This is a genomic window from Shewanella sp. ULN5 (assembly GCF_030731885.1).
GTDB lineage: Bacteria > Pseudomonadota > Gammaproteobacteria > Enterobacterales > Shewanellaceae > Shewanella > Shewanella holmiensis.
Map to the genome: position 1 here is coordinate 1 of NZ_JAPJEE010000016.1, position 57671 is coordinate 57671.

At 42.6% G+C, this 57671-nt stretch carries 39 protein-coding genes and 4 tRNA genes (1 of these 43 running past the window's edge); 22 read left to right on the forward strand and 21 right to left on the reverse strand.

All coding sequences use genetic code 11. The features are described 5' to 3' along the window. Positions 1-90: 90 nt before the first annotated feature. Both ORI98_RS14275 and ORI98_RS14280 read right to left on the reverse strand, forming a co-directional pair. Positions 91-672, reverse strand: coding sequence for an excalibur calcium-binding domain-containing protein (locus ORI98_RS14275; RefSeq protein WP_306135713.1), 582 nt, complete (start codon positions 670-672; stop codon positions 91-93). Between the two features lie 19 nt (positions 673-691). Next, the gene (locus ORI98_RS14280) at positions 692-1717 is read right to left on the reverse strand and encodes a nuclease-related domain-containing protein (RefSeq protein ID WP_306135665.1); all 1026 of its coding nucleotides are present in this window, start codon (positions 1715-1717) and stop codon (positions 692-694) included. Between the two features lie 233 nt (positions 1718-1950). On the opposite strand from ORI98_RS14280, the gene ORI98_RS14285 reads away from it, so the two are divergent. Next, positions 1951-2640 carry a zinc metallopeptidase gene (locus ORI98_RS14285; RefSeq protein ID WP_306135666.1) on the forward strand — a complete coding sequence of 230 codons (690 nt, stop codon included), beginning with the start codon at positions 1951-1953 and terminating at the stop codon, positions 2638-2640. Positions 2641-2696: 56 nt separating this feature from the next. Here the strand turns inward: ORI98_RS14285 and ORI98_RS14290 are convergent, their stop codons facing one another. After that, entirely contained in the window at positions 2697-3731 is a 1035-nt protein-coding gene (locus ORI98_RS14290; RefSeq protein WP_261299031.1) for a methionine synthase, read from the reverse strand. A gap of 89 nt (positions 3732-3820) precedes the next feature. Beyond that, complete coding sequence (locus ORI98_RS14295) at positions 3821-4798, reverse strand: DUF1852 domain-containing protein (RefSeq protein ID WP_306135667.1); 978 nt, start codon at positions 4796-4798, stop codon at positions 3821-3823. A gap of 596 nt (positions 4799-5394) precedes the next feature. Here ORI98_RS14295 and ORI98_RS14300 point away from each other — a divergent pair. Both ORI98_RS14300 and ORI98_RS14305 read left to right on the forward strand, forming a co-directional pair. Further along, entirely contained in the window at positions 5395-6375 is a 981-nt protein-coding gene (locus ORI98_RS14300) for a helix-turn-helix domain-containing protein (protein WP_306135668.1), read from the forward strand. Between the two features lie 152 nt (positions 6376-6527). After that, positions 6528-7829, forward strand: coding sequence for an anaerobic C4-dicarboxylate transporter (locus ORI98_RS14305; protein WP_261298980.1), 1302 nt, complete (start codon positions 6528-6530; stop codon positions 7827-7829). 159 nt (positions 7830-7988) lie between these two features. On the opposite strand, the gene ORI98_RS14310 is transcribed toward ORI98_RS14305, so the two are convergent. Further along, positions 7989-8480 carry a TIGR00645 family protein gene (locus ORI98_RS14310; protein WP_261298979.1) on the reverse strand — a complete coding sequence of 164 codons (492 nt, stop codon included), beginning with the start codon at positions 8478-8480 and terminating at the stop codon, positions 7989-7991. 389 nt (positions 8481-8869) lie between these two features. Between ORI98_RS14310 and ORI98_RS14315 the strand changes: the two genes are divergently transcribed. From ORI98_RS14315 to ORI98_RS14330, 4 genes are all read left to right on the forward strand, one after another. Continuing rightward, positions 8870-9496 carry a hypothetical protein gene (locus ORI98_RS14315; protein ID WP_306135669.1) on the forward strand — a complete coding sequence of 209 codons (627 nt, stop codon included), beginning with the start codon at positions 8870-8872 and terminating at the stop codon, positions 9494-9496. A 109-nt stretch (positions 9497-9605) separates the two neighbouring features. Further along, positions 9606-10010, forward strand: a complete 405-nt coding sequence (locus tag ORI98_RS14320; RefSeq protein WP_306135670.1) for a hypothetical protein — start codon at positions 9606-9608, stop codon at positions 10008-10010. A gap of 601 nt (positions 10011-10611) precedes the next feature. Further along, positions 10612-11781, forward strand: coding sequence for an MFS transporter (locus ORI98_RS14325; protein ID WP_306135671.1), 1170 nt, complete (start codon positions 10612-10614; stop codon positions 11779-11781). Positions 11782-12094: 313 nt separating this feature from the next. Then, on the forward strand, positions 12095-12616 hold the full coding sequence (locus ORI98_RS14330) for a DUF1993 family protein (RefSeq protein ID WP_261298975.1): 522 nt from the start codon (positions 12095-12097) through the stop codon (positions 12614-12616). A 96-nt stretch (positions 12617-12712) separates the two neighbouring features. Here the strand turns inward: ORI98_RS14330 and ORI98_RS14335 are convergent, their stop codons facing one another. Both ORI98_RS14335 and ORI98_RS14340 read right to left on the reverse strand, forming a co-directional pair. After that, positions 12713-13999, reverse strand: a complete 1287-nt coding sequence (locus ORI98_RS14335; protein ID WP_306135672.1) for an acetyl-CoA hydrolase/transferase family protein — start codon at positions 13997-13999, stop codon at positions 12713-12715. Positions 14000-14126: 127 nt separating this feature from the next. Further along, a complete protein-coding gene (locus ORI98_RS14340) occupies positions 14127-15782 on the reverse strand; it encodes a SulP family inorganic anion transporter (protein ID WP_371931169.1) in 1656 nt (551 codons plus the stop codon). A 248-nt stretch (positions 15783-16030) separates the two neighbouring features. Between ORI98_RS14340 and ORI98_RS14345 the strand changes: the two genes are divergently transcribed. Further along, a complete protein-coding gene (locus ORI98_RS14345; RefSeq protein ID WP_306135673.1) occupies positions 16031-17518 on the forward strand; it encodes an NAD(P)H-hydrate dehydratase in 1488 nt (495 codons plus the stop codon). 56 nt (positions 17519-17574) lie between these two features. On the opposite strand, the gene ORI98_RS14350 is transcribed toward ORI98_RS14345, so the two are convergent. Beyond that, positions 17575-17826 (reverse strand): DUF2999 domain-containing protein, encoded by a 252-nt coding sequence (locus ORI98_RS14350; protein ID WP_261298972.1) that lies wholly within the window; start codon positions 17824-17826, stop codon positions 17575-17577. Positions 17827-18607: 781 nt separating this feature from the next. On the opposite strand from ORI98_RS14350, the gene dgt reads away from it, so the two are divergent. Next, positions 18608-20086 carry a dGTPase gene (gene dgt, locus ORI98_RS14355; RefSeq protein ID WP_306135674.1) on the forward strand — a complete coding sequence of 493 codons (1479 nt, stop codon included), beginning with the start codon at positions 18608-18610 and terminating at the stop codon, positions 20084-20086. Between the two features lie 205 nt (positions 20087-20291). Here the strand turns inward: dgt and ORI98_RS14360 are convergent, their stop codons facing one another. From ORI98_RS14360 to ORI98_RS14375, 4 genes are all read right to left on the reverse strand, one after another. Next, positions 20292-24794: an EAL domain-containing protein gene (locus ORI98_RS14360; protein ID WP_306135675.1), complete on the reverse strand. Its 4503-nt coding sequence runs from the start codon at positions 24792-24794 to the stop codon at positions 20292-20294. Positions 24795-24965: 171 nt separating this feature from the next. Then, a complete protein-coding gene (locus tag ORI98_RS14365) occupies positions 24966-25898 on the reverse strand; it encodes an acyltransferase (RefSeq protein WP_306135676.1) in 933 nt (310 codons plus the stop codon). A gap of 6 nt (positions 25899-25904) precedes the next feature. After that, on the reverse strand, positions 25905-26840 hold the full coding sequence (locus ORI98_RS14370; protein WP_306135677.1) for an acyltransferase: 936 nt from the start codon (positions 26838-26840) through the stop codon (positions 25905-25907). Positions 26841-26914: 74 nt separating this feature from the next. Next, complete coding sequence (locus tag ORI98_RS14375) at positions 26915-28438, reverse strand: YifB family Mg chelatase-like AAA ATPase (RefSeq protein ID WP_306135678.1); 1524 nt, start codon at positions 28436-28438, stop codon at positions 26915-26917. A gap of 521 nt (positions 28439-28959) precedes the next feature. On the opposite strand from ORI98_RS14375, the gene ORI98_RS14380 reads away from it, so the two are divergent. Next, positions 28960-30252, forward strand: a complete 1293-nt coding sequence (locus tag ORI98_RS14380; RefSeq protein WP_306135679.1) for a hemolysin family protein — start codon at positions 28960-28962, stop codon at positions 30250-30252. Here ORI98_RS14380 and ilvY read toward each other — a convergent pair. Continuing rightward, positions 30249-31121: an HTH-type transcriptional activator IlvY gene (gene ilvY / locus ORI98_RS14385; RefSeq protein ID WP_261298966.1), complete on the reverse strand. Its 873-nt coding sequence runs from the start codon at positions 31119-31121 to the stop codon at positions 30249-30251. The two genes, ORI98_RS14380 and ilvY, sit on opposite strands and share 4 nt — an antisense overlap. A gap of 195 nt (positions 31122-31316) precedes the next feature. Here ilvY and ilvC point away from each other — a divergent pair, with 195 nt between their 5' ends. The 7 genes from ilvC to ORI98_RS14420 all read left to right on the forward strand — a co-directional run bounded on the left by ilvC (position 31317) and on the right by ORI98_RS14420 (position 41340). Then, positions 31317-32798 carry a ketol-acid reductoisomerase gene (gene ilvC, locus ORI98_RS14390; RefSeq protein ID WP_261298965.1) on the forward strand — a complete coding sequence of 494 codons (1482 nt, stop codon included), beginning with the start codon at positions 31317-31319 and terminating at the stop codon, positions 32796-32798. A gap of 512 nt (positions 32799-33310) precedes the next feature. Further along, positions 33311-34996, forward strand: a complete 1686-nt coding sequence (gene ilvG / locus ORI98_RS14395) for an acetolactate synthase 2 catalytic subunit (protein ID WP_306135680.1) — start codon at positions 33311-33313, stop codon at positions 34994-34996. Next, positions 34996-35253, forward strand: a complete 258-nt coding sequence (gene ilvM / locus ORI98_RS14400; protein ID WP_261299029.1) for an acetolactate synthase 2 small subunit — start codon at positions 34996-34998, stop codon at positions 35251-35253. The genes ilvG and ilvM overlap by 1 nt, the downstream gene beginning before the upstream one ends. Before the next feature lie 71 nt (positions 35254-35324). Then, positions 35325-37184, forward strand: coding sequence for a dihydroxy-acid dehydratase (ilvD, locus tag ORI98_RS14405; protein ID WP_306135681.1), 1860 nt, complete (start codon positions 35325-35327; stop codon positions 37182-37184). 1 nt (position 37185) lies between these two features. Then, positions 37186-38751, forward strand: coding sequence for a threonine ammonia-lyase, biosynthetic (gene ilvA / locus ORI98_RS14410; protein ID WP_306135682.1), 1566 nt, complete (start codon positions 37186-37188; stop codon positions 38749-38751). A 427-nt stretch (positions 38752-39178) separates the two neighbouring features. Then, a complete protein-coding gene (locus tag ORI98_RS14415) occupies positions 39179-40315 on the forward strand; it encodes an alanine--glyoxylate aminotransferase family protein (RefSeq protein WP_306135683.1) in 1137 nt (378 codons plus the stop codon). Between the two features lie 260 nt (positions 40316-40575). Beyond that, complete coding sequence (locus tag ORI98_RS14420) at positions 40576-41340, forward strand: ABC transporter substrate-binding protein (protein ID WP_306135684.1); 765 nt, start codon at positions 40576-40578, stop codon at positions 41338-41340. 46 nt (positions 41341-41386) lie between these two features. On the opposite strand, the gene ORI98_RS14425 is transcribed toward ORI98_RS14420, so the two are convergent. Then, positions 41387-41635, reverse strand: coding sequence for an accessory factor UbiK family protein (locus ORI98_RS14425; RefSeq protein ID WP_261299028.1), 249 nt, complete (start codon positions 41633-41635; stop codon positions 41387-41389). A 143-nt stretch (positions 41636-41778) separates the two neighbouring features. Between ORI98_RS14425 and rep the strand changes: the two genes are divergently transcribed. Then, on the forward strand, positions 41779-43791 hold the full coding sequence (rep, locus tag ORI98_RS14430; RefSeq protein WP_261298959.1) for a DNA helicase Rep: 2013 nt from the start codon (positions 41779-41781) through the stop codon (positions 43789-43791). A 429-nt stretch (positions 43792-44220) separates the two neighbouring features. Here rep and ORI98_RS14435 read toward each other — a convergent pair whose 3' ends face one another. Next, positions 44221-46842 carry a diguanylate cyclase domain-containing protein gene (locus ORI98_RS14435; RefSeq protein ID WP_306135685.1) on the reverse strand — a complete coding sequence of 874 codons (2622 nt, stop codon included), beginning with the start codon at positions 46840-46842 and terminating at the stop codon, positions 44221-44223. A gap of 220 nt (positions 46843-47062) precedes the next feature. Between ORI98_RS14435 and ORI98_RS14440 the strand changes: the two genes are divergently transcribed. From ORI98_RS14440 to ORI98_RS14455, 4 genes are all read left to right on the forward strand, one after another. Further along, a tRNA-Arg gene (locus ORI98_RS14440) sits at positions 47063-47139 on the forward strand. A 49-nt stretch (positions 47140-47188) separates the two neighbouring features. Continuing rightward, a tRNA-His gene (locus tag ORI98_RS14445) sits at positions 47189-47264 on the forward strand. Between the two features lie 49 nt (positions 47265-47313). Then, positions 47314-47390: transfer RNA gene (locus ORI98_RS14450), tRNA-Pro, on the forward strand. A gap of 73 nt (positions 47391-47463) precedes the next feature. Further along, a tRNA-Pro gene (locus ORI98_RS14455) sits at positions 47464-47540 on the forward strand. 90 nt (positions 47541-47630) lie between these two features. On the opposite strand, the gene ORI98_RS14460 is transcribed toward ORI98_RS14455, so the two are convergent. The 6 genes from ORI98_RS14460 to ORI98_RS14485 form a co-directional block, all read right to left on the reverse strand. Next, on the reverse strand, positions 47631-47756 hold the full coding sequence (locus tag ORI98_RS14460) for a hypothetical protein (RefSeq protein ID WP_306135686.1): 126 nt from the start codon (positions 47754-47756) through the stop codon (positions 47631-47633). A gap of 158 nt (positions 47757-47914) precedes the next feature. Then, on the reverse strand, positions 47915-49339 hold the full coding sequence (gene rimO, locus ORI98_RS14465) for a 30S ribosomal protein S12 methylthiotransferase RimO (protein ID WP_306135687.1): 1425 nt from the start codon (positions 49337-49339) through the stop codon (positions 47915-47917). Positions 49340-49518: 179 nt separating this feature from the next. After that, positions 49519-50631: a PepSY domain-containing protein gene (locus ORI98_RS14470; RefSeq protein WP_306135688.1), complete on the reverse strand. Its 1113-nt coding sequence runs from the start codon at positions 50629-50631 to the stop codon at positions 49519-49521. A 108-nt stretch (positions 50632-50739) separates the two neighbouring features. After that, positions 50740-52884 carry a TonB-dependent siderophore receptor gene (locus ORI98_RS14475; protein ID WP_371931170.1) on the reverse strand — a complete coding sequence of 715 codons (2145 nt, stop codon included), beginning with the start codon at positions 52882-52884 and terminating at the stop codon, positions 50740-50742. Between the two features lie 511 nt (positions 52885-53395). After that, positions 53396-55138 carry a bifunctional UDP-sugar hydrolase/5'-nucleotidase UshA gene (gene ushA / locus ORI98_RS14480; protein ID WP_306135690.1) on the reverse strand — a complete coding sequence of 581 codons (1743 nt, stop codon included), beginning with the start codon at positions 55136-55138 and terminating at the stop codon, positions 53396-53398. Positions 55139-55294: 156 nt separating this feature from the next. After that, positions 55295-57671, reverse strand: the 3' portion of a protein-coding gene (locus ORI98_RS14485; protein ID WP_306135691.1) for an endonuclease. Its footprint extends 281 nt past the window's final position; only the last 2377 of its 2658 coding nucleotides appear in the window; its start codon lies off the right edge, out of view; its stop codon occupies positions 55295-55297.

Below are 57671 nucleotides of genomic sequence, written 5' to 3' on the forward strand. Positions count from 1 at the left end.
CACTACAAGGCTTAGTTCGGGAGCCACAAGCATGCTATTAAATTCGTGGGGATCCGTCAGGGTCAGAGTAAACTTTACTCGGACTGTGTTTTAATATGAGCACCACTGGGTTTCGCAGGGGATGCCATCTCTATCGCCATCCATTTTGGTGCCTGGGCAGTTGTTGTTATAAAAAGTCGCTTCAGCACATGAGCGCATTTGGCTGCAGTGGATTTTGCCAGCTTCACATCTAAATGTTGGTTGGCTCGTGATTGGGTTGCTGTTTTGCACAGTGGGCTGCCATTCCATTTGTTTAATGTCTTGGTTTGTCAGTACTGGCGTTACGGTCATTTCTTTATATTTTTGAAAGCCCAATATACCGAGGGTTAATATGACTAAGAGAGGAATAAGCATGCCGCTTGTTGATTTTCTATTGTCTTGTCGGTGATGAACACTATTGGTTCTGCTGGTAGAGATGACTGCGACACCTTCAATATTGGCTTTTATCGCTTTGACCTTTCCATCGCTTTGACTCTCTGAAAAGTAGTTGATTTGGTCGCCAACGACTGGTTTTCTTGCCATGTGTTTGAGTATCGATATATGAATGAATATATCTTTATTAGCTGTTGAATAAGATTTGATAAAACCAAAGCCTTTGTCGGCGTTCCAACGAACAAGTTTGCCTTTTTCCATGTTCTTCAATTTCTATTCCTTAGACAATCTGCTTTCCAAACCCACAATCCACACAATTCAATGTGTAGGTTTCTTTGCGCTTAGTGACTTTGGTATTTTTACTCATGCATTGTGGGCAGGCTTGTTTCATTGGTGTGTTTTTGCTGCAATGGTTACAGTTTATGTAGTAACCGAATTTGCCATACATCGGGGTGTATTGTGTTGATTCACCGCAATGTTTGCAGCTTATTATGGGGTGTTGCTGATGCACGAATGCTGCTACGGGTGCAAGTATTGCGACAGTAGATTGAGCTAGATGATGAGTGGGCGCTGATGCTGGTTTAGGCTCTGGTGTATTTGATATAGGTTGAATTTGTTTGATTTGTACCGGAGCTGCTTCAACTTGCTGAATATTAGTATCAATATGTTGGCTAATAAGAAACTGACCGACTGAATTGAGTTCTTGTTGGTTAAAGTCGGGTCTGGTGTCGGCGACGTTCACCAAACGCAGCAGCTTGTGTTTTAGCTTCATGATATTTTTGAGTTCATCGACTAGAAATTCGGTTTTGAATAACTTGTCTGAAACCTCTTTGGGCATTGTTTTTCGGTCGATTACCGCATCACTCGATACCGCACATAAATAGTGCCAACAGCGTCCATTGAAGCCTTGCTGCTTTATCCCAAGTAACTTGCTTAATATGTCACTCTTATGGTGTTTCAATATGTCTTTTAACAAGGCTTGCTGTAGTTCTACCTGCTTGATGGGTGAGGGCATCCCTGACCATTGGTTGTTATAGCTACGAGTCCATTCACCTTGTTGATTCACTTTTACATGGCCTTTAATGCTTTTTGATTCAATCAGCACGAAGCCATAGGGATAAACGATCAAGTGATCGATTTGAGCCGTTTCATCATTAAAGCTGAATTTGAAGTCGTTGATAACCAGCACTTCAGGATTGTCTTTAAATGCACGGCGTAAAAAGAAGGCAACGTCCTGTTCTTGTTTTTGACCCGCTATCGCTTGCGGTGATGTGGCATTTTGCAGGGTTTTCGTTTTGAGTATCATTTATCAACAGTATCCATTCATAACTTGATAAAAATCATTACCATAATACCCAATTTTAGATTGATAAAGCTATGATTATTGATTGAATTTGTATAAAAATAGCAGTCAATTTAAACCGTTAATAAAATCATCCTCAACGACGCACATCCATGGTCAAAGGCTTCGCGTAACTGTCAAAGGCTTTGGCTAAAAGCGGTGAGAGTTATACCAAGGTTTATGGCATACTGGTTTGCATGATATGGATCATTCTAATTATTGTCATTGCAAGCTGCGTGTTCTTGCCTGGCTTGTGGGTCAAGCACATCATGAGCAAGTACCAACAGCCCGCTGATCGCTACCGTCAGCAAGGTAGCGGTGGTGAACTTGCTCGTCATCTTCTAGATAGTTTTGGCCTAAATGACGTTAAGGTTGAAGAGACGCCTGACGGTGATCATTATGATCCCGCGGCTAAGGCTGTTCGCCTTTCGCCGGATAACTATTCCGGTCATTCCCTAACAGCTGTGACTGTCGCTGCCCACGAGGTTGGGCATGCGCTGCAGGATTCTCGCGGCGAGTCTTTGTTTTTGATGCGGCAGAAGCTGGCTAGAGCTGCAATGGTCGCTGAGCGTATTGCCGGCATAATGATGTTCGCGGCGCCAGTGGTCTTAATGCTTACCCGTATACCACAGGCTGGCGCGTTGACCATGTTGATTGGCTTGCTGTCGATGGGGTTGAGCACTGTTGTGCATCTGGTGACCTTGCCGGTGGAGTTCGACGCCAGTTATGGCAAGGCGCTGCCCATACTAAAAGAGGGCAACTACCTGCACGATGGGGACCTAAAACATGCGGAGAAGATTCTCAAGGCTGCGGCGCTAACCTACGTGGCTGGCTCGCTGGCCAGCTTACTCAATCTTGGCCGCTGGATAGCGGTGCTGCGTCGCTAAAAGGTTTTATTTGCGAGCCTGTGTATCATGATTGTGTTCGACTAGTTAGCTAGTTGCTAGTTCGTTAAAGTAAGCTCTTTTCGAACAATATCAGCTCCTGCTGTTAATGCTTGTAACTTTCCTCTTGCGACATCTCGAGATAATGGCGCCATACCGCAATTAGTGCATGGGTACAGTTTATCTGCATCGACGTATTTGAGCGCTTCACGTAAGGTGTCGGCAACTTCTTCAGGTGTTTCAATGTTGTTAGTGGCAACATCAATAGCACCGACCATGACTTTTTTACCGCGAATAAGCTCAAGCAGTTCAATGGGCACATGGGAGTTGTGACATTCAAGCGAAATAATATCGATATTAGATTGTTGTAGCTTGGGAAAAGCTTGTTCATATTGGCGCCACTCAGTACCCAAGGTCTTTTTCCAATCTGTGTTGGCTTTAATGCCGTAGCCATAGCAAATATGCACCGCTGTTTCGCATTTAAGTCCTTCTATTGCTCGTTCTAAACAAGCAATACCCCATTCATTCACTTCATCAAAAAACACATTAAATGCTGGCTCATCAAATTGAATAATATCAACGCCTGCAGCCTCTAATTCTTTGGCTTCTTGGTTGAGAATTTTGGCAAACTCCCAAGCCAGTTTTTCACGGCTTTGATAATGGGCATCATAAAGAGTATCTATCATGGTCATAGGGCCAGGGAGCGCCCATTTGATCGGTTGATTGGTTTGTTTTCGCAGTATTTTTGCATCTTCAACAAACACAGACTTTGGCCGAGAAACCGCACCAACTACTGTTGGAACGCTGGCCTCATAGCGGTCACGAATTTTAATGGTTTTACGCTTTTCAAAATCCACACCGGTTAAGTGCTCAATAAAGGTGGTGACAAAGTGTTGGCGGGTTTGCTCACCATCGCTGACGATATCAATGCCTGCTTGCTGTTGCTCATGTAGTGATAAACGCAGCGCATCGTGCTTACCGTCAATCAACTCTTTACCCTGTAATTTCCACGGTGACCAAAGCGCTTCTGGTTCTGCCAGCCATGAAGGCTTAGGTAAGCTGCCAGCCGTTGATGTTGGCAGTAATCGTTTCACTGTATTCGTTGTCATAAGTGCTGTTGTCCGTTTTGCTAAAAGTGTTTTGATTGCGCTTGTTTATTCATGCACTGTTTTAGTGCTGCTGATTACAGTGAGTAGCTAGCAGACCATTGCTCTAAAATGGCTTGATACGGTTTGATGAAGTACTCCTCAGCAAACTTACCCTGTTTAATGGCTAATTTACTGCGCTCATCTCGGTCATAAACAATCTGAGTTAATGAGTGATCTTGATTGCTCAAGTTAGGTTGATAACAGTTACCTGCGACAGCATTAGCATTATAAATTTCAGGGCGGTATATCTTTTGAAACGTCTCCATGGTGCTGATGGTGCTGATTAACTCAAGATTGCTGTAATCATTAAGTAAATCTCCAAAGAAATAGAATGCCAAAGGCGCCACACTTTTAGGCGGCATAAAATAGCGCACTTGTAGGCCCATCTTTTTGAAATACTGCTCAGTTAACGACGACTCATTTGGTTGGTACTCATAGCCCAGTAATGGATGTTGATTGCCTGTGCGCTGATAGGTTTTGTTATCTGACACACTCAGGCATATTACGGGTGTTTTTTTAAAGTGCTGTTTATAGGTGTCTGAATTAACGAAATACTTGAACAGCTTACCGTGTAAGTCGCCGAAGGTATCAGGAATGCTAAATTGGCTTTGGCCTTTATTATGCTCAGACAGTAATACGCTAAAATCGTAATCTCGCACATAAGAAGAGAAGTTATTACCGACTATGCCTTCAATACGCTCGTTAGTTTGATGATCAATAATATGGGTTTTTAATACTTCAATCGATGGGAACGTCTGGCCACTGTTTTCAATTTCCATATCAACAGAGACAATTTCAAGTTCAACGGAATAACGGTCAGCTTTTGGATTGTCCCAATAAGCTAACGCATTAAAACTATTATCAATCATCTTTAACGCTTTACGTAAGTTCTGCTGGCGGCTTTCACCTCTGGCCAAATTAGCAAAGTTAGTGGTAATGCGAGTACTGTCTGACGGCTGGTAGTTCTCATCGAGACAGATGTTTTTAATCGTAAAAGTAAATTGGTTATTCATGATGTTCTGGTATCCCATCTTGTGTAATCAAAGCTGAATATTGGCTAATTTTTTTAGCATTTTGCTGTTTTCTGAACACTGCCAATCAGTCGTATCAAGTTTTTCTAAGCTGTGTTTGATTTATACGTGTTTCATTACTTGATGAAAATTGATTAAATTTCTGCAGCAACATGAGCGCTATTCATGTTGAGTTTTTGGAGCAGGAAATGGCTGAGATAGCGCGGTATTAAAACGCTAATAACGGGAGCGTTAAGTGTAGGCGTAAATTGCTGTAATTAACGTTCACTGCGTTGCTTAATCATTCTTGAAATGATGGCTTGCAGAACTATTGCAAAAAGGCTTATAGCAACAAAAAATTAGCGCCTCGACACCATAAGATGTCGGGGCTTTTTAATATCGATAGGGTGGAAGAGTGTTATGCACCGTGTTTCAGATTCTGTGCTAAGTATAGCGATTAGATACAAAAAATAGCCAAATTATGGCTTAATAATCAATAATGCAACTGCTGGTTGACAGATTAACAAGCTGGCTTGCTAGTGAGCAACTGGCCGATTTCTTATGCTTGTGGCTCAACTATTGATTAAAAGGATTCACTAATGATACTTGCAGATAAGATTATTAGATTAAGGAAAAAACTGGGCTGGTCGCAAGAAGAATTGGCCGAGAAAATGAATGTTTCTCGTCAGTCGGTTTCTAAATGGGAAGGGGCAAATAGCATTCCTGATTTGAATAAAATCATTTTGCTTTCACAGATTTTTGATGTGTCTACAGACTTCTTATTGAAGGATGAGAACGAGCAGTTTGAGGCTGTGAATGAAGCCAAAGAACTAGGCATTAATCATATCAGCCTAGAACAAGCGACTGAGTATGTTGAGCATAAAATTGCAATGACCAATGCTGTCACCAAAGGTGTGGTGTTGTGTGTGTGTTCTGCTATGCCGTTATTTTTCTTTATGGCGATGGCCCAAACGAATCGATTAAACATGACGGGTGATATTGCTGCGGCATTGGGTATTGTCAGTGTGTTGATTTTGGTGGCCATTGGGGTGAGCTTTTTTATCAAAACAAACCAATATCAAGATGAAATATCAACGATAGAAGATGAGCCATTTGAACTCGCTTATGGTGTTCACAGTGCGTTTTATGAAAAACGTAAACAGTTTAGACCTACTTATAATCGCCGCTTATCTGTTGCTATTTTCTGTTTTATTGTTAGCTTTGTTCCACTGCTGTGTGTGAGTATCTTTTCTTTTGAGCAAGACATTGTTTTATTAATGGTCGATGTTCTGCTGTTTATGATTGCCGTTGGTCTATGTATTATTTTGCCCGTGTCAGCTAGATATGATGCCTATAGCAATGTCTTAAATGAAACGGTTAAAGAGACTGAAACAACTAAACGCGCTAAACGCGCAGAGAAGTTGGCTGAATTTTATTGGCCCTTGTTAACCGCTATCTATCTTGGTTGGAGCTTTTGGACAATGGCTTGGGGTGTCACTTGGATCGTTTGGCCTGTCGGGGCTGTGCTGTTTGGCGCATTAGTGGGGTTAATGGAATTACTTAATAAAGACACTCCCTAGTGTGAGGTCTGTGCAATCAGTGACCAATGTTACCTGCTCAAGTTAACACTTGCGGTTTTTTGTACTGTTAATTGATATTTTATTGATTTAATCATCTATTGCCTATTGAGGTTTTGCAGTAAAGTGCGCCGCAATTAAGGCTTGGAGGATTTATGGTAACAATTGAGTTAGTGGTGGTATTGGTCGCCATTTTTATCGGCGCACGAATAGGCGGCATTGGTATTGGCTTTGCTGGCGGTTTGGGTGTGCTGGTGTTAACTCTGGGCTTAGGGATGACACCTGGCATCATTCCTATTGATGTGATTCTGATCATTATGTCTGTTATCGCAGCTATTGCGGCGATGCAAGTTGCCGGTGGTTTGCAGTTTTTAGTCAATATCGCTGAACGTGTTTTACGTAAAAATCCTAAGCAGGTGACTTTTTTAGCACCGATTGTTACTTATACCATGACACTGTTTGCGGGTACGGGGCATACGGCATTTTCTACTTTACCGGTTATCGCCGAGGTGGCGAAAGAGCAGGGAATTCGTCCTTCGCGCCCTTTAAGTATTGCGGTTGTTGCCTCGCAAATTGCGATTACCGCCTCACCGATCTCTGCAGCGGTTGTACTGATGAGCGGTATGCTTGAAAGCAAAGGCGTGGGCTATATCAGTTTATTGATGATTTGTATTCCGGCTACCTTTTTGGCTTGTATGGTGGGCGCTTTTGTTGCCCAATTTATGGGTAAAGAGTTGCAAGATGATCCGGTTTATCAAGACCGTTTAGCACAAGGTTTAGTCAGCAAACGCGATATGAATAACACTGAGTTACCTGCGGGAGCTAAACGTTCGGTAATGGTGTTTCTGGTGGCAATTGTGGCGGTGGTGTTTTACGCCACGGCAATTAGTGATGCGGTAGGTTTGATTGATAATCCAACATTGCCACGAAATGAAGCCATCATGGTGTTTATGCTCACCGCCGCCACGGCGATTACCTTGTTTTGTAAAGTCGATACCGCCGAGGTGCTTAACGCGGCGACGTTTAAATCGGGCATGAGTGCGTGTATTTGTGTTTTGGGCGTGGCGTGGCTGGGTGACACCTTTGTTGCTGGGCATTTAGAAGAGATTAAAGCGCTATCGGGCGGCTTGTTAGAAGAGCACTCGTGGATGCTGGCTATCATTTTGTTTTTAGCGAGTATGTTGCTGTATTCGCAAGCCGCAACCACAGCAGCGTTAATGCCATCGGCCTTTATGTTAGGAGTTAGCCCTGAGGCTGCGATAGCTTCTTTCGCAGCGGTCAGTGCCTTATTTGTATTGCCGACATATCCCACTTTGTTGGCGGCAGTTGAAATGGATGACACTGGGTCGACCCGAATTGGCCAATGGGTATTTAATCATCCTTTTGTGGTGCCCGGTGTGGTGTCGATTGTTAGCTCGGTGATAATTGGATTTGTATTAGCCGAGATTATTTTGTAGGCCTATTTATCTAAGACGTTTCTGTGTGCCAACATTGCACTGCAGAATAGAGGTAATTAGCTTCAAAACCAATAAACAAAAGCCCCGATACTTAATGGTATCGGGGCTTTTGGTTATTTGTTTGAGTTTTTTAGATAAATTTAATCACGACTAGTATTGCTACTTGTTACGGCTAATTTTATCCAAATACCCCATCGCGAATGCAGATAACACAAAGGTAATGTGGATCAGTAAGTACCACATGATTTTATCGTTTTCGATATTTTCGGCATTCATAAACACTTTAAGTAAGTGTATAGACGATATTGCAACAATAGATGCGGCCACTTTGTTTTTAAGTGAGCCAGAATCCATTTTGCCAAGCCAGCCGAGTTTTTCACTGTCTTCACCTACATCAAGTTGCGAGACGAAGTTTTCGTAACCTGAAAACATCACCATAACCAGTAAACCACCCACTAAAGTGATATCGATAAGAGAGAGTGTTATGAGGATTAAGTCGACTTCTTTTATTTCGAAGATGATAGGTAGAATGTGAAAGATTTCTTGGAAGAACTTTATGCCCAAGGCGAATAAAACCAGGCTTAATCCTAAGTAAATAGGCGCCATGATCCAGCGGGATGCATACATTAACTTCTCAAACATTTTTTCCATACAAAACTGACCCTTCAAATGAAATACACTAAAAACAGACAAGCGACTTAGGGTTAAACCATAAGCGAATGAACTTTAACTGTGCTTAGGCGCAGTAGCAAGCTTGAAGACATATCTTTGGTGTGTTTTGTGTTAGTGGAAGCAATTTATGCTGCACAGACTTGTCATGAGTAATAAAAAGTCATAACATGACAGTTAAATTGTGCGCAATTAAATTGCCATCTATTTAAAGTTTGTCTAATCTAAATGTCATCTGTTTAATTAATTGTGCAATATCGATAGGTACAAAATGTCGATAACACCAAAGCTAAAGCGTCAATGCAGTTAAACAACCGCGATAAGTAGAGACTGACATTTGCTTTAATGAATAACGTTTACCAAGGAATACCATGAAAACCCTATTAGTAATTGCCCAAAGCACCGCAATGCTTTTAATGACGTTGATGGGTAGTACAGCATATGCCGCATCACCTGGAAACGCTGCTGTTAATATCAATGAAGCCAGTTTTAGTTGTATTCGACAAATGACGCCAGTGCGCCATTTTTATGTTGATAATGTACTGGGCAATATTGATGCGACGTTGGCCGCGGCCAATGCCCCTGAAGGCGCAATTTATCCGACAGGTTCAGTAGTGCAGTTGGTACCGACTGAAGTGATGGTCAAGCGTGAACCAGGTACTTCTCCAGTCACTGGCGACTGGGAGTTTTTCGAATTAGAAGTCGATGAAACAGGGTCAAAAATTGCTAAACGTGGATTTATAGATGTAAATAATCGTTTTGGCGGTAATTGCTTTGCTTGTCATTTACCCGCGAAAGATAAGTGGGACTTTATCTGCGAGTCTGGGCATGGTTGTGAACCTATTCCTATTGACCACAAAATGACTGGCGCATTGCAGCGCTCCGATCCCCGTTGTGGTGAGCCCGCTTTAGAATCAGGCGACACTATGGCACTGTTCAAGCTTAAAGTGATGGTGAGTTTAGGCACCGCCAAAAAATGGTTTGAAGACTTGTTTTAATAAATTGGGTCATTTAGTGGAGACCTTGATAAATTTTTAATCTTTGCCTCAGGTTAGTTTATTACACTGCTTTAATGGGGATAAATTTAAGCGTAAGAGAGCTCAAATAATGGATGAACATCAAACAAACAAGACAGCTAAAAAACCGTTAATGGTGCTTGGCGTCATTGCCGCGATAGTGGCTTTATTAGCGGTTCTTATGATGGTGATGCCAAAGGGGTTTAAAACTACCCATGAAGAAATTGGCATGGGTAAGCCTGCGGTAGTGTTTGTGTATGATCCCAACCTGACGGTGAGTAATAGTCAAACAGAACAGATGAACGAAGCCCGTGCTCATCTTGGTGATAATGTTGTGTTTTTGCTTGCTAGAGTCGGTGATCCTAATGGCGAGAAACTGATTGCTAAATATCGCGCCAACTCAACCGAGTTACTACTTTTTGATCCTGTTGGTAATCTGGTAAAAAGACAGTATGGCGTGATAAATGCCAATGAACTAATGCTGTGGGTACGTTAACCGGTTTAGTCTGTTGGCTAGCGATTGTTAGTTCAATAAATGCCCTGATTTTACAGTAAATCAGGGCATTTTCTTTTAATAATTGATTTCGATGAATACAAGTCACTTATACTTGAGTTAGCCTCAAATCGAACATGAAACGATTGATACTGTCTGGATGGGGGATATTGGTGTGACTAGGGGCTATATCGTCGGGAGCATAAGATAGCCACGAGGTGTTAATTGTTTGAGGATGTAACAAATTCTGTGTTATTTGTTCGTTTCAGTTCATTTATAGCAATATTGCTTTATAAGTATTACTTAATATTATTTTTATCAATTTTAATAAACAGTTAAACTTAAATGATTTAACGTTATCGTTTCATTATTTGGTGTTTCTTGTTACGTTTTAATATCAATTTCTCGGTCTTATACATAACAATTTATGATCTTAGTAACATATTCGCTCTAAATCTTCATTAATATACTTTTGGAAGTGTATTTTTGCTTTACTTGTTTGCCCTTCAAGATTAAATTCGCCGCCGATAATCCTAGGGAATAACCCCCCTAAATAAACCCATTGTCTTAAACACGCTTCATTTTCACGTTAAGTAGCCATAAATTGTCCAAAATCATCCATGAAAATGTTGAAAACAGCATTGCTGCGCCTGTTATTGGTCTGACTTTTTTTGCGATCGCATCAGGCTTTTTAATGAGCCTGATTCCGTTGTCGTTATCCTATTTTGGTATCAGCCAATCACTCACGCCTTGGTTGGCGAGTGTGTTTTATTTTGGTTTGTTATTAGGGGCAACATGCATTCAAAAAGTCATTAAATACTTTGGCCATAGACGAGCATTTATTTTGTTCTTGACTCTGGTGGCGATAACCGTAGTGGTTATGTTGCTATTGCCTAACCCGGTAACATGGATAGCCGCACGTTTTGTTGCCGGTATGGCTATTGCTGGGGTATTTGTGGTGGTGGAGTCGTGGTTGTTAATGGCTAATTGCCCTAAAAAGCGTGTTAAACGTTTAGGGCTTTATATGGCCGCGCTTTATGGCGGCAGTGCAGCAGGTCAATTGGCGATTTCATTGTTTGGTACTCAGGGGATTCAGCCCTATTTGCTGGTTTTGGGGTTATTGTTTTTAGCCACACTGGCACCATTAATACTGCGATCTGGTCAGCCTGTTAGTGAAGAATTACAACGGATTAATCGCAAAGAGATCCGTCATATTAATCGACCAGCGATTATTGGATGTATCGTTTCGGGGTTATTATTAGGGCCAATTTACGGGCTAATGCCATTGTATTTATCCCAATCAACGGCTTTTTCGGGTCATACTGGCTTACTCATGGCGAGTGTAATTTTAGGTGGAATGGCTGTGCAACCTATTGCCAGTGCGCTTTCAACTCGCATGAGTAAAAGTTTATTGATGGCGATATTTTGTTTATTAGGCTGTATCGCGGTAATGGGCATACTCGAATCATCAAGTTTGGTAATGATGGTAATTAGTTTATTGCTATTAGGGGCTAGCAGTTTTGCCTTGTACCCAATAGCGATTACCTTGGCATCAGATACCTTACCGATAGAAAAAATGGTGTCAGTGACCGAGTTAATGCTGTTGTGTTATAGCGTCGGTTCAGTGCTTGGACCGTTAATGGCGACATCATTTACGGCTGCTGATGATGGGCTGGTGGTGTATTTAGGTGTGTGTTTATTGGCAACATGCATCTATATGTTAATTAAGAGTATGGCGGCCATTTCGTCAGGGCAAAAACCTATCGCAGGTTAATACCCATTGTCATAATTACGGCTCATTCTAGCGTGTGAAAATACTCGATAACGGCGTTAGATTTTTCGATTGTAGAATAACTGCTTATCGAAAAATCTGCCTTGTTATCACGCATTTTTCCTACGCGATGTTTGAAAACTTAATGACTGTGATTGGTATCAGGTGCTCAATTAGCCATTTATTTTTCGAGATGCCTAATTGTACTGATAGATAAGGTTATCGGCTCTAGGAGTGTTAATTGGCTTGCTATCTTAGCTGTTATCACTAACTATCTAAGCGCTGTCGATTTGCAGCGCTCAATAAGGACTCCGCCATGCTTTACGATCTGACTGTCGTACAATTCAGCAAAATGTTGAATAATTTAAATCATATTCTTGATAAAGGTGAAGCTTTCGCCGCCCTTAAAAGAGTGGATGTTTCGGTGTTATTGAATGCGCGCCTAGCGCCTGATCAGTTTAATCTTATTCGTCAGGTACAAATAGCCTGCGATACCGCTAAAATTGGCGTGGCGAGATTAACGGGTAACATGGATACCGTGCCTAAGCATGATGATAGCGAAACCACACTTGAAGCATTACGTGCGCGCATTGCATCAGTGCTTGAATATTTGGCAAGCTTTAATGAAGCTGACTTTGCTAATGCGGCGAATGAGCATGTGTCACAACCGCGTTGGGAAGGTAAGTACCTTACAGGGTATGAGTTTGCCATTGAACATGCCATACCAAACCTCTATTTTCACGTGACTACGGCGTATGCCATTTTGCGTCACAATGGTGTTGAAGTCGGTAAAAAAGATTATTTAGGGGCGATGCCATACAAGGCGCCAATAGTCTAAAGTCTATTGATGAATGACCTTGCACTAACTAAGTGGCGTCGCCACTTAGTTTTTATGGAGGGTAGCTTAAAAATATCAAGCCATAATGCTGTTGAGTTAAACCCTGAGTTGCCACATCTCAAATGCTTCTATGCAAAGCTGCTCTCTAAATTTGGGGTGGGCAATATCAATCAGTGCTCTAGCCCTTTCCCGTAATGATTTTCCACGTAAATTAGCCACGCCATACTCTGTAGCAATATAGTGTACATGGGCGCGTGTGGTGACGACGCCTGCACCAGGTGATAATACCGTAGCAATACGTGACACTGTGCCATTAGCTGCTGTACTGGGAAGCGCAATAACAGATCGACCACCTTCAGATAACCCTGCACCACGAATGAAATCCATTTGCCCACCCACACCTGAATATATCCGCGTGCCTAGCGAATCTGCGCAAATTTGTCCTGAGATATCCACTTGTAAGGCAGAATTGATTGCCATTACATTGGGGTTTTTACGGATAATAGAGGTGTCATTGACCTGTTCAATATCCATAAATATAACCGAGGGATTATCATCGACAAAGTCATAAAGTCGTTGGCTACCTAAGGCAAAGCCAGTAACTAATTTGCCAGGATACACTTTTTTGCGACTGTTATTGATGACACCTAACTCAACAAGATTGAGTACCCCGTCAGAAAATAGCTCCGTATGCACACCAAGATCTTTGTGCTCGGTTAGGCAGGCTAAAACCGCGTCGGGAATAGCACCAATACCCATTTGCAAGCAGTCACCATCTCGAACCAGTTTTGCGACATGTTGCCCAATGGCAAGGCTAGTCGCATCGCTGGCAGCAAGTGGGTGTTGAGGTAACGGTACACTTTGTTCGTACACCGCAGCCAGTTTATGGTAATGAATAAAGCCATCGCCATGGGTGCGTGGCATCATGGGGTTGATGTGGGCAATAATCCTCCGTGCCATTTGACAGGCCGCCAATGTTGCCTCTACTGAGATCCCTAAAGAGCAAATGCCATGTTTATCGGGAGGGGAAACCTGAATGATGGCGGTATCGATAGCTTGCTCACCAGAGCGAAATAATTTAGGCACTTCTGATAGAAAAATAGGCACATAATCGGCATCACCTTGTTGTAACAGCGTGCGCGTTGGCACGCCGCCAAAGAAACACCGATGGCGAAGATGGCCTTTTAATCGTGGATGACTGAGTGATTCGGCGTGTTCAGTGTGTAACTGTAATAACGTGAGATTTTTTCGAGTCAGTGCATGTTCGGCTAATGCATCGAGTAATATTTTTGGGGTGGCCCCCATAGAATGAGTCCATAGGGTTTCATTGTCTTCAATTAACGCTACGGCTTGCAAAGCACTACTACAAATAATAGGGGGCATTTTAATCACTCACGTTAATTATACTGTTGGTAGTGTAAGGCTAACTTGTACATTTTGACAGCATTAACCAACATGTATTTTATTTAAAACAAAGACATAAACCCCTACGCAGTGCACTCTTGTCGATTTACTTTTCTTTAGCTTGTACGTGTTTCAATGCCGCTTGTAATGCTTCATAGCGGAACCGGAATGCATTCTCATCAGGTAAGGAATCTATCACATGAAACTTACGTAATTGGTCTTGTGTTTGTTGATTTGGGCAAAGTAAAAAGACTTCGCAATCCGCATCCTGTGCATCTTTTATCGCGTTTTCAAGTGCTAAGCCTACCGTTACATCAATCATGGGGACGTCGGTTAAATCGAGGATCATCGCTTCATATTCTGCAATACTGGCGTGCTGTCTTGATATGGCTTTGGATACGCTGAAAATCATTGGTCCAGATAAGTAGAAAAACAACACCTTACCATTGGCTTGATCCAGTAAGCCGCGCTCACTTTGGGTGAGTGGCACATCGTTTTGATCGGCATCACTGATGGCTTTTACTTGCCTTGCTTGTTCGCGGCTTAAGCGTTCGATAATCAAGATATTAGAAATAAATACCCCAAGACCAACCGCGACAATGAGGTCAACAAATACCGTGAGCAGCATAACACCGTACATAATTGCCATGCCTTGAACACTGACTTTGTGGGCACGCTGAATGAAACTCCAATCTAAAATATTAAAACCGACATAAACCGCAATGCCTGCTAACACAGCCATAGGGATAGGTTCAGTTAAACCGCCAGCAACTAATACGACTAAGGCTAACACCGCCGCACGCGTAATACCTGATAAAGGTGAACGCGCCCCAACCTGAATGTTGGTCACAGTGCCCATGGTTGCACCTGCGCCAGGAAGGGCGCCAAATAAGCCTGAAATCATATTGGCTAAACCTTGCCCGCGTAATTCTTTATCTGAGTCGTGTTCTTTACGGGTAAGCGAATCACCAATAACCGCAGTCAGTAATGTATCGATACAGCCTAAAGTGCCTAATACCAGCGCATCAATGACCATCGTCATGAAAATATCTGTATTAATGTGCGGAATTACTAAAGAGGGCAATCCTGCAGGGATTTCACCGATGCGGCGAATGCTGTCAGTATCGAATACGATAATAGAGAGTATGGTAACACCGACTAAAGCGACTAACTGGGCTGGAACGTATTTACGTAGGTGTTTAGGGAACAAAAATAAGGTAGCTAAGGTGAGTAATCCTAACAATAACTCGCTAAATTGAATGTTGGCTAAAGTATCAGGTAATGAAGATAAAGTTCCGAGAACACCGCCTGCTGGTGCGGCGTGTCCTAGCAGAGGTGATAATTGCAAGATAATCAAAATGACACCAATGCCTGACATGAAACCTGATATTACACTGTAGGGCATTAAGGTGACGTATTTCCCTAGCTTTAACGTACCGATTAAAAATTGGAAACCGCCAGCCATCATCACTACCGTGAATGATATTGCCATTCCTGACTCAGGATATTTGGCCACCATACTGGTTAAAATCGCGGTCATGATCACTGTCATTGGACCGGTAGGTTCAGAAATTAGCGTTGATGAACCGCCAAATAATGAGGCAAAAAAACCAACAAGAATCGCGCCCCATAAACCGGCTTCTGCGCCTGCGCCAGATGCCACACCAAAGGCGAGTGCTAAGGGTAAGGAAATGATTGCTGTGGTGACGCCACCAAACAGATCCCCTTTGATATTGACATCTTTAAAGCGTTCTCTAAACACAATTACAATCTCTTAACCAAAAGTTCGCGAGACTTTAGCAAAAAAACGACCGATTTGTATAGCTTAGATAACCTAGCTAGGCATTGGATAGACCAGTAAAACCTAGGCATTCGCCTGATTAAAGCAGCAGTCACTTGTAGAACTGTAATCCATGTTTTAGCCAAAGAGTAAGATAGTTTGTTTGTCGGCTTATGATGATTTTTGCGATATGCTGATAACATCTCATCTATCACTTAGGTTGTAGCCATATGATGTTACCCAATGAATTCTATACCGCGAAACAGGTGAAAGAGGGTGAAATACTGGCGGCAAAGCAAGCGGGTATAAGCTTGTATAGCTTGATGCAACGAGCTGGCTCAGCTGTTTTGGACATCCTTAGACAATATTACCCAATGCCAAAGCATGTTTTAGTCTGTTGTGGTGGCGGTAATAATGGCGGTGATGGTTACGTGTTAGCTAGGCTATTGCTGAAAGCCGGAATTAAGCTAACTGTGTGGTCAACTCATCAATCGAGCCAATTAACAGGTGATGCTCATCAAGCTTATTGTGACTTTGTGGCAGCAGGTGGCAAGGTTAATGCTCAAACAACTCATGTTGCTGACGATGTAGATGTGATCGTTGATGCACTGCTGGGTACCGGTCTTAGTGGTGTGGTTAAGGAGCCAACCGCGGCCTTGATTAGTCTTATTAATATTAGTGCTGCTCAAGTGATCGCCGTCGATATTCCCTCTGGTTTGTGTGCTGATACCGGAGCGGTATTAGGCGAGTGCGTTGCGGCCAACCATACCGTGACTTTTATTGGTATCAAACAAGGGTTAGTTACTGCTAGAGCCAGAGATTACCTTGGCAAATTACATTTTCATGGGCTGGGTGTGGAGGATGAGTTCACATACCTGCAACACGCAAAAGTGTTGGCGATTGACGAATCATTATTAACCCGCGCAGTGATTACCCGTAAGCACACCGCGAATAAAGGTCACCATGGCAAGGCCATATTAGTGGGTGGTGATATGGGGATGGGCGGCGCAATTATTCTCAGTTCATCTGCTTGCGCCCGCAGTGGTGCCGGATTAACGGCTGTATTAACTCATCAAGCAAACTATTCTGCGCTGTTATCTCATTGTGCTGAAGTGATGTGTAATGACTGGTGTAAGAGTGAAGTCATTGCATCACGTATCACTTGGGCAACTGCGATTGCATTGGGCCCAGGCTTAGGCGTTAGTCCCCAAGCCAAATCACTCTTTGAACTGATTTGCCAGATCAATAAGCCTAAAGTATTTGATGCCGATGGGCTAAATCTGCTGGCATTATCTCCCAACTATGACGCTAAGCGTATTATTACCCCTCACCCAGGTGAGGCCGCGAGGTTATTGGCTTGCACTGTGGCCGACATTGAAGGTGACCGTTATGCAGCAGTGCGAGAATTGCAGCATCGATTTGGCGGTGTCACGGTTTTGAAAGGTGCTGGCACGCTGGTGTGTGACGGCAACCAAGTGTATGTCTGTTTAGCTGGAAACTCGGGGATGGCCTCTGGTGGCATGGGGGATGTATTAACCGGCGTGCTTGTCAGTTTGCTTGCTCAGGGTTACGCGCTTTTAGATGCGGCATTAATAGGAGTGCAACTGCATAGTCAAGCCGCTGATGAGGCGGTAAAGATATCGGGTAAAATCGGCTTGCTTGCTAGTGATTTAGTGCCGTTTATTCGTCAGAGTCTGAATAAGTTAACAAGTGGGTAGCTAAAATAATAAAAGAGTAAAGTCACTGAATACTTTACTCTTTTGATGCGCCAATATTATTGCTGTAATTGCGCTTTGGCTGCTTCGACTTTAGAAAAATCTAATCCTAATTCCACCACGGCTTCTTTGATAAGCGCAGGGTTTTGCATGACTAACGCCATTAATTGCTGTAACTTTTCAGCGGGAATACCTAATTGGCCAACAATACTCATTGCCATTAATGGATTTTGAGTCAACGCTTGAAATAGCTCGTTAATTTTTGCATCGCTGACATCGTGTTCTTTTAGGATGGCAATAATTGGATTCATGACATTAGCCTATATTAATGGTTGAAGTTAAGTAGAGGCTAATTCTATCACAAGTCCAACACGACACTAGGGGAATTGCTCTTTGGTGGTCAAATCTTGTACGAGTTAATTCGATAAGTACTTCTTTTTGTTGGTCAATCAGGTCTTGTTGGTTTTTTATCGGTAATATCAAAAAACATACTTATCATATTCAAAGGTTTACTATCGTAGGCACACTTTATTAGGCTAACTACTTAAGGGGTGAATGTTCAAAAGGCAGGTATTCAGCAGAATATCACGCATATTTACCGGATCTTGTTCCTTGAAACTGTTCAAACACAGTAGTGACATTGTTTTGAGTCGTTGTATATTCATAAAATTTAACCAGACTTTGTCGGTATATAATTTGTTTTAGCAAATTTTGCCGTCAATAAGCGCTATGAGTTTATCTTGATCATAAAATAAACCAGCGTGGGCTAACCAGGCATAATAAAAGATACTAATAGCTTCATTATCTGCAACTTAGTCCAAAAATGCGTATAGCCTTTCTATCTCACTTTGTTTGCCTATCGACATAATAAGGCTAATTTTTGTTAAATGAGCATTTGTTTTGTCGGACAACCGAATACATCAATTAAAGCCATTTAGGCCTACTTTTAGCGTAATAAATCATAGTTTATTAAGTGATTTTTGCTGGTTTATCAATTATTTCAGTCTGTAGCGACTTATTTAATTCATTGATAATAAAAGAATACTGCTGTAACTTTATCCTATGAAATATAGATATTGCTAGGTTGTAGATATGCATTTTAACCGTAAAATTAAAGCCGAAAGACCTTTTCAATATAAACCATCAACTGGGCCCATTTTAAGGCAATTTGAAAGTGACCGCGGCCGTATTATTAACTCTGCAGCCATTAGACGATTACAACAAAAAACTCAGGTGTTTCCACTTGAGCGCAATGCAGCAGTGCGCAGTCGGTTAACGCATTCTATGGAAGTGCAGCAAGTTGGCCGTTACATTAGCCAACTTATTTGTGATGGTCTGTCTCGTTTCGATTCAGAAGAACAACACTTCGGTTTAAAGACATTAGCGCGAGAGTTAGAGACGATCGTTGAAATGTCCTGTTTAATGCACGATGTGGGCAACCCTCCTTTTGGCCATTTTGGCGAGGCGGCGATGATTGATTGGTTGCAAAATCATATTGCAGCTGTGTACACACAGGTGCATGGCAAAACACTTCCTGAAGAAATTGCCAGAGATTTGATTCATTTTGAAGGTAATGCTCAGGGCATCCGCTTGATACATACCTTACTCAAGCTTAATCTTACCTATTCGCAAGCTTCAGGGATCATGAAATATACCCGTTGTGGTATCGAACCAAAACCCAATAAAGCGGACAATGATCCCCATAGTTATTTGAAGAAAAAAGTCGGTTATTATCTCAGTGAAAGTGGGTTTATTGCCGAGTTACAAAAAACGCTTGAGATAGCGCCCCATTGCCGTTCACCTTTTTCTTACATTATGGAAGCGGCCGATGATATTTCATACGGCATTGCTGATTTAGAAGATGCGGTCGAAAAAGGGGTATTAACGGTATCGCAGATGAAGCAGGCCTTAGTGGCAAAATTTAGTGACATAACCACTCATTTAACTGATGACGAACGTGACGTAATGAGGTTAATGCTAGATAAAGCCAGTAAAAGTGCCAAGGGTAGTGACAGCATGTTTTTTGTGTTTTTACGTGTTGGGGTGAATAGTCGTTTACCGCAACATGCCCAAAAACGCTTTATGGATAATATTGCAGCCGTGTTTAATGGCAGCTTTAATCATGCTTTGATTGAAGACAATAGCGTTAATCATATGATTGTGGAGACCTTTAAACGGGTTGCATTAGAGCAAGCGTTTTGTCACCCAGAGGTTGAAGCACGTGAGCTGCAAGGTTACCGAGTGATCAGCGGTTTACTCGAGTGCTATAAACCACTGCTTGCATTAAGTCGTCAGCAATTTAATGTATTGGTGTATGGGAAGCAAACTGACTCAGACAAACAGATTACTATTCCTATTTACCCTAAACGCTTATTTAAAAAGCTCTCTTCCAAGCATATCGCCGCCTATGAATCAGCTATGACCGACGGTATTTTAGCAGCACAAATTACCGATGAAGATTGCCGTGAGTTTTATTATCGTACTCGGCTGATTATTGATTATATCAGCGGCATGACAGATCAGTTTGCCTATGATGAGTATCGTGCTTTTCATGTCATTGATGAGTTTTGATCTTTGGTTAGCTGCACGGCAAAGCTTTTGTCTTGCATCAATGGCCAACCATTCGCGGTTAAAACTATCTTGAAGGTCAACAGACCTTGATGATTGAGTTTTTAGTAGAGGATAAGCGTGCTTGCCACATCAACCCATCATACGGTTTTTTGTTTGTATCAATGGGCTACATAACGCGAAAAATAAGCGTAACAGGTCAGTCGACTCAGGTTTCCTGACGAAGTCGTGCAAGACACTCATCTACCTTTAATGGCTTGCTTAGTAAGAAGCCTTGCACTTGATCGCAGCCACCATTCTTTAAGAATTGTAGTTGCTCATTGGTTTCAACACCTTCTGCAACCACATTTAATTCTAAGCTGTGAGCCAGGGTAATAATGGCGCTGGTTATGGCTGCATCATCGGGATCTTCAGTGATATCGCGTACGAATTCGCGATCAATCTTTAAGGTATCAATCGGGAAGCGTTTTAAATAACTTAAGCTTGAATAACCAGTGCCAAAGTCATCGATTGAAATCGTTAAGCCGATGGCTTTAAGCTGGGTTAAAATGTCGACGGAATCCTCAGGGTTACCCATGATCATTGATTCAGTTAATTCTAACTCTAACGCATTTGCGGGTAAGCCTGATACCGCTAATGCAACCTCAATGGTGGAAATAATGTTGGCTTTTAATTGTCTGGCAGACAGATTTACAGCGACTGATATATGGTTAAACCCTTCTTGATGCCAAATAGCGAGTTGTCCGCAAGCCTGGTTAATGGCCCATTGACCGATTTCATTAATCATACCGGTTTCTTCTGCCAGCGGAATAAACTCAGCCGGAGAAATAAAGCCTAGCTCTTTACTGTTCCAGCGCAATAAGGCTTCTAACCCAATAATCTTCTCTGTTTTAACATCAAATTTGGGTTGGTACACCAACGATAATTCATTCAACTCAATGGCTTGTTTTAAGCCAGCTTCTAATAACACATGACGAGTGGCATACTGGTTTAATTCAGAGGTATAAAACTGGAAGTTGTTTCGCCCCAATGCCTTAGCATGATACATGGCGGTATCGGCATATTTAATCAACGAGGTCGCATCGATGGCATCGTTGGGATACAGGCTGATACCGATAGAAGGCGAGATAGTTAGCGTTTTATCATCCAGTAAGAAAGGCGTTTCAAACGCTTGCAGCACTTTATCGGCAATAATCGTGGCCGATTCTGACTTTTTAACCCCTTCTAATATCAGGGTGAACTCATCCCCGCCCAATCTTGCGACTGTGTCGCCTTCGCGGACGGCATTAAGTAAGCGGCTAGATACCGCTTTAAGAAGAAGATCGCCAACATGGTGACCCATAGAATCATTAATATGTTTAAAGCGGTCAAGATCGAGGAACAATAGTGCCACAATATGCTGTGCTCTATGCGCTTTGGTGATGGCATGATTGAGTCGGTCTTGAAATAATGTTCGGTTAGGCAGTCCCGTTAATGGGTCAAAATTAGCCAGCACTCGTAAATCTTCTTCGGCTTTTTTACGCGCAGTGATATCGGTGAATACCGCCACAAAATGACTGGTTTCACCTTTGTTATCGATAACTTGGTTGATTTCAAGCCAGGCTAGAATGCCTTTACGATCGCGAGTTCGAATTTGAGTTTCACCCGACCAGTGCTTATGACGCAATAATTGAGCTTCAATGTCTAAGTAGAACTCTCTGGTTTGCTTACCCATGGTTAAAAATAAGAAATGTTTGCCTGCAACGTCGCGAGGTTTAAAGCCTGTGATCCTGCTAAATGCAGGGTTAACAGAGCGCACACTGTAATCTAACTCACCTACCACAACGGCCTCGTTCATACTGAACAGTACCTGTGATGAAAGTTTTAATTCATTTTCTGTTTCTTTACGGCTAGTAATATCCTTATGCGTGCCGGCCATACGTATAGGGTTATTTTTAATATCACGCTCAACCACTTGGCCTCTATCTAATAGCCAGGTGGATTTACCGTTATCCATTTCAACACGGTATTCAGCTTCAAAAAACTCACTATGTCCGTCAAGGTGTTCTTGTAATAATTTCGACACTCGATCACGATCTTCGGTATGAATATTATCAATCAGAAGTTTATCCGACTTTCCAAAACTCATCTGCGGCACCATATTAGTGCGATAGACTTTATTTTCGATAATATTCCAGTCCCACATACCGTCGCCTGAGGCCCATAATGCAAGTTTAAGGCGCTCTTCTGATGCACGAATGCTTTGTTCAAATTCCCTTTGTTTTTCATGCTTTTGGTGTCTTGCATACATAAAATATGACAACAAGCTAAAGCTTAATATCCCGTAAAGCATGTAAGCTAAATGGCTCATATAAAATGGCGGAATAACCAAAACTGGCACTGTGAGGGTATACTCGTCGTAGGAGTTTAACCCCAGTGAATGACGAACGATAAGTTCATAATTACCTGGCGGTAAATTGGTATAGGTTATTTTACTGCCGGTGGGTAATTTATGCCAAACAGAGTCAAATCCTCTTAAAAAATAGCTGTATTTACTAAGGTTTTGATAGCTAAAGTTGAGCGCACCAACCTCAAAACTGATTAGCTGTTTTTCATAGGGCATTTCAATTTTAGGGGTGTGGCTGAGATCTAAAACCGGGTAGCTACGATCACCAAGAGTATATTGAGTTAGTGCTAATTTGATTGATGGTCTTTGCAGCGGGATCTCACTTGGAACAAAGTAATTTATGCCGTTTACGCCACCAAACCACATATCACCATTGGGGTCTTTAAAGCGAGCTGCGCCATTAAACTCAAGTGCTTGTAAGCCTTCATTAGTGTTAAATGAGGTAAAGCTTTTGGTTTTAGGGTTATAGCGGGAAATTCCAACATTGGTGCTGAGCCATAAATTTTGGTCATTGTCTTCCAGCAGACTATAAACGGTATTAAAAGCCGGATCATTGTTTACATCTAAACGCTCAAATTTGAAAATGCCGTAATCAGTGGTTAATTTGTCAATTCCGCCATGTGTGGCTACCCACAAGTCACCGCTCTGGGTGCGAAGAAAATCCCTTACGCGGTTATCACTTAAGCTATAAGGGTTATTGGGTTCATTGTTGACAAACACTAATTCTTTTTCTTCGGGGTTGAGGCGAGCTAAGCCACCAATAGTCCCAATCCATAAATAACCCTCACTAAAATGTAAGGTCAGAATTTGATGCTTATAAGGAGAATATTCTTTTTGAAACCCAAAGTTATACGGCAACATTTGTTGATTATCTTGAGAGATAAAATATAAACCTAGGGTACTGGCTAACCAAATTCTGTCTTTATCATCCATGGCAAGACTGCGGAAGTTTAAGTCATTATGCAGTGCAGGGTTATGCGGCTTAATTGACACTAACGTATCTTGCGGGTCTAAAACGAACACGCCTTGGGTAGTTGCAAACCAAAGATTGTTTTGGCTGTCTTCCATAATATCATTTACATGAATATTAACTTCTGATTCAGGCACTTGCATTAACTGTGCAAATTGCCTATTGAGGTAAACATATTCATTTTTATCATTTAAATATTTAGCCCCATCACCATCAGTACCTATCCACAAGCGTTGTTTGTGGTCGCGATATATCGAACGGATCATATTACCCATTCGGGTGTTGGAGGCTGTACTGTCATACAAATGAGCAAAGTATTGATGGCTTAAGTTGATTTTATCAATACCGGAAAAACTGGTTCCTAACCATAGTGTGCCATTTGGATCTAGCATCATAGTTTGTAGATCATTTTCAGTTAAGCTATCGCGATTATTGGCTTTATTCTTATGGTAATGGCTCTGCCATTGCTTACCATCAAAATTAAGTTGGATTAGCCCCGAGCCATTGCCAATGGCCCAAATTTCGTTGGCATTAACTACGGAAAAATCTTTGATGATTTTTTGTTTTCCGGATGTGCTTGGTCGTTGCCATATCAGTTCTTTTTGATGAGTATCGAGGTTATAACGCCAAATTTTGTCATCAATAGCTAACCATACAGCAAAAATGGAGCTGGCTTGTATACGATTGACTTGTGCATCACCTGGAATGTCTAAGCGATTTATTGTATTAGTATCAATCGCATACGTACCTACTTTATCCGTGCCAACAATCACATATTTATCATCGACATTCGCTAAGCTGGTAATTTGGGGTTCTAGACTATTACCTAAGCCGACACGATTAATTTTGAAGGTTTTGAGCGACATCATAAACAGACCTGAGCGAGTGCCGATCCATAAGGTTTCGCCGATCACGGCAAGATGAGAGACTTGATTATCAGTTAAGCCGTGGTCATTACTGTAGCGTGTAAACTTACCCGTTTTTAGGTCAAGTCGGTTTAAGCCACTATTTAGGGTGCCTATCCAAAGTGCACCATCGGAGGATTGAATAATATCGGTGATGAAGTTATCTGAAATGCTTTCAGGGTCGCCAGTTCGTTTGAGGTACATTTGGAAGTCGACACCGTTATAGCTGTGTAAGCCATCCTGGGTGCCAATCCATAACATACCTGCGCTGTCCATAAACAGATCTGTGATGCTATTTTGGTTTAGGCCTTGTTCACTATTAAAATGTTCAAATTTGATCTCAGAAATACTGCCATATTTACCTTTGTATTGTGCAGTACTTGGTGTTGCATACAATAATGTTGCAAAGAATAAGCCTGTACAGACAAATGTAAATAAGCGTGAAATCAAATGACACCTTTTTATTATTGTATTTTTATCATTATTAGGAGGAGTGCTAAAAAACAATACTACCCTGTAAGGGTCAGAATTCAATCATTAATCATACATCATTGCTTTATATTTTAGCTATTCCCCCTGACACGTCATTATAGTCAACTCTAATGAATATGTAATATGAGGTTATTGTTGTTTATTTTGCAGATGATTATTGCCGTATTGCTGCATAATCGCTTCGATTTGATCGTCTTTTTTAAGCCATAAGTCGTTCAACCAACGTTGGAATTCCGCTCGGTACTCCGCTTGAGAAAAATAGGCATCAGAATCCACTTCAGGAACAGGCATCACTTCCACTTTCATGACCACTTTTTTCACTCTGCCATTCATTACACCATATAGAATATCTTCATCGGGCTTTGAGTCTGGATAGACTAAAGTGACGTTCAATAGATTGGTGAATTGTTCACCCATTGCCGATAACGTGAAGGCTATGCCACCGGCTTTGGCGCGCAATAAATGCTTGTATGGAGACTGTTGACGTTGATGTTTTTCTGAAGTAAATCGACTACCTTCAACATAGTTAATGATCGAGGTGGGTAAATGTTTGAAACGAGCACAAGCTTTGCGCGTTGTGGCTAAATCTTTGCCTTTGAGTTTAGGGTTTTTACGCAATTTAGCTGCGCTGGTACGGTGCATGAACGGCATATCTAAGGCCCAGCAGCCTAATCCCATAATTGGCACATACATTAACTCTTGCTTCAGAAAAAACTTCAGCATGGGAATATGGTTACGCAGTAAATAGGTCTGTGCTGCAATATCAAAACCACTTAAATGGTTGCTGATAAGTAAATACCAACCATTTTTGTCAAGTTGATCAAGTCCTTCTACATCCCATTCAATATTAGAGATAATGGCAAGAATACCGCCATTACACAGTGCCCAACACCACATAAAACGATTCATTAGGTGCGATAGCCCCAAGCGAATTGCTTTAATCGGTAGCAATAATTTAATAATGCCACCAATACTAATTAACGAGCCCCAAAGTGCGGTGTTGATAATCAGCAATGTCAGGCTAATTAAGTATAAAACTGGGCCGGGTAAAAACGATAACATTGAAGCTTATACCTCTTTTTCAGGCTTGCAGCTCTTAGTGCTGAGGCTTTCCTTGGCACTATGACTGGAATAATATTGTTGTAACTGTTTATCTTTATTGAGCCAAAATTGATTTAATTGCTCTTGAAAATCAATTTTAAACTGACGATCATTAATATAATCACCGCGCATAGTTGGCGGAATATCAGTTATTTTTATATCTACTTTAATGTGGGTTGTTTGTCCACAGAGATACTCCCAGAACGAAGGCACTTTTTCAGGGTAGTAAATGGTGACGTTGACCAACTTATTAATGTGTTCACCCATGGCTGATAATGCGAAGGCCATGCCGCCTGCTTTAGGTTTTAATAAATGTTGAAAAGACGAGCTTTGCTTGTCATGTTTACTTTGGCTGAAGCGTGTTCCTTCAACAAAATTCATCACACTTACTGGCTTAGTTTTGAATTTTTCACATGCTTTACGCGTGATCTCAATATCTTTACCTTTCAGTTTCGGGTTCTTCTTTAACTGTGCATTGCTAAAACGGCGCATAAACGGAAAATCAAGCGCCCACCAGACTAATCCGAGTACGGGTACATATAATAATTCTTGTTTTAGAAAAAATTTCAAAAAGGGGATTTTGCCATTTAATATACGCTGCAATACCAAAATATCGACCCATGATTGATGATTGGCAATCACCATATACCATTGTTTACGGTCAAAATTGGTGTCACCTGTAATTTCAAATGTTACTGGATGGAGGATTTTTTCGGTAAGCGTGTTGCCATAAATCCAGGCCGAGGCGCAGTTGTCCGTAATATAACTGCAGATTTTGTCTATTATTTTCAGTGGGATAAGTTTTATTATCCCAAAAAACAAAATGGGAATAGCCCAAAATAGCGTATTCAATAGGTAGCATAAAAAAGCTAACGAGCCTTTCAATTGTGAAAACAACGACATTTATCCCTCCTGCAAATGGAGGCCTATGTTACTCGTTGTACAGGTTTAGCTCAATCAGTAGCGATTTTATTTTGCTATTGCCTGCTTAAACTGGCCAATAATCGATCCATTGCGCGGTAACCCAATGCTTGGGCGATATGGCTTCTTTCGGTGTGTTGGCTTCCCTGTAAGTCGGCGATAGTTCTGGCAACCCGTTGAATACGATGAAAGCTGCGGACAGATAACCCTAACTTAACTACGCTTTGCTCTAAAAAGGCTAAATCTTGTGGGCTGATCCCGCTATGTTGGTTGAGTAATTTAGGGCTCAGTTCACTATTCAGGATCCCGCATCTGCCCAGTTGTGTCTGTCTGGCCTGTTTTACTCGCTCAGCAATACTGGCACTGGTTTCAGAATGTGTTTGGGGTTGAGTCAGTGAACCTGCTGGTAATTTGGGAACATCAATGGTTAAGTCGAATCTGTCTAAAAATGGGCCGGATAATCGTGATAAATAGCGTTGAATTTGATCAGGTGTGGCTCGGGCGTGTTCAGTATCACCACAAGGGCTAGGGTTCATCGCCGCAATTAATTGAAACCGGCTTGAAAATGTCAATTTGGCGGCTGCGCGCGATATAATCACTTCACCACTTTCCATGGGTTCCCGTAAACAATCTAATACTTTGCGTGGAAACTCTGCGATTTCATCAAGAAATAAAATACCACGATGGGCGAGCGATATTTCACCAGGTTTGGGGTGAGCGCCACCACCGACTAATGATATTGATGAACAAGTATGATGCGGTGCACGAAAGGGGCGATTCAGAAAATTGGCAGGTTTTATTGGCAAGGCTGCTACTGAATGAATGGCGGCAACCTCAATAGCTTCTTCATAGGTGAGCTTGGGCATTAGCGGGATGATGCGATTGGCTAACATGGATTTCCCCGTTCCGGGAGGACCTAACATCAACATGTTATGACCGCCTGCCGCAGCAATTTCTAGTGCGTGTTTAGCTTGGTGTTGTCCAATCACTTCGCTCATGCACAGGTAACTCTCATCTGTTGGGGCATCATCAATCCATTGTGGCAAATTATCGAGCTTTGGTAGCTGTGACTGCCCATGCATAAAGGCGGCTAAATGTTGTAAGTGGGCGACAAAGTAACACTGTTCATATCCCACTAGTTCAGCTTCATAACGATTATCCAGTGGCATAAACAAATGATGGTATTGATTTTTCGCTGCAATAATTGCTGGTAAAATACCGCTACAGGGTCTCACCTGCCCTGAAAGAGCCAGTTCGCCAATAAACTCATATTGCGCCAGATGTTTAGCGGGAATTTGCCCAGATGCGGCTAAAATACCGATTGCGATGGGCAAGTCATAACGGCCACCTTGCTTAGGTAAGTCAGCGGGAGCCAAATTAACGGTTATTCTTCGTTGAGGCACTTCAAAACCGGCATTAATCAACGCACTGCGCACGCGCTCTTTTGCTTCTTTAACCGAGGTTTCTGGCAAACCGACTAAATTAAATGCAGGTAAACCATTACTTAAATGCACCTCAACAGTGACGATAGGGGCATCAACGCCACAACTGGCGCGAGTATTGACACAGGCAATTGCCATAAACAAATCCTTTGCGGTGATTAATCCTATTTCCATGGATTAATTGTGATAACTCAACAGAACATCAATATTCATTAAGTGTAGACTATTTTGTTGATAATTCTTTTAGTAACATACGCCGATCTTGGCAGCCCCTTTATTTGGATTTAAATGCACTGAGTTTATGAATTAAGTGATACGAGTTATTCATTTTTTCGGTTAGCGCTATTTTCTGTTGGCTGCCATGGAATAACATTGAAAGTCATGTCATGCATTCGATCTAATGTATTGGCAGTTTCGCCAAATAAGTGCCTTTCCTGTGTCTGGTTTAAGAAACATCAGTAGAGTAATGATAGATTCAGTTCGTTGGTAGGCTAAGTAACTGAATAAATGGTGGATAACAAGCCTAAGCCCGCAAAGACAACCTAACGACTTTGTTGGCAATATTTTCAGTGCGTCAACAGTGCAGAAACGGCTAAATGACTCAGTGAATAATTTGAATGGGTATAACACCGCCTGTAAGTAGATAGGCAGAGGTAGTAATGGGTTTTGTAGACAATTTTTTGATAATGATGGCGCTGATTGCTATTAGCTGTTTCTTTTCTATGTCAGAAATAGCCCTAGCCGCAGCCCGTAAAATTCGCTTGCAAGCTCTGGCCGACGAGGGCGATTTTAGAGCAATAAAAGTGCTTAAACTGCAAGCACACCCAGGCAGTTTTTTTACCGTAGTACAAATTGGCTTAAACGCTGTGGCCATTATGGGCGGTATTGTCGGAGAGGGCGCTTTTAGGCCTTATTTTGAAACCTTGCTATCACCTTGGGTTGATCCCAATTGGGTCAGTCAAAGCAGTTTTGTGTTGTCATTTATTTGTGTGACGTCTTTTTTTATCTTATTTGCCGATTTAATGCCAAAACGTATTGCGATGGTGATGCCTGAGAAAGTGGCCGTTAATTTTGTGTCTGCGATGATGCTGTGTATCAAATTATTAAAGCCTTTTGTATGGTTATTTAATGGGTTAGCTAATAGCTTATTTAAACTATTACGCATTTCAATGATCCGTAACGATCAAATTACCCATGATGATATTTATGCCATTATGAACGCGGGTACAGAGGCCGGAGTGTTAGATAAAGGCGAGCAGCAAATGATGGAGAATGTGTTTGAAATGCAATCCGTTCCTGTCACCTCTGCCATGACGGCTCGAGAAAGTCTGATTTATTTTTTACAGCAAGATTCAGAAGAAGTAATAAAGCGCAAAATTGCTGAAGAACCCCATAATAAGTTTTTAGTGTGTAATGGGCAGTTGGACTCTATTTTGGGCTATGTCGACGCTAAAGAGATTTTGTTAAGGGTGATTAATGGCCAAAGCATCAATTTGAAAGATTCTACATTGGTGCATAACTGTTTGATTATTCCAGATACGCTGACCTTGTCTGAAGCCATGGAGTATTTTAAAAATAGCCGTGCAGATTTCGCGGTAGTGATGAACGAATATGCTTTAGTTGTGGGGATCGTCACCACCAATGATTTACAAAGTGCGGTGATGGGCGCTTGGTCATTACATGAAAGTGAAGAGCAAATCGTGAGCCGAGATGATAGCTCGTGGTTAGTCGACGGTGTTACACCGATCACTGATGTGATGCGAGCGTTTAATATTGAGGCGTTTCCCCAAAGCCAGAATTATGAAACCATCGCGGGTTTTATGATGTATATGCTAAGGAAGATCCCTAAGCGTACCGACTTCGTTAATTTTGCGGGATATAAGTTTGAAGTGGTCGACATTGATTCGTACAAAGTCGACCAATTATTGGTTACTAAAATAGATTCGCTTTAAATGACCTGTAAAAACGCATTGATGATGGGATCGTCAGTGCGTTTATCTTTGCAACAACAGCCTAGTTCAAATCCAGGTATCTCTACCGGTGAAGCGACCATTTGAATGCGTCCTCGCACGGGACTATTTTGAATCACAACATCAGGGCTAATACCTACCCCGCAACCTAAGGCTACCATGGAGGCGATAGCCTCCTGTCCTGCGACTTGCGCATAAATATTAGGTTTTAAACCCATCTGCTTAAACCAATTATCAATACGACGTCGCCCAGGACCATGATCAGGTACAATAAACGGCAATTTATCCCATTCTATTTCAGCTTGCGACACCATCTGCTGGACTTGGCATGGCATGGTTGGCGCGATGATAGATAGCGGCACTGAGTCAATTTTACTGAAATGAATACTTGGCGCTAAACTTTCGGGCATAGCTAAAATGGCAACGTCAGCTTTATTTTGCTGAATTTCATTAATCGCATTGGCAGGATCACCTGTGGTTAAATTGATTTCTACATGGGGATGCTCACGCCTAAAGCGTTCTAGTAATGGAGGTAAATGGCTATAGGCAGCGGTAACAGAACAGAAAATATTCAATCGACCGCGTAAGACATTTTGTTGTGGGTCGATGCGTTGTTTCAGCTGTGCCCACTCAGATAAGGTTTGTTCGGCAAAACGTTTAAACTCAATACCGGCATGGGTTAAGCTGACGCTGCGATTGTCTCGCTCAAGCAATTTACAGCCCACTTCCTCTTCTAATCTTTGCATGGCTCGGCTAAGTGTTGATGGGCTGACGTGGGTTTGCTCGGCCGTTTTGGCAAAGTGCAAACTGTCGCATAAATGCAAGTAAAGCTTAAGTGATCGAATATCCATAATGCCCCATGACACACTGTTGCTGATGTTTTATATCGCAAACTATATCATTTCATTTATTGCAATTACAAATGCTAAATATATCATTTTAAGCAATCATATGCTTGCGCTATAGTGAACTCAATCACAACTTCCGATAAGTTTACTTGCCAGAATGTTGCGTCTCAAATTAATGAATTTTATAGGTGGTATCAGATGGCTAACTATTTTAACTCTCTGAATTTACGTCAGCAATTATCTCAATTAGCACAGTGTCGCTTTATGGACCGCAGCGAATTCTTAGACGGCTGCAATTATATTAAAGATTGGAACATTGTTATTTTAGGTTGTGGTGCACAAGGTCTGAACCAAGGCTTAAACATGCGCGATTCGGGTCTAAATATTTCTTTTGCTTTACGCCCTGAAGCCATTGCTGAAAAACGTGCCTCTTGGAAAAAAGCGACTGATAATGGTTTCACCGTTGGTACCTTTGAAGAGCTTATTCCTGCAGCCGATTTGGTATTAAACCTAACGCCAGATAAGCAACACACTAACGTTGTTAATACGGTTATGCCATTAATGAAGCAAGGTTCAACGCTTTCATATTCACATGGCTTTAATATCGTTGAAGAAGGCATGCAAGTGCGTTCAGACATTACGGTAGTTATGGTGGCACCTAAGTGTCCGGGTACTGAGGTACGTGAAGAGTACAAACGTGGTTTTGGTGTACCAACCTTGATTGCGGTTCACCCAGAAAATGATCCAAATGGTGATGGTTTAGATATCGCTAAAGCCTATGCTAGTGCCACTGGTGGTGACAGAGCTGGCGTATTGTTGTCATCGTTTATTGCTGAAGTTAAGTCTGATTTAATGGGCGAGCAAACGATTTTATGTGGCATGTTGCAAACAGGTGCCATTTTAGGCTACGAGAAAATGGTGGCTGATGGTGTTGAACCAGGATACGCCGCTAAATTAATTCAGCAAGGTTGGGAAACCGTTACCGAAGCGCTGAAGCACGGCGGTATCACTAACATGATGGACCGTTTATCAAACCCAGCTAAAATTAAAGCCTTTGATATGGCCGAAGAGTTAAAAGAAATTTTAGCGCCTTTATTTGCCAAACATATGGACGACATTATTAGTGGTGAGTTTTCTCGCACTATGATGGCTGACTGGGCAAATGATGATGCGAATTTACTTCGCTGGCGTGCTGAAACCAATGAAACCGCATTTGAAAATGCCCCCGTTTCTGGTGAACACATCGATGAGCAAACCTACTTTGATAAAGGCATCTTCTTAGTTGCGATGATCAAGGCGGGCGTCGAACTGGCCTTTGATACCATGGTTGCCTCAGGCATCGTTGAAGAATCAGCCTATTATGAGTCATTGCATGAAACGCCGTTAATTGCCAATACAATTGCTCGTAAGCGTTTGTATGAAATGAATATTGTAATTTCAGACACCGCTGAATATGGTTGTTACTTATTTAACCATGCAGCAGTACCATTATTACGTGATTACGTTAATGCCATGTCACCAGAGTTTTTAGGTGGTGGTTTAAAATCAGCATCAACAGGCGTTGATAACTTACGTTTAATTGAAGTGAATGACGCGATCCGTAATACCGATGTTGAATATATTGGTGCCGAATTGCGTGGCTACATGACCGATATGAAAAGTATTGTTGAAGCCAGTTAATGCCTTGAAGTGGCTACAAGGGTAGTCACTTCAATTGTTGGGCTTGTTTTGTAAATATGTACTGATTGAGTACCTGTTCAGTTTAGGTTGTTAAGTTAACAATGAGTTGTCGGACAGGCATCAAGGGAAGAGGAATCTTCCGGACTAAGTTTTTAGTTTGTTGTTTGCATTGTCTCGGCAGGGAAGCTGAATTTTTTTTACAAAACTGATTTTTGCTTGTGTTTGGTGAAGTTTTTATGATATCACTTAAAACACAGTCAAGTTCAACGTTAATAAATTAGGAATTCAGTTCTTTTATGTTTAACCAAGCAGCCCTACTCATTATTGCAATTATTACCGTAGTGATTATTAAGTCACAGCGGGGGCTGCATTTGGAAAAAAGACTGACCTAACGGTCAAAAATTCCAAAAACCCCCGCTCCGAAAGGACCGGGGGTTTTTTGTTTTATGGCATTTGTAACTTCGTTATCACCATTGACATCAAGCCGCATAAATAAAAGTAGAGAGCACAATATGGAAGTAGGGCAAAAAATAAGAGGCGCAGACGCCGTCATAAAAGTTATCGCTGCACATGGCGTCACCACTGTATTTGGTTACCCAGGTGGCGCGATTATGCCGATTTATGATGCTCTTTACGGCAGTCCAGTTGAGCACTTGCTAAGTCGCCATGAGCAAGGTGCAGCTTTTGCTGCGGTAGGCTATGCAAGAGCAAGTGGTAAAACCGGCGTTTGTTTTGCAACATCAGGGCCTGGCGCGACGAATTTGATCACCTCGCTTGCCGATGCGCTGCTCGACTCTGTGCCTTTAGTGGCGATTACTGGCCAGGTTTCAACCAGTGTGATTGGTACAGATGCTTTTCAGGAAATTGATGTGCTTGGGATGTCTCTGTCCTGTACTAAACACAGCTTTATGGTTACCGATATCAATGAGCTTATTCCCACGTTATATCGTGCATTTGAAATTGCCGCATCTGGCAGACCGGGTCCTGTGTTGGTTGATATTCCAAAAGATATTCAAATTGCGGAGCTTGAATACAAAACCCCGTTGCAATCGGTTGAAGCTGAACTGCAAGCGCAGTCTTGCGATCTTGCTGCCGCAGCGGAGCTTATCAAAGCGGCCAAAAAACCTATGCTTTATGTCGGTGGCGGTGTTGGAATGGCGGGTGCTGTTGCGCATTTACGCCAGTTTATTAACCAAACAAACATTCCATCAGTCGCGACGTTAAAAGGCCTTGGCAGCATCGCCCATGACACACCGGGTTACCTTGGTATGTTAGGTATGCATGGTGGTAAGGCGGCTAACTTAGCGGTACAGGAATGTGATTTATTAATTGTGGTGGGCGCAAGGTTTGATGACCGAGTCACCGGACGGTTAGCCAGTTTTGCCAGTAACGCAAAGGTGTTGCATCTTGATATTGATGCCGCCGAGCTTGGCAAGTTGCGTCAACCTGATGTTGCCATCGCAGCTGAGCTGCGCTATGTACTACCTGCGTTAGCTGAAGCCGTTGTCGATGCCGTACATATTCAGCCCTGGTTACAAGACATCACAGATATGGCACGTCAATATCAATGGGATTATAACCACCCTGGTGAATTGATTTTTGCCCCTTCAATGTTACGCCGCTTAGCCAATAAGTTACCAGAAGACAGTGTGGTCAGTTGTGATGTGGGTCAGCATCAAATGTGGGTTGCACAACATATGTGGTTTAGACGACCAGAAGATCATTTGTCTAGCGCGGGTTTAGGCACTATGGGTTTTGGTCTTCCTGCGGCAATTGGTGCGCAAGTCGCCAGACCCAATGCGACAGTAGTGACCGTTTCTGGTGATGGATCCTTTATGATGAATGTGCAAGAGCTCACCACCATTAAGCGTCGTAAGTTACCGATTAAAATTTTGCTGGTTGATAATCAAAAGTTAGGCATGGTGAAGCAGTGGCAACAATTGTTTTTTGAAGAGCGCTACAGTGAAACCGATTTATCAGACAACCCTAACTTTGTGTTAATGGCATCCGCTTTTGATATCCCTGGCCGCACCATTACGCGTGCTGATGAAGTAGAACAAGCATTAGATGAAATGATCAATACCCCAGGCCCATTTATGTTACATGTGGCCATTAATGATGCCTTTAACGTTTGGCCGTTAGTGCCACCAGGGGCCAGTAACAGTGACATGATGGACCAAATGGAGAAACAAACATGATGATGCATAACCTTGAAATCACCGTTAAGCAATGTCCAGAAGTATTAGAGCGTGTATTACGGGTAACCCGTCACCGCGGCTTTAAAGTGACGCAAATGCACATGAATACCCAAGATGATAGTAGCTTGGCGATTAATTTGTGGGTTGAAGCCGAACGTGCCATCGAATTATTAAGTAACCAATTAGATAAGCTGATTGATGTGACTCAGTGTAAAGTATTACCTGCCGCGCAATTAGATAAAACTGTCAACGCTTAGGTTTTTGTTAGCGTCAGTTAACAAGTTTGAAGATATCCTAAGTCGCAATGAATTAAACAAGGAATGATGCAATGCCAAAATTACGTTCAGCAACCAGTACCGAAGGCCGTAACATGGCGGGAGCACGCGCTCTGTGGCGTGCAACAGGCGTGAAAGAAACCGATTTTGGTAAACCGATTATCGCGATTGCTAACTCATTTACCCAATTTGTACCGGGTCATGTGCACTTAAAAGACATGGGCTCGTTGGTTGCCAGTGCCATAGAAGAAGTGGGCGGTATCGCCAAAGAATTTAATACTATTGCGGTCGATGACGGTATTGCGATGGGCCATGGCGGTATGCTTTATAGCTTACCATCGCGTGAGCTAATCGCCGACAGCGTAGAGTACATGGTTAATGCCCATTGTGCTGATGCATTAGTGTGTATCTCCAACTGCGATAAAATTACTCCCGGCATGTTAATGGCGGCATTACGTTTAAATATCCCTGTGGTATTTGTATCGGGTGGCCCAATGGAAGCGGGTAAAACTAAGTTGTCAGATAAAATCATTAAGCTTGATTTGGTTGACGCAATGGTGGCTGGCGCTGATACCAACGTGAGTGATGAAGATAGCAAACAAATTGAGCGTAGCGCGTGTCCAACGTGTGGCTCTTGCTCTGGTATGTTTACCGCAAACTCAATGAACTGCCTAACCGAAGCCTTGGGGTTATCGTTACCTGGTAATGGCTCAATGTTGGCGACCCATGCTGATCGCCGTGAGCTGTTTTTAGAAGCCGGTCGTCGTGTTATGAAACTGGCAGAACGTTATTACAAGCATGATGATGAAAATGCACTACCACGTAACATTGCATCATTTAAAGCATTTGAAAACGCCACCGCATTAGATATCGCCATGGGTGGCTCATCAAACACCGTATTGCATTTATTGGCCGCAGCGCAAGAAGCTGAAATCGATTTCACCATGGATGACATTGATCGGATGTCGCGCTTAGTGCCTCATCTTTGTAAGGTGGCGCCATCTACGCCTAAATATCACATGGAAGATGTGCATCGCGCGGGTGGCGTTATGGGGATTCTAGGTGAGTTAGACCGTGCCGGCTTACTTCACAACGATGTACCACATGTGGCAGCTGATAATGGTGGCGACTTGAAGTCAGTATTGGCAAAATATGACATCAAACAGACCGACGATGCACAGGTCAGACGCTTCTTTAGTGCAGGCCCTGCAGGTATTCCAACCCAAAAAGCGTTTAGCCAGGATTGCCGCTGGGACTCGGTTGACGACGATCGTGAAAACGGCTGTATTCGTAGCCGTGAATTTGCCTTCAGCCAAGAAGGTGGCCTAGCGGTGTTGTCTGGCAATGTTGCTGAGAATGGCTGTATTGTAAAAACTGCAGGCGTGGATGAGTCAAACTTAGTGTTTGTGGGTAGTGCGCGTATTTACGAAAGCCAAGATGACGCCGTAAGCGGTATTTTAGGTGGGGAAGTGGTTGCAGGTGATGTTGTGGTGATTCGCTACGAAGGCCCTAAAGGTGGCCCTGGTATGCAAGAAATGTTGTATCCAACCACTTACCTTAAATCTCGTGGTTTAGGCACTCAGTGTGCGTTAATTACTGATGGACGTTTCTCTGGTGGTACATCTGGTTTATCGATTGGTCATATATCGCCTGAGGCGGCATCAGGTGGCACTATCGCTTTAATTGAAAATGGCGATCAAATTGCTATCGATATTCCACGTCGCAGCATCAAATTGAACGTCAGTGATGACGTCTTAGCAACACGTCGTCAGGCGATGGAAGCTAAAGGGGTACTCGCGTGGAAACCCCTTGCACGTGAACGTTATGTGTCACTAGCATTGAAAGCCTATGCATTATTAGCCACCAGTGCTGATAAAGGCGCGGTGCGCGATCGCAGTAAGTTGGAGGGGTAATATGTTAGCCTTGGCATCTCAAACGCAGTTAGATTTGGCCCATTATTATTTACAGAAGATTTTGCTGTCGTCAGTTTATGACATTGCCAAGGTCACCCCATTATCTGGCATGAAAAAACTGTCAGCACGCTTAGGTTGCGATGTCTTTTTAAAACGAGAAGACATGCAGCCTGTGCACTCATTCAAACTGCGTGGCGCCTATAATCGCATTGCTGAGTTAACGCCTAAGCAATGCGAAGCTGGCGTGGTATGTGCCTCGGCAGGTAATCATGCTCAGGGCGTGGCTATGTCGGCGGCAAGTCGCGGCATAAATGCTGTGATTGTCATGCCAAGCACCACCCCCGATATTAAAATCGATGCAGTAAAACGACTTGGCGGCACAGTGGTGCTGCACGGGCAAGCGTTTGATCAAGCCAATGATTATGCCAAAGCTTTATCTGAACAAGAAGGTAGAGTGTATATCGCTCCCTTTGATGATGAAGCTGTTATTGCAGGACAAGGCACTATTGCCCAAGAAATGCTCCAGCAACAGCGCGGGCTAGAAGTGGTATTTGTGCCTGTAGGCGGCGGCGGATTGATTGCGGGGATCGCGGCGTATTACAAAGCAGTGATGCCGCAGGTAAAAATCATTGGTGTTGAGCCTGAAGATGCAGCATGTTTAAAGGCGGCATTAGAAGCAGACGAACCTGTCACATTAAGTCAGGTTGGGCTATTTGCCGATGGTGTGGCAGTCAAACGCATCGGTAATGAGCCCTTTCGCCTTGCCAGAGAATATGTAGACCATGTCATTACTGTTACCTCAGATGAAATTTGCGCTGCAGTAAAAGATATTTTTGAAGATACCCGAGCAATTGCTGAACCTGCAGGGGCGTTATCTGTCGCCGGGCTAAAAAAGTACATGCTTCAGCACGAATCTGATACCGACAAACCTTTAAAAGTGGCGGCCATTTTAAGTGGTGCCAATGTCAACTTTCATAGCTTGCGCTATGTGTCAGAGCGTTGCGAGTTAGGTGAGCAGAAAGAAGCGGTATTGGCCGTTAAGGTACCTGAGCAGCCTGGTAGCTTTTTACGTTTTTGTGAATTACTTGAAAAACGGGTGATGACAGAGTTTAACTACCGATTCAGCAGCCGAGACATGGCGGTGGTGTTTGCGGGTATTCGCTTAAGTGGTGGCCAAACTGAACTTAAAGGCATTATTGCCAAGCTAGAGTCTGAAGGCTTTGAAGTGCAGGATTTATCTCAAGATGAAACCGCAAAACTACATGTACGTTACATGGTTGGCGGTCATCCACTTGAAGCGTTAGAAGAGCGTTTATTCAGCTTTGAGTTTCCTGAGCACCCAGGAGCATTGTTGAAGTTTTTAACCACATTACAAAGCCAGTGGAATATCAGCTTATTTCATTATCGTAATCATGGCGCAGCATTTGGACGTGTGTTGGCAGGATTTGAAGTGCCCGCAAGCGATGATATTCCTTTTGCGCGCTTTTTAACGGATTTAGGCTTTGTCTATCAAGAAGAAACCCAAAGTCCGGCTTATAAATTGTTTTTAAATGCCAATAAACCTTAAGTTAAGGTGATATAACATCGTTAGCTCACCTTCAGCAACTGACTATATGCGAGGTATTGATGTGTTATTTGTTTGCCGCGATTTTGGGATGAATTTGAAAGGCGAAAACGGGACTGAAATTGGGTTGAAACTGAGCTAAAACAACTAAGTTGAAACTAAGCCAAGTTGTAAAACAAATGGACATATTCACTGAATATGTTTATCCCAGAGTGCCAGTTGAGTCGAGGGTGGCATAATTTTTTTGCATACTGGCGTGATTTAGTCTGTCAGTATGCTAAGTTAGCTGACTCACTTCTTTTGAGGTGACGTCAGCTCATGTTATTGCCAAAACGAGAACATACTCGTCGGTAAGTTGTGTTTTTTATGTAGGGTAAAGTTTTGACTCACACTATTTTAAAGATAGTTATATCCAGTTAAGGAGACATTGATGTTGCCCGTACCGCAAATTTCCGCTTTTAACCCTCCACGTCGTATTTTGATGGGCCCAGGGCCGTCCGATGTTTATCCTGAAGTCTTAGCGGCTCAAGCTAAACCAACCATTGGCCATCTCGATCCTCTTTTCGTGAATATGATGGATGAGTTAAAACAACTTATTCAATATGCGTTTCAGACTAAAAATGAGATGACATTAGCTGTATCAGCGCCAGGCAGTGCTGGCATGGAAACCTGTTTTGTTAATCTTGTTGAGCCAGGCGAGAAAGTCATTGTTTGCCGCAATGGTGTTTTTGGCGAGCGTATGCGCCAAAACGTTGAGCGTGTCGGTGGTGTTGCCGTTGTGGTGGATAACGAATGGGGTCAGCCTGTTTGTCCACAAGCAGTCGAACAAGCTTTAGTAGCACATCCTGATGCAAAGTTTTTAGCGTTTGTGCACGCTGAGACCTCGACTGGCGCGCTATCTGATGCGCAAACCTTGTGTACTCTGGCGCAATTGCATAACTGCCTTACGATTGTGGATGCCGTGACGTCCCTAGGTGGCGTTGAGTTACGTGTTGATGAATGGGGTATCGATGCCATTTATTCCGGCAGCCAAAAGTGTTTGTCTTGCGTGCCTGGTTTGTCACCTGTGTCGTTTTCCGATAAAGCTGTCGCCAAATTAAAGCATCGCCAAACACCCGTACAAAGTTGGTTTTTAGACCAAACTTTAGTGATGGGATATTGGGGTAATGCTGCTGGTGGTAAGCGCAGTTATCACCACACCGCCCCAGTGAATGCACTATATGCATTGCACGAGTCATTCCGAGTGCTAGCCAATGAAGGTTTAGAAAATGCTTGGGCTCGTCATCATAATATGCACCTGTTGTTGCGTGATGGTTTAACTCAGCTTGGGCTAAGGTTTGTGGTAGATGAAGCTTATCGTTTACCGCAACTTAATGCCGTTTATATTCCAGAAGGCATAGATGATGCTTTAGTGCGTAAGCAACTATTAGAACAATACAATCTTGAGATTGGTGCTGGTTTAGGGGCATTAGCCGGTAAAGCATGGCGTATTGGGCTTATGGGCTTTGGTGCAAGGAGAGAAAATGTCGCTTTGTGTCTTAAAGCACTGGAAGATGTAATGCGTTAATTAATAGCGACGAATCGGCTTTTTGAAACAGGTACCTACAAGGTGCCTGTTTGCCTATTAACGGTTTGTTATCTGATTTTTATGGGTAACCGCTATGCTTAATGTCTGCAACCGAATGAAATGCTTTGTTGGTTCCGCGCCTTAATGGTGACACGTTAGGCGGTCATTGAATGGTTCAGTCCTATTAAAATGATTATGTTAGGTAAAGCTATTAAGGTAAATATCCATATATGCGAAGGTGTTGGTATAAGGTTCATCAATTGATCACACGCTTGATTACATTACTGCTGCCTGCATTATGTTTTGGTCAGTTTGTTTATGCTGAAAGTGCTGTTTTGCCTGAGCATAAAAAAGTCATCAACATTGCCTCTGCCGATTCTCGTCCACCCTATATTTTACAAGATGAGCGTTCAGGCCTTGAGTTAGACATTATTCGTTTAGCATTAGCTGATCAGGGGATTGAGGTGCATTTTCACTTCTCATCACGTAATCGGCAAATGTTGCACTTTGAACAACATAAAGTCGATGCCATTATTACCGTTAATCAGTATTCAGGTGTCAGTGGCTTTTTCTCCGATAATTACATCAGTTATCAAAATGTTGCTATTAGTTTGGCTAAAAATAATTTAAGAATAAAAGATATCAATGATTTGTCTGAATTTGGCGTTGTCGCGTTTTTAAATGCGAAGGATGTGTTGGGGGATACGTTTCATCAAATGACTGATTCTAATTTGTCCTATTTAGAGGTGTCACCACAACAAAAGCAAAATAAAATGCTTTATCTCAATAGGGTAGACGTAGTGATTGCTGATAAGTACGTATTTCAATACTTAAATAGATTGATCGCTAGAGAGGTGGATGTCAGTGAGAATCTGCAATACCACATGATTTTTCCTGCATCAGAGTATTTTGTCAGTTTTCATGATAAATCATTAAGGAATACCTTTAACCAAGGGCTAAAAAATATTCGTAATAACGGCGTTTATCGACAGTTTGAGCAAAAATATGTTGGTTCTGCTCAATAAAATAAAGCCTCATATTGAGGCTTTATTTGTGTGCGGTTATCGCTGGCTAATCAGCTAGGCGCTTTTCTAATTCGTTTACTTGAGCTTGAAGCGCTTCTAGTTTTTCTCGAGTTTTTAATAACACGTGTTGCTGTACTTCAAATTCTTCGCGAGAGACAACATCTAACTTCATCAACTGGCTTTGTAAAACTTGTTTACTGCGTTCTTCAAACTCTGCGGCAAATTGTTTAACGCCGCTAGGTAAGTTTTCGCTCAGCTGTTTGGCGACTTCTTCAATTTTCTTTGGATTAATCATCATTTGTCTTCCTACACCAATATTGCAGCCATTGTAGCTCAGCGATACCTTAGTCGCAAAATCTGACGACAAAATTGTTAACTCTACCAAGTTGCCATCTGCTATGATCCGCCTTCGTGTTGAATAGTGGGAATGCAATTAAAATGAAACTCAATCCAGGACAAAATGATGCAGTGCATTATGTCTCCGGCCCTTGTTTGGTATTAGCAGGTGCAGGTAGTGGAAAAACGCGAGTTATCATTAATAAAATAGCCTACCTCGTTGAAAAATGCGGTTATAAAGCCCGCAATATTGCCGCAGTCACCTTTACCAATAAAGCCGCACGTGAAATGAAAGAGCGTGTGGCACAATCTATGGGCAGAAAAGAAGCCCGTGGTTTATGGATATCCACCTTCCATACCTTAGGTTTAGAAATTATTAAACGTGAGCATAAAGTATTGGGGCTTAAAGCTGGTTTTTCATTATTTGATGACCAAGATACGTTTGCGTTATTAAAAGAATTAACTCAGGACGAATTAGACGAAGATAAAGATTTAATTAAGGCATTAGCGTCAGCCATTTCAAATTGGAAAGGCGGCTTGGTTATCCCTCAGCAAGCACGCAAAATGGTGAAAGATGAGCAGGGCCAGCTTTTTGCTATGTTGTATCAACGTTATGCCCAGCATATGAAAGCTTATAACGCGCTCGACTTTGATGATTTAATTTTGATCCCCACTTTGTTGTTACGCATGAATGAGGAAGTTCGTACCCGCTGGCAGACGCGGATTCAATATTTGCTGGTGGACGAATATCAAGATACCAACACCAGCCAATATGAGTTGGTTAAATTGCTGGTTGGTGAGCGTGCAAGATTTACCGTGGTAGGTGATGACGACCAGTCTATTTACTCATGGCGCGGCGCTAAACCGCAAAATTTAGTATTGCTGGGTACCGATTTTCCTAAGCTAAAATTGATAAAATTAGAGCAAAATTATCGATCCAGCCAACGGATTTTGCGCGCTGCCAATATTCTGATTGCCAATAACCCTCACGTGTATGAAAAAGCCCTGTTTAGTGAGTTAGCCTATGGTGAGCCTTTAAGAATATTAATTGCCGCCAATGAAGAGCAAGAAGCTGAGCGTGTGGTGGCTGAAATTATCCGTCATAAATTTGTTGGTCGCACTCAGTTTGGGCAGTATGCCATTTTGTATCGGGGTAATCATCAGTCGCGATTACTTGAACGTGCCCTCATGACAAACCGTATTCCTTATAAACTCAGTGGTGGTACGTCATTTTTCGCCCGCGCTGAAATTAAAGACATCATGGCTTATCTGCGTTTAGTGGTAAATCCTGATGATGATAATGCATTTTTAAGAGTGGTTAATTTACCCAAACGTGGAATTGGACCGGCAACGTTAGAGCGATTGGGTAATTTTGCGAATCAAAAACATATTTCAATGTTTGAAGCGATTTTTGATGCAGGTCTAAACCACGAGCTAGCGCCAGCTGCCGTTAAATCGCTGTACCAATTTGGTCAGTTTATCGTTGATACTGGCGAAATTGCTAAGCGAGGGGAATCGGTTGATGCGATTAAAAAACTGATCCGCAGTATTAATTATGAAGATTACCTATACGAAACCAGTACCAGCGCCAAAGCGGCTGAAATGCGCATGAAAAACATTTCAGAACTGTATCGCTGGGTGACTGAAATGCTCGAAGGTGACGAGCTTGATGAGCCAATGACGTTACCGGAAGTCGTGACTCGCTTAACCCTGCGTGACATGATGGAGCGTAACAGTGAAGATGAGGGTGGCGATCAGGTGCAGTTAATGACCTTGCATGCCTCCAAAGGACTCGAGTTTCCATTTGTATTTATGGTTGGCGTTGAAGAACGTATATTGCCTCATCAATCCAGTATTGATGAAGATAATGTCGACGAGGAGCGACGACTCGCATATGTGGGAATTACCCGAGCTCAACGTGAATTATGGTTTGTTATTTGCCGCGAACGACGTCAGTTTGGGGAAACCATGCGCTGCGAACCCAGCCGGTTTTTGATGGAGTTGCCTCAAGACGATTTAATTTGGGAAAATCGTAAACCACAGCAAACTGAGCAACAAAGAATGGCAACCGGTAAAAGTAATATTGCCAACCTTAGGGATATGTTTAAAAAGTAGTGAAGTTATTTTTGATGTGGCAATAAGGCGAGTGAAGTTCGCGTTATGCCACATAACGTGAAGTCTTATTTGAAGAACACGCTATTAGGGCCTGTTGATCTTTCAAGGTTGTTTTTGCAGCGAATTGTTGGTCATTTCTACAAGGCAGAGACTTTGTGGTGTAGTTATTCTACATAAGAAGTCGATAACGCAGTACAAATGACCAACAAACGCTGCCCGAAGGGTTCGGCTAAAAACGTTTTACTCTTTGTTGAATGAACTTTTTGAGAACAAAGAGTGCTTAGATGACTAGGCATCAATCCATTCGCCTCAATTAAAACGTTTTTAACTCGAACAAAATTAAACCAGCAAAGATCAACAGGCCCTAGTAACAAGGGGCAAAATACTCAGGGCTATCTTGGACATGAGACTCTTGACGATGAATGCTTTTTAAGCACATGAATTCATAACGTTAGCTATGTTTACTGTTTTTTTTTCCAATGTTCTTCCTTTACCCACCTTATAACCCAATTCAATAAATTGTAGTTTTTGTTGCAAGGTATCAACGCCGGTGGCAACCATGTTGATGCCCAATGCTTCTGCTGATAATCGGTAAGCTTTGACTAATTTCAATTGATTGTCATTAAGCAAATGTTTACTGATTTCCTGATCAAGCATTAAGGTGCTGATGGGTAAAAAACTCAAGCTACTTAATGAGCTATAACCGGTTCCGAAATGATCTAGACCGATATTTGTGCCCAACTGCTTGAGGATTTCAAAGGCATTAAGATGATTCTCGGTGTCTTTAACTAATGATTTTTCGTTGAAGAAAACCGTCAGTTTTGATAAATCAATTTTGCTATTTTTTAGCGTGTTTTTGAGACCACGCAAGGCATATTTATGGTTCACATGCTGGCTTGATATCGACATATAAAGTTGTGTTACAGCACCATATTGCTGTTTTAATGCAGGATAATCTTTGTTTAATTGTTGAAAAATATAGCCGTCAAAAATTAAAGATAATTGTGCATTTGATGTCAGTTGGAGCAGTTTATTATGATCCCAAAAGCCATGCTTTTCATGCTGCCACTGAGCTTGTGGCTCTATTGCAATAATGGTTTTTTGTACTAAATCATAAATTGGGCGATAACTCACCTGAATAAGGTTGTGGCTGAGCGCTAGAGTGAGTTGCTCATCCAAATCATTGCGCTGCTCAGACTGATAGCTTAATTCACTGTCAAAAATAACATAACAACCCTTACCATTTGATTTCGCTTGGTACATGGCTCTGTCAGCATCACGTAAAATCGACTCACTGGTTTCTAATTTATCGTTGCGACTAAAAGCGATGCCAATACTGGCGCCAGAGAGAAAGTCTTTATTTGACAATGAATAAGCTTGACTGACTTGATGCAAAATGCGCTCGCTGACTTCTATCGCATCTTGAGTGCCGCGAATTGAATCAAGTAGAATAACAAATTCATCTCCGCCCATTCTGGCCAAAGTATCGTTTTCACGAATACAGCTTTTTAGACGTTTAGCGGTTTCAATTAAAAAACGATCGCCTTCAAGATGGCCGAAGGTATCGTTAATCACTTTAAAGCGATCTAAATCGATGAAGAGTAGGGCGAATTGATCTAATCCGTGGCGTCTGACGTGCTTTAACGCTTGCGATAATCTGTCCATTAAGAAATTACGGTTTGGCAGTCCAGTTAATCCGTCATGTTGTGCATCATGTACCAACTGAGCTTCAATTTTGCGACGTTGATTTATTTCTGTTTGTAAGTTGCGATTGACTTGAGCCAGGGCTTGAGTACGGGTAGAGACTTTATCTTCTAGCAATTCATGACTGCGCTTTAATGACTCAACCGCATGTTTACGTTCAATCGCATTGGCAATGTGTTGTGATACAAATGTCAGCAGTTCAAGGTCTTTAATTTGATAGTTTTGTTTGGCATCTAAACTGTAAATAGTCAGTGCGCCAACAACGTGTTCATTAATAATTAAGGGCACACCTATCCATTGATGCATATGCTCGGTACGGTTTAATTCAGGTGATTTGGCATAGATATCACCAAACTCTACTAGTTTCTTTATGTCGGTATTACTGAGCAATCTTGGCTGCTTGTGCTGTAAAATATACTCGGTTAAACCATCTTGTACCGGACGCGTTGAGGGGTAGTCATTGTCTAGCTGCGAAACATAAAAAGGAAAAGACAACATATTGTTATCAATTAATGAGATAAAGCAGTTTTCAGCGGGCAATAACTGGCTGATGATTTCATGAATTCGGGTATAGAAATCTTTTTGGGCAAGTTTAGATGAAGAAAGATCTGCGATTTGAAATAAAGATTTTTGCAGGTTTTCTGCTTTAACGCGCTCTTTTACTTCTGATTTTAGGCTGTTGTATGCCTGGCTTAATTCTCGAGTGCGTTCTTCAATGGCTAGTTCAAGTTGTTCATTATGAAGCAATCGCTCCATGACACCTGAAATATGTTGACTAATAAAGCCCATTAACTCAAGTTCAAGCTCACCATAGTTAATTTCAGTGTTATAACTTTGGACGACTAAAACACCGTTTACAACCTCTCCGTTTTTAATCGGCACACCTAACCATTGATGACATGGAGAGCCTAGCCCTTGAATTTTACCTTGCGCAATCAGTTTACAAAACTCATCTTCATTGCATAATAACGGCTGCCCTTGTCTAAGCACATAACCGGTAATACCGCGATTTAAAATTTCAGAAATTTCTTCGTCTGGATAGAGTTCGCTGGGATGAGAGTCTTTTTCATCGGCAAAAAAAGGCAGGCTAATCAACCCAGTTTTAGGGTTTTGTGCGGCGATGAAAAAGTTATCTGCGGGAATGAGGCGCTGCAAGTGTTGATGAACACCTGTGTAGAAATCGTCTAAACTGTTTACATTATTAGCTATATTAGATATGCCTAATAGTGCGTTTTGCACGATTTCAGCGCGCTTATATTTTTTAGCTAAACGCTTTAGTCGAGCAATTCGACGCTGAAGAGAATCAACGTCAGTAGGTAACTTGGGGCTATTAACTTCCTTATCCATACCTGCAGCCACACTATCCTATTAACAATACTCAGAAATGTTCAAAGCTAACAAGTATATTTAACACAATTTAAAATGTGATCCAAGTAATATAATTCGACGTAATATGAAGATAAATCGCGCTGATTAGTCAAAACTTAATCACTCAGATAAAAAAAGTGAATCATCACTAGACGTAGAGGTAATTTATCCCTACTATATGCGTCGCTAACCAAGGCGAGCGCCCATAGCTCAGCTGGATAGAGCGTACCCCTCCGGAGGGTAAGGCCGAAGGTTCGAATCCTTCTGGGCGCACCATTCGGTATATATGCTTTTTCGAATTTGGTTGGTAAGATTGAAATCAGTGGTGATTGTAGCTCAGTTGGTAGAGTCCCGGATTGTGATTCCGGTTGTCGTGGGTTCGAGCCCCATCAGTCACCCCATTCAATCTAAAAGCGTTATTGATAACGTAACATGTTAAATATCAATATTCGGTGATTAGCGCAGCCCGGTAGCGCATCTCGTTTGGGACGAGAGGGTCAGAGGTTCGAATCCTCTATCACCGACCACATTTACGCTTTTATTAGCGTGTTTATCCCAAGAGGTTAAACAAATATTAAACTTGTCAGCAAGTAAAAACTTCGGTGATTAGCGCAGCCCGGTAGCGCATCTCGTTTGGGACGAGAGGGTCAGAGGTTCGAATCCTCTATCACCGACCACATTAAGCAAAAAGCCACTCTTATGAGTGGCTTTTTGCTATCTGCTATCGCGATGCGACTTTAGTGTGGCATAAGATAACTGTCCGTTAATCACGTTTTATCTGTGTAATTCATCTGGCCAATGCATCTATCTTCGGCGGTTTTGTTTAACGTTAACTGCATTGAATTGACTTGCAATAGCCCAGTGAATAACACGTCAACTTGCTCTGTTATCATTAAAAATCTCCGTTTGAGAAGCGAAATATATTAATGCATGAGTAATTATCTTAAGCAAAATTGAGTTTAAATCGATTTTAAGGATACTCAGATACAAAAAAGCATGAAGTTGCCTTCATGCTTTTAGAATTATAGCCACAGCAGTCATTGCTAGGGGATTAATCTTCTACGCGAACGCCCCAAACATCATGTTCATCAGCATGGATAATTTGTACCCAAACTTGATCACCAGGCTGCACATCAAATTCATCGGTTAAGTAAACTTTGCCGTCTACCTCTGGTGCGTCCATGTAAGAACGCCCTACAGCACCTTCGGTGTTCACTTCATCAATTAACACTAGGTACTCTTGACCTATACGAGCTTGCAGTTTGTCTGCACTAATTTGTGCCTGTACCGCCATAAAGCGTTGTAACCTGTCTTCCATTACATCGTCAGGCACATGATCGGGTAAGTCATTGGCTTTCGCACCAGCAACGGGCGAATATTTGAAACACCCGACACGGTCTAATTGTGCCTCTTCTAAAAAGTCGAGTAGCTCTTCAAACTCTTCTTCTGTTTCACCAGGGAAACCGACAATAAAGGTTGAACGGATAACCAGCTCAGGACAAATCTCACGCCATTTTTTGATGCGTTCTAACACTCTATCAGAGCTGCCAGGACGCTTCATTAACTTAAGAATGCGCTTGTTGGCATGCTGAAAAGGAATATCCAAATACGGTAAAATTTTCCCTTCAGCCATTAATGGAATAATGTCGTCGACATGTGGGTAGGGGTAAACATAATGTAAGCGAACCCAAACGCCTTGCTTAGCCAATTCTTCACACAATTGCTGCATGTGGGTTTTGACTGGCATGCCATCCCAAAAGGCAGTTTTATGCTTAACATCAACGCCATAGGCAGATGTGTCTTGCGAAATAACCAATAACTCTTTTACGCCAGCTTTGGCTAAGCGTTGTGCTTCACCTAGTACATCACCAATAGGGCGAGAGTCTAAGTCACCGCGCATTGAAGGGATAATGCAGAAAGTACAGCGATGATTACAGCCTTCAGATATCTTTAAATAGGCATAATGTTTTGGTGTTAGTTTAATGCCATGATCCGGCACTAAATCCATTAGAGGATTATATTTGGGTTTTTCAACATGCAGATGCACCTGCTTTAATACTTCATCATAGGCATGTGGGCCTGTGACACCTAGTACGTTAGGGTGCAGTTCAATAATTTCATCTTTTTTAGCGCCTAAACAGCCGGTCACTAATACTTTGCCATTGGCTGCTAATGCTTCACCAATGGTATCTAAGGATTCCTGTACCGCTGCATCAATAAATCCACAGGTATTAACGATAACCATATCGGCATCGGCGTATGTGGATACCACGTCATAGCCCTCTGTGCGAAGTTGGGTTAAAATTCTTTCAGAATCGACGAGGTTTTTTGGGCAGCCAAGACTAACAAAACCAATTTTTGCAGCGCTGGCTGATATAGGATTATTGGTAGATGCGGATTGTGCTTGTTCCTCTATGACCTTTTTGGGTGTCGCTAGGGTTGTGGTTTGTTTCGGGTCATAGTGATTAACAGTCATAGTGCCTCTATAGATAGATATAAAATTGACCAGCGTAAAATAGCCAAAATTGAGTGGCGGAATTATACAGCAGTATTTTAGGGAATTCAGCTATAGAAAATGACGTGCAACAAAATCAAGGCTTAGTTGTTAGGCTAAACCTTGCTGATTGGTGCTGAATACAGAAGGGGATTTTGACCTTAGATGGCATTAACCATTTGCTGACGCTTTTGTTTTGATTGCACTTTTGACTGGCGACGTTGCCAATATAAGTATAATCCCGTAAAAGCGAGCATGACTGGCATCAAGCCTAGAACACACCAAATAATACGGGTAATTAACCCACCAAAATAGCCAAAGTGTAATTTTCTAAAGCTGTCTAAAAATACCGTCAACAAGCCCGCTTCACGAATATCTTGCTTTGATAGCAATACACCCGTGGTTTTATCAAAACTGACTATGCTGCTGTATTCACTATTGAGTGGGTTGTTGCTATCCACCTCACCGTAAAAGGTAATATCCCTGTCGGGTTCATGGGGCATAGCGAGATACCCTGCTTTAAAACTGCTGATTTCATTTGTTGCCTGCTGGTGTAATGCTTCAAACGAGATATCTGCGCGATAAAGCGGTTTAGTGATATAAACATGCTCGCCATCACCATGTTCAGTGACTTCATGAATGATGCCGCTAATGTTCCAATAAGCCCCGGTGAACGCCAAAATAATCAATACCGGCGAGCTGATGATGCCAACCATTTTATGAATATCACTATAAAGAATGCGTTTCACCGCACCTAAACGCAGAGTGAATAGCTTGGCCCAAAAACGCCGGTATAAAATCATGCCGCTGATCCCAAGAAACAGCATAACTAATGCGGCAACAAACGCGACCGACGCGCCTTTAACATGCAACAAGAATGAATAGTGCAATTCAAGTAGCCAATCGGTGATGAAGTGATCCATTGGATAAGGCTGCGACAATAATTGACCACTATATTGATTAACGTAAACCTTGTGCCAGTCATCTGTTCCACGTTTAATTAGATAGGCCGCATCAGAACGTGACTTATCATCATATAACTCCCAGCCGCCTAGTTCATATTCGGGGTTTTCGCTTAGTGTCGTTTGCATTAAGGTGTCTAAACTTATACGCGGTGTTTCAGGCAGTGCCTCAACCAGCATATGATTTGGCCTAAGCAGACTGTCAATTTCTACTTTGAATACCAAAATACTGCCGGTTATCGACATGATTAAAATGGGCAACATGGCTATGAGCGCGCCATAAGAGTGCCATTTAAAGAGGGATTTTCTCATGCTTACCTCTGTTGTTACTGGGCTTGTGTTACGAGTTATCGGGCAAGAAAGCCAAAGACATAGCGCAGAGTTTTCCACGCTATGTTTGCTTAATGATTTAGGACATGACTACAAACGCCAGCTTAGCGTGGCACTGTAGTTTGCGGGAGCACCATAGAAACCTTGGGCCCAATAAAGGCTGGTTAGATACTTTTCATCGGTGACATTGTTGGCATTGACGGTCAGAACCACTGCATCGTTAAAGCGATACTTCGCCATTAAATCGACAATCGCATAAGCATTTTGCTTAGTAATAATTTCCTGACCTGCATTATTAAATCCATCAGCGACAATACCTTGTGAGCGATGGATGTCATCTTGCCAGCGCATGTTTACACCAAATGTTAATCCTTCAATGAAGTTAAGGTCGTAGGTGGCTGCAAACTTAAATAACTGACTTGGTGTGTACCCTGCAACTTTGTCATCGCCAGTAATATCAAAGTCGGTGTAACCTATGCTGGCATTTAAGCCGGGGTAAATTTCACCTGCTATATCAACTTCAAAACCATGACTGCCAATACCATCTGCACCAATATAGCGACGCTCTGTTGGCGGGAGTTGGCTAGTGCGCGGGTCGGGCGTTGCGAGGTTAGTTTGTTGAATATCAAAGTAAGCCAATGTAGTAATTAAATTGCCATTGAATAACTCGCTTTTAAGGCCAATTTCTTGGCTTTCACCTGTGACAGGAGCAAGCGTATTGTCGTCTATGTCTAGTTCTCGCTGCGCTTTAAATGTTTCGGTGTAGCTAGCATAGGCAAGTAGCTCGGGAATAAAGCGGTAAGTTACCCCAACATAGGGAATAAACTGTCTATCTTCGACATCTTGAACTTTACTGTAGGATTCGCCTTCTGCTTGCCAGTCGTTAAAACGGCCGCCTGCAATCAGATGGAAATCCTCAAATAGATTAAATCGACCGGTAAAGTAAGCCGCTTTTTGGGTGGCGCTCACATCACTGCCGCTAGGTGCATCTTGAAAGGTGGGTTTTGGGGTATTGCCATCCCAGGTATTGAGATCTGGCATCGGTGGAAATCCATTGCCTGTCGTGTAGTCATATAATGAACTATCAGTGTAATCCAGCTTGGCGTAGTTTAAGCCTACAACCACTTGATGTTCACGGCCAAATAGACTGAAATCACCATTTACATACATATCGGCTAAGTTGTGCTGATCATCTAAGTCGTACTCGCTGCCATAGCCTGTTAAGCCGAGTTCAGTGGCTTTATCTGGCGTGCCATAAACATAGAATAATTCGGTATCTTCATCGGTAGTTTTATGCGAATAAGTGGCGCGTAAACTCCAGTTATCAGAAAAATAATGACTAAATTCCACCACAGTGTTTTGTTTTATCACCAGCCAGTTTGACCAGTTTGCCGAGGTATTGGTTGATGTGTCATAGTCAGTTGCGCTGCCATCGGTATAGAACAGCGGTAATGCGCCCCAATTATTACCCTCGGCATCGTTATTGATATAACTATGGCTTACAGACAGGCTGGTATCCTCGCTCAACTTGGCGTCGATAAAAGCGTAAAGCACTGTTTTATCTGTTTGATAGCGATCTAAATAGGAGTCTTTAGTTTGTTTAACCGCGACAACTCTAGCGGCAAACGTGTCATTAAGCTGCGCAGAACCGTCGGCCTCTAAGCGCAAGTTGTTCCAACTTCCATAACTTGCTAATAAATTCAGTTGATTGTCTGCAGTTGGTCTTTTGCGGATAAAATTAACAGTGGCGGATGGGTTTCCTACACCTGTCATTAAACCATTTGCTCCCCTAATCACCTCAACACGATCATAGATGGCAGTGTCTTCATCGGCATGATTATTACCGGTTGTTAGCGGCAACCCAACGCCATCGACCTGGAAGTTGGTGACATCAAACCCACGGGCGGTGTAATAGGTGCGGTCGGTTTCAATTCTTTCGACATTAATGCCTGTTGCTGTGTCCAATGCAGCATTAATGTCATTAAGTTGGAAGTCTCGTAATTGAGCATCGGTGATTACTGAAACTGATTGTGGAATATCACTGATGGCCAGATCTAATCTCGAAGCTCCACTGGCTGAGTGAGCATTGTAGCCTTGAATATAGCGGCCTTTTACTTCAATTTTTTCCACATCCGAGTGAGTAGAATCATCAGTATTTGATGCGGTTTCAGCATGGAGTTGACTGACAGACAGCAAGGCGAGAGATATGGCGCATGATAGTGTTGTTAATTTCATTGTTTGATTCATCTTGGTAACGAGTGTAGAAAGCGCGGTTACTGCGCAGAGTTAAATTCATTACCGAGTGTATACAAATAACATCAAGACCTAAATAAAAACGATTATCATTTACATTTTGGTGGTGATTGTAAAGATTTACAGAATAGTGTTTGTGGTGATAACGCTGAAGATTGTTTTTTATCGTTAGGTTGTGAAAATAATGATTTTTAGGTATTTTTTGGTGGGAGTTGATCTTTCGAGGGTATTTCAACTTATTCTGCTCTTCGTCATCGATTTAGACAGCAAGATAGAGAATTGAATCTATCACGAACTCTGCGAGTGTTATTAACAGGGTTTGATTATCTAATGCATTATTTTCAGCGACAATCAGGTAAGCCTGCGTGTCAAATATTGATTACCTTACTATATGTTTACCAGTCAGCATTAAAATAAACAGCGCCAAACCGAAAGGTTAGGCGCTGTTTAAGGCGCTAAGGAAGCAGCTGATTAACCTTATTAGAACATCAGTTTAACCGCCGCAGCCATTTGCATTTCTAGAGTTGATATAGCGAACATCTTTTGCTCTGTCATAGTCGACAGGATCGAGCTTGCCATGCTTTTTGATGAATTGATAAAGCATATCTGCATCAATAAAACCGGTGTCTCTGGCCTGTTCTTTCAACTTGGGATATTTGTTACCGCCCGCAGCATTATAGCTAGGGAGGGTAAATCGGTAATTATCTTCCAGCTTGAAAGGCTTATCACCAACGGCACTGATATCAACATCTTTAGCTTTACAGTCAACGGTCATCTTGATGCCGCTGAAGTGGGCAAAACCTCCTGAACCTTGAGTCATAAGCGCAACCTTAGACAAATATTTTTTCAGTTCAGCACCCTTCATCTCAGTCACAGTCACACTGTTGGAAAAAGGCAGCACCTCAAGCACATCACGATAACGAATAGGCCCTTTCTTTATGGTGGTACGAATACCGCCAGAATTCATGATGCCGAAATCTGCTGGCACAGGGAGCTGAGTTTGAGCGTGGGCTATCATAATTCCTAGCGGTGTCGCTTGGGAACGAACCACCTTACGATCTCCTATGAAATTCGCCTTTGCCACACCAATTTCTTCCCGTAGCTTGACCTGACCGTTGCGCTGATATGGACGCAGTAACTCGAGGGTTTCTGGATCTTTGGGAGTATGCATAGAAGAATGCTGCATGAAACCATACTTGGTTTCAGTGTTTACTGGAACCAGCTCGTAGTGTGCTAGATGAAGCTCACCACCGTAGTATTCAAAGTCTGCACGGCCAATAAATTTGCCCCACTCGTAGGCTTGCATGATCCAAGTGCCATTTTGGCGATCAGGCTTACACGGCTCATCTCGAGCATATTTTTTTACATACTCACCCGTGTCACCTTCCATACAAACAGGTAATTGCGAGTGACCGCCAATGATTGCCTGAATTTGTCCAGGCTCAAGGTTGCGAGCTAGAGATACATCACCGGGTGCGTTACTACCATGCTTACCATTTTCATAGTGACCCATGTGGGTGAGACCGAATACCAGATCTGGCTGATGCTGTTGTTCAAGCTCTGCCAAGATATCTTTCGCCTCAGCTTGAGCTGAAGTGAATTTTAACCCTGCAACGTATTCTGGATTGCCTATTTCAGCAGTATGCTCAGTGGTTAGGCCTACTACAGCTAGTTTTAAGCCCTGAACGTCAAAGACCTTGTAGGGCTCAAAGTAGCGTTGCCATTCCCCATCGACTTGGCGATAAATATTGGCAGATAACCAAGGGAATTTTGACCAGCCTCGCTGCTTATCCATCACTGTTGATGGATTATCAAACTCATGGTTACCCACGGCCATGGCATCATAGCCTAGATGGTTCATACCGATAAAATCTGGCTCGGCATCTTGAAGATCAGACTCAGGAACGCCAGTGTTGATATCGCCACCTGAGAGCAACAAAACTTGACCTCCTTGCTCAACCACCTCTTTGCGGATCTGATCAAGAATGGTTTTGCGGGCAGCCATACCATAACCACCATTTTCACTATGCCAAAAACGGCCATGGTGATCATTAGTATGCAGTAGGGTGAAGCGCTTGCAATCATCGCCTGCCGCGATACAGGCGACAGATGCCGTCACCTTCGGCGCTTTAGGAGCTTCTTCCTGTTTCTTCTTATTACAGCCGCTCAATACTAATGCGAGCGCGATAGCTGAGCCAGTAATAAGTAGGCCAGAAAGACGGAGTGAAGTATTCATAGTAATCCTTCAATATTATTCAGATAAGCGTTGTCATCTGCTTTAAGGGCTGAGTGTCACCATTGAGCGTGGCGAGCCGTAAACAACGTCTTTACCGTTAAAAAAAGCAGCACCCAGAGCGATCCCGGTGCTGCTTTTTATAGGCTCTGCTGGTGGTTAGCCTTGGCGGCGACGCAACCACATTAGCGGCAGCAGCAGAGTCATAAAACCACCTAAACTACCCGCGCCATCAGGCTTAGTCCAACCATCATCTTCGGTGTTTAACACCTCAATGCTAACAGACTGACTGAAGCTTTCTTCGTCCACAGTTGCCGTAAGCTCGAACACAAGAACTTGATCGATATTGACGCTAGGAGATGTGACATCAAGTGTCAGACCTGCAGCGGTAAACACTGCCGTGTCTCCAGATACCTGCTTCCAGCTGTAACTTGTACCTTCTGGTGCACCCGTAACCGTTGCTGTGATAGACGTTTTATCGCCTTCGGTCACTTTAGTTGTCCCAGCAAACTCTACATTCAGAGCCAATGGCAGGTTAATTACGCTCAGGCTAACAGCTTTGGTTGTTTCCAAAGTACCGTCGCTGATGGTCAAGGTGAAGTTCAATGCCTCATCGGCTTTAACCATTGGTGCAGTTAGAGATAAGATAGCCTCACTGCCAACAACAGTCTTCTCTTCAGCAACAATCTGTTCCCACAGGTAAGTGAGGACAACACCTTCGCCAGCTTTGATTGCAGAGGCATCTAGGGTGTAAGCAGCGCCTTCACTAACACTATCAGGAGTCACGATATCGCCTTCGACTTCCAAAACAGGATTTGGATCGTCACCACAGACTGCACCATACACTTCTTTTACTAACTCAGGGCGGTCAATAAAAGGGTTACGGTTGCCTTGGTATTTGTATACCTGATTGTTACGATTCTGCTCGTAAGTATCAACAGCGTCTAACTGGTTCCATGCATACAGAGTACAAAGCGTACCGATCAGCGGCGCGTTATCCTCGTCTGCAGTTGTTAAACGATCGACTGCGATGAGATCAGGCATTTGAGTCGTAGTCGTATCCGTGCCTTGATAGCGAGTATCCATATACATGATCATACGCGCGACATCGCCTTTGACCTCATCACGAGGTTCCCAGCAATCCGTGGCTTTGTCCAAATAGTTACCAGTACCTACACCGTTAAACAGTACCTCTTCACCGGTATCTTTACACGCACCGAAGTCATTGTTGCTTCGCGCAGTATTGATACCTGGATCAGAAGGACGTAGGTGATGGGCATCGGTATAGCCCCACTGAGACTCACTTGGGAAGCCATGGCTTTTGGCCCAAACGTGTTCACGGTTCCACTTACCTACACCACTACCGCTAGTTTGGTTGTCGTATTTGGAAATAGAAGTGCCAGTGTAGATCTCAATCACTTTTTTATCGTCATTAGGATCTTGGTCTGCGTAGGTCAGTGTGCTCCAAACCTGCTTATAGGTAAGTTGCTTATGTTCTTTGGCTATGATTGCTGAGAGGGCATTTTTCAGCTCTTCTGCATTGGCAAATTCGCCACTGACTATATCTGAGTAATAGATTTCGGCATTGAACGTAGTAGGATCTGCAACCGGAGTCAGCGTCTCACAACCCGTACAAGGACCGGTTTCTGGCAACGGAGGCTCTGGCGGCGTGACTGAACCATCACAGGTACCCTCACCAGCACAACCTAGACCATCAGCAGTATCAATATCGAAAACAGCCCACTGGTTGTTAGTACCAGGAAAATCTGCTTCTGCTACAGTATCACCAGCAGTGACACTGGCTTTACGGCGTAGGGTTTTATTCGCGGTGGAGAAGTTGGCGTCGTTTGGATCAGTCCAAGCAGAGCCTGGGTCTTCCCCACGCTTACCGAAGCGATCGATAACCACATCGTCTTTAGTTAATACTAGGGCGTCATCACCATTGAAGAAAGTGACAGTAGAAGCATTGCCCACTTTAAACGCATCAGCGGCACCAGAATTATGGAAAACCAAGCTCTTTCCTGGATCCAAAGTGCCAGTTAATGTTTCACTGTTACCAGGGTTTGATGCGTCAGCGCCATTGCCGAACAGAGTCAGCTTATACACGTTGGCATCTAAATCGATGGCGCTGCCACCTACGTTGGAAATCTCAATCGCTTTGTTGTTGCTGCTGCCTTCGATATATTCGGTTAGCATCAATAAGCCTGGAGTCGCTTCTGAGCTACAAGCCACTTCACCGGAGCAGCCGAGGCCATCAGCAGTGTCAATATCAAACACTAACCACTGATTATTAGTACCTGGAAAATCAGCCTCAGCCACGGTATCACCAGTGGTCACACTGGCTTTACGGCGTAGGGTTTTATTCGCGGTGGAGAAATTGGCGTCGCTTGGATCAGTCCAAGCAGAGCCTGGGTCTTCACCACGTTTACCGAAACGGTCGATTACCACATCGTCTTTAGTTAATACTAGGGCATCATCACCGTTGAAGAATGTGACGGTAGAGGCATTGCCCACTTTAAACGCATCTGCTGCACCT

Coding starts and splice junctions, on each gene's coding strand:
- ORI98_RS14275 (WP_306135713.1), bottom strand. CDS start 672: ATGGAAAAAGGCAAACTTGTTCGTTGGAACGCCGACAAAGGCTTTGGT.
- ORI98_RS14280 (WP_306135665.1), bottom strand. CDS start 1,717: ATGATACTCAAAACGAAAACCCTGCAAAATGCCACATCACCGCAAGCG.
- ORI98_RS14285 (WP_306135666.1), top strand. CDS start 1,951: ATGATATGGATCATTCTAATTATTGTCATTGCAAGCTGCGTGTTCTTG.
- ORI98_RS14295 (WP_306135667.1), bottom strand. CDS start 4,798: ATGAATAACCAATTTACTTTTACGATTAAAAACATCTGTCTCGATGAG.
- ORI98_RS14300 (WP_306135668.1), top strand. CDS start 5,395: ATGATACTTGCAGATAAGATTATTAGATTAAGGAAAAAACTGGGCTGG.
- ORI98_RS14305 (WP_261298980.1), top strand. CDS start 6,528: ATGGTAACAATTGAGTTAGTGGTGGTATTGGTCGCCATTTTTATCGGC.
- ORI98_RS14310 (WP_261298979.1), bottom strand. CDS start 8,480: ATGGAAAAAATGTTTGAGAAGTTAATGTATGCATCCCGCTGGATCATG.
- ORI98_RS14315 (WP_306135669.1), top strand. CDS start 8,870: ATGAAAACCCTATTAGTAATTGCCCAAAGCACCGCAATGCTTTTAATG.
- ORI98_RS14320 (WP_306135670.1), top strand. CDS start 9,606: ATGGATGAACATCAAACAAACAAGACAGCTAAAAAACCGTTAATGGTG.
- ORI98_RS14330 (WP_261298975.1), top strand. CDS start 12,095: ATGCTTTACGATCTGACTGTCGTACAATTCAGCAAAATGTTGAATAAT.
- ORI98_RS14335 (WP_306135672.1), bottom strand. CDS start 13,999: ATGCCCCCTATTATTTGTAGTAGTGCTTTGCAAGCCGTAGCGTTAATT.
- ORI98_RS14345 (WP_306135673.1), top strand. CDS start 16,031: ATGATGTTACCCAATGAATTCTATACCGCGAAACAGGTGAAAGAGGGT.
- ORI98_RS14350 (WP_261298972.1), bottom strand. CDS start 17,826: ATGAATCCAATTATTGCCATCCTAAAAGAACACGATGTCAGCGATGCA.
- dgt (WP_306135674.1), top strand. CDS start 18,608: ATGCATTTTAACCGTAAAATTAAAGCCGAAAGACCTTTTCAATATAAA.
- ORI98_RS14365 (WP_306135676.1), bottom strand. CDS start 25,898: ATGTTATCGTTTTTACCCGGCCCAGTTTTATACTTAATTAGCCTGACA.
- ORI98_RS14370 (WP_306135677.1), bottom strand. CDS start 26,840: ATGTCGTTGTTTTCACAATTGAAAGGCTCGTTAGCTTTTTTATGCTAC.
- ORI98_RS14375 (WP_306135678.1), bottom strand. CDS start 28,438: ATGGCAATTGCCTGTGTCAATACTCGCGCCAGTTGTGGCGTTGATGCC.
- ORI98_RS14380 (WP_306135679.1), top strand. CDS start 28,960: ATGGGTTTTGTAGACAATTTTTTGATAATGATGGCGCTGATTGCTATT.
- ilvY (WP_261298966.1), bottom strand. CDS start 31,121: ATGGATATTCGATCACTTAAGCTTTACTTGCATTTATGCGACAGTTTG.
- ilvC (WP_261298965.1), top strand. CDS start 31,317: ATGGCTAACTATTTTAACTCTCTGAATTTACGTCAGCAATTATCTCAA.
- ilvG (WP_306135680.1), top strand. CDS start 33,311: ATGGAAGTAGGGCAAAAAATAAGAGGCGCAGACGCCGTCATAAAAGTT.
- ilvM (WP_261299029.1), top strand. CDS start 34,996: ATGATGCATAACCTTGAAATCACCGTTAAGCAATGTCCAGAAGTATTA.
- ilvD (WP_306135681.1), top strand. CDS start 35,325: ATGCCAAAATTACGTTCAGCAACCAGTACCGAAGGCCGTAACATGGCG.
- ilvA (WP_306135682.1), top strand. CDS start 37,186: ATGTTAGCCTTGGCATCTCAAACGCAGTTAGATTTGGCCCATTATTAT.
- ORI98_RS14415 (WP_306135683.1), top strand. CDS start 39,179: ATGTTGCCCGTACCGCAAATTTCCGCTTTTAACCCTCCACGTCGTATT.
- ORI98_RS14425 (WP_261299028.1), bottom strand. CDS start 41,635: ATGATTAATCCAAAGAAAATTGAAGAAGTCGCCAAACAGCTGAGCGAA.
- rep (WP_261298959.1), top strand. CDS start 41,779: ATGAAACTCAATCCAGGACAAAATGATGCAGTGCATTATGTCTCCGGC.
- ORI98_RS14435 (WP_306135685.1), bottom strand. CDS start 46,842: ATGGATAAGGAAGTTAATAGCCCCAAGTTACCTACTGACGTTGATTCT.
- ORI98_RS14460 (WP_306135686.1), bottom strand. CDS start 47,756: ATGATAACAGAGCAAGTTGACGTGTTATTCACTGGGCTATTGCAAGTC.
- rimO (WP_306135687.1), bottom strand. CDS start 49,339: ATGACTGTTAATCACTATGACCCGAAACAAACCACAACCCTAGCGACA.
- ORI98_RS14470 (WP_306135688.1), bottom strand. CDS start 50,631: ATGAGAAAATCCCTCTTTAAATGGCACTCTTATGGCGCGCTCATAGCC.
- ORI98_RS14475 (WP_371931170.1), bottom strand. CDS start 52,884: ATGAAATTAACAACACTATCATGCGCCATATCTCTCGCCTTGCTGTCT.
- ushA (WP_306135690.1), bottom strand. CDS start 55,138: ATGAATACTTCACTCCGTCTTTCTGGCCTACTTATTACTGGCTCAGCT.